At 68.4% G+C, this 55,861-nt stretch carries 52 protein-coding genes (2 of these 52 only partly in view); 21 read left to right on the forward strand and 31 right to left on the reverse strand.

Features of this window, described 5'->3' with window-relative positions:
- Window positions 1-327, forward strand: the end of a protein-coding gene (locus tag AC3DEZ_RS02785; RefSeq protein WP_488386840.1) for a sulfite exporter TauE/SafE family protein. The gene continues 477 nt to the left of window position 1, outside the view; only the last 327 of its 804 coding nucleotides appear in the window; the start codon falls outside the window, past its left edge; its stop codon occupies window positions 325-327.
- Window positions 328-348: 21 nt separating this feature from the next.
- Here AC3DEZ_RS02785 and AC3DEZ_RS02790 read toward each other — a convergent pair whose 3' ends face one another.
- The 4 genes from AC3DEZ_RS02790 to AC3DEZ_RS02805 form a co-directional block, all read right to left on the reverse strand.
- On the reverse strand, window positions 349-1,119 hold the full coding sequence (locus AC3DEZ_RS02790) for an endonuclease/exonuclease/phosphatase family protein (protein WP_488386841.1): 771 nt from the start codon (window positions 1,117-1,119) through the stop codon (window positions 349-351).
- Between the two features lie 26 nt (window positions 1,120-1,145).
- Window positions 1,146-1,973 (reverse strand): thiol:disulfide interchange protein DsbA/DsbL, encoded by an 828-nt coding sequence (locus AC3DEZ_RS02795; RefSeq protein ID WP_488386842.1) that lies wholly within the window; start codon window positions 1,971-1,973, stop codon window positions 1,146-1,148.
- A 103-nt stretch (window positions 1,974-2,076) separates the two neighbouring features.
- On the reverse strand, window positions 2,077-2,730 hold the full coding sequence (locus AC3DEZ_RS02800) for a thiol:disulfide interchange protein DsbA/DsbL (RefSeq protein WP_488386843.1): 654 nt from the start codon (window positions 2,728-2,730) through the stop codon (window positions 2,077-2,079).
- 100 nt (window positions 2,731-2,830) lie between these two features.
- A complete protein-coding gene (locus AC3DEZ_RS02805) occupies window positions 2,831-3,622 on the reverse strand; it encodes a c-type cytochrome (RefSeq protein ID WP_447104288.1) in 792 nt (263 codons plus the stop codon).
- A gap of 151 nt (window positions 3,623-3,773) precedes the next feature.
- On the opposite strand from AC3DEZ_RS02805, the gene yihA reads away from it, so the two are divergent.
- Entirely contained in the window at window positions 3,774-4,376 is a 603-nt protein-coding gene (gene yihA, locus AC3DEZ_RS02810) for a ribosome biogenesis GTP-binding protein YihA/YsxC (RefSeq protein ID WP_447104289.1), read from the forward strand.
- Window positions 4,377-4,424: 48 nt separating this feature from the next.
- Here the strand turns inward: yihA and AC3DEZ_RS02815 are convergent, their stop codons facing one another.
- The 3 genes from AC3DEZ_RS02815 to AC3DEZ_RS02825 form a co-directional block, all read right to left on the reverse strand.
- Window positions 4,425-5,408 carry an MBL fold metallo-hydrolase gene (locus AC3DEZ_RS02815; RefSeq protein ID WP_488386844.1) on the reverse strand — a complete coding sequence of 328 codons (984 nt, stop codon included), beginning with the start codon at window positions 5,406-5,408 and terminating at the stop codon, window positions 4,425-4,427.
- Window positions 5,409-5,515: 107 nt separating this feature from the next.
- Window positions 5,516-6,349, reverse strand: coding sequence for a helix-turn-helix transcriptional regulator (locus AC3DEZ_RS02820; protein WP_488386845.1), 834 nt, complete (start codon window positions 6,347-6,349; stop codon window positions 5,516-5,518).
- Between the two features lie 15 nt (window positions 6,350-6,364).
- Window positions 6,365-7,081 carry a VIT1/CCC1 transporter family protein gene (locus tag AC3DEZ_RS02825; RefSeq protein ID WP_488386846.1) on the reverse strand — a complete coding sequence of 239 codons (717 nt, stop codon included), beginning with the start codon at window positions 7,079-7,081 and terminating at the stop codon, window positions 6,365-6,367.
- Window positions 7,082-7,260: 179 nt separating this feature from the next.
- On the opposite strand from AC3DEZ_RS02825, the gene AC3DEZ_RS02830 reads away from it, so the two are divergent.
- Complete coding sequence (locus AC3DEZ_RS02830) at window positions 7,261-8,625, forward strand: glutamate--cysteine ligase (RefSeq protein ID WP_488386847.1); 1,365 nt, start codon at window positions 7,261-7,263, stop codon at window positions 8,623-8,625.
- Window positions 8,626-8,670: 45 nt separating this feature from the next.
- On the opposite strand, the gene AC3DEZ_RS02835 is transcribed toward AC3DEZ_RS02830, so the two are convergent.
- From AC3DEZ_RS02835 to AC3DEZ_RS02850, 4 genes are all read right to left on the reverse strand, one after another.
- Complete coding sequence (locus AC3DEZ_RS02835; RefSeq protein ID WP_488386848.1) at window positions 8,671-10,356, reverse strand: serine hydrolase domain-containing protein; 1,686 nt, start codon at window positions 10,354-10,356, stop codon at window positions 8,671-8,673.
- 91 nt (window positions 10,357-10,447) lie between these two features.
- The gene (locus tag AC3DEZ_RS02840) at window positions 10,448-11,698 is read right to left on the reverse strand and encodes a helix-turn-helix domain-containing protein (protein ID WP_488386849.1); all 1,251 of its coding nucleotides are present in this window, start codon (window positions 11,696-11,698) and stop codon (window positions 10,448-10,450) included.
- A 39-nt stretch (window positions 11,699-11,737) separates the two neighbouring features.
- Entirely contained in the window at window positions 11,738-13,042 is a 1,305-nt protein-coding gene (locus tag AC3DEZ_RS02845; protein WP_488386850.1) for an alpha/beta hydrolase family protein, read from the reverse strand.
- Window positions 13,043-13,046: 4 nt separating this feature from the next.
- Window positions 13,047-13,451, reverse strand: coding sequence for a hypothetical protein (locus AC3DEZ_RS02850; protein ID WP_488387050.1), 405 nt, complete (start codon window positions 13,449-13,451; stop codon window positions 13,047-13,049).
- Here AC3DEZ_RS02850 and AC3DEZ_RS02855 point away from each other — a divergent pair.
- The 6 genes from AC3DEZ_RS02855 (at window position 13,335) to AC3DEZ_RS02880 (ending at window position 20,372) form a co-directional block, all read left to right on the forward strand.
- Complete coding sequence (locus tag AC3DEZ_RS02855) at window positions 13,335-13,682, forward strand: CopL family metal-binding regulatory protein (protein ID WP_488387044.1); 348 nt, start codon at window positions 13,335-13,337, stop codon at window positions 13,680-13,682. The genes AC3DEZ_RS02850 and AC3DEZ_RS02855 overlap by 117 nt on opposite strands.
- A 248-nt stretch (window positions 13,683-13,930) precedes the next feature.
- Window positions 13,931-14,719 carry a c-type cytochrome gene (locus AC3DEZ_RS02860; protein ID WP_488386851.1) on the forward strand — a complete coding sequence of 263 codons (789 nt, stop codon included), beginning with the start codon at window positions 13,931-13,933 and terminating at the stop codon, window positions 14,717-14,719.
- A gap of 161 nt (window positions 14,720-14,880) precedes the next feature.
- Window positions 14,881-15,444: an RNA polymerase sigma factor gene (locus AC3DEZ_RS02865; protein ID WP_488386852.1), complete on the forward strand. Its 564-nt coding sequence runs from the start codon at window positions 14,881-14,883 to the stop codon at window positions 15,442-15,444.
- Window positions 15,441-16,382, forward strand: coding sequence for a FecR family protein (locus tag AC3DEZ_RS02870; RefSeq protein WP_488386853.1), 942 nt, complete (start codon window positions 15,441-15,443; stop codon window positions 16,380-16,382). Before AC3DEZ_RS02865 ends, AC3DEZ_RS02870 begins: the two co-directional genes overlap by 4 nt.
- Before the next feature lie 101 nt (window positions 16,383-16,483).
- Window positions 16,484-19,525 (forward strand): TonB-dependent receptor, encoded by a 3,042-nt coding sequence (locus AC3DEZ_RS02875; RefSeq protein ID WP_488386854.1) that lies wholly within the window; start codon window positions 16,484-16,486, stop codon window positions 19,523-19,525.
- Window positions 19,526-19,550: 25 nt separating this feature from the next.
- Window positions 19,551-20,372, forward strand: coding sequence for a DUF4198 domain-containing protein (locus tag AC3DEZ_RS02880; protein ID WP_488386855.1), 822 nt, complete (start codon window positions 19,551-19,553; stop codon window positions 20,370-20,372).
- Between the two features lie 109 nt (window positions 20,373-20,481).
- Here the strand turns inward: AC3DEZ_RS02880 and AC3DEZ_RS02885 are convergent, their stop codons facing one another.
- From AC3DEZ_RS02885 to AC3DEZ_RS02900, 4 genes are all read right to left on the reverse strand, one after another.
- Window positions 20,482-23,616, reverse strand: a complete 3,135-nt coding sequence (locus AC3DEZ_RS02885) for an efflux RND transporter permease subunit (RefSeq protein WP_488386856.1) — start codon at window positions 23,614-23,616, stop codon at window positions 20,482-20,484.
- On the reverse strand, window positions 23,613-25,157 hold the full coding sequence (locus AC3DEZ_RS02890; protein ID WP_488386857.1) for an efflux RND transporter periplasmic adaptor subunit: 1,545 nt from the start codon (window positions 25,155-25,157) through the stop codon (window positions 23,613-23,615). The genes AC3DEZ_RS02885 and AC3DEZ_RS02890 overlap by 4 nt, the downstream gene beginning before the upstream one ends.
- Window positions 25,154-26,359 (reverse strand): TolC family protein, encoded by a 1,206-nt coding sequence (locus AC3DEZ_RS02895; RefSeq protein ID WP_488386858.1) that lies wholly within the window; start codon window positions 26,357-26,359, stop codon window positions 25,154-25,156. Before AC3DEZ_RS02895 ends, AC3DEZ_RS02890 begins: the two co-directional genes overlap by 4 nt.
- Before the next feature lie 199 nt (window positions 26,360-26,558).
- Window positions 26,559-26,969, reverse strand: coding sequence for a hypothetical protein (locus AC3DEZ_RS02900; protein ID WP_488386859.1), 411 nt, complete (start codon window positions 26,967-26,969; stop codon window positions 26,559-26,561).
- Window positions 26,970-27,141: 172 nt separating this feature from the next.
- Between AC3DEZ_RS02900 and AC3DEZ_RS02905 the strand changes: the two genes are divergently transcribed.
- The 4 genes from AC3DEZ_RS02905 to fghA all read left to right on the forward strand — a co-directional run bounded on the left by AC3DEZ_RS02905 (window position 27,142) and on the right by fghA (window position 30,020).
- On the forward strand, window positions 27,142-27,417 hold the full coding sequence (locus tag AC3DEZ_RS02905; RefSeq protein ID WP_488386860.1) for a metal/formaldehyde-sensitive transcriptional repressor: 276 nt from the start codon (window positions 27,142-27,144) through the stop codon (window positions 27,415-27,417).
- Window positions 27,418-27,495: 78 nt separating this feature from the next.
- Window positions 27,496-28,605, forward strand: coding sequence for an S-(hydroxymethyl)glutathione dehydrogenase/class III alcohol dehydrogenase (locus tag AC3DEZ_RS02910; RefSeq protein ID WP_488386861.1), 1,110 nt, complete (start codon window positions 27,496-27,498; stop codon window positions 28,603-28,605).
- A gap of 20 nt (window positions 28,606-28,625) precedes the next feature.
- A complete protein-coding gene (locus AC3DEZ_RS02915) occupies window positions 28,626-29,168 on the forward strand; it encodes a GrpB family protein (RefSeq protein ID WP_488386862.1) in 543 nt (180 codons plus the stop codon).
- Between the two features lie 21 nt (window positions 29,169-29,189).
- Window positions 29,190-30,020 (forward strand): S-formylglutathione hydrolase, encoded by an 831-nt coding sequence (gene fghA / locus AC3DEZ_RS02920; protein WP_488386863.1) that lies wholly within the window; start codon window positions 29,190-29,192, stop codon window positions 30,018-30,020.
- Window positions 30,021-30,046: 26 nt separating this feature from the next.
- On the opposite strand, the gene AC3DEZ_RS02925 is transcribed toward fghA, so the two are convergent.
- Together AC3DEZ_RS02925 and AC3DEZ_RS02930 are read right to left on the reverse strand one after the other, a co-directional pair.
- Window positions 30,047-30,391 (reverse strand): hypothetical protein, encoded by a 345-nt coding sequence (locus tag AC3DEZ_RS02925; protein WP_488386864.1) that lies wholly within the window; start codon window positions 30,389-30,391, stop codon window positions 30,047-30,049.
- Between the two features lie 75 nt (window positions 30,392-30,466).
- Window positions 30,467-31,414, reverse strand: coding sequence for a DegV family protein (locus tag AC3DEZ_RS02930; RefSeq protein WP_488386865.1), 948 nt, complete (start codon window positions 31,412-31,414; stop codon window positions 30,467-30,469).
- Window positions 31,415-31,676: 262 nt separating this feature from the next.
- Here AC3DEZ_RS02930 and AC3DEZ_RS02935 point away from each other — a divergent pair, with 262 nt between their 5' ends.
- On the forward strand, window positions 31,677-33,389 hold the full coding sequence (locus tag AC3DEZ_RS02935) for a sensor domain-containing diguanylate cyclase (RefSeq protein WP_488386866.1): 1,713 nt from the start codon (window positions 31,677-31,679) through the stop codon (window positions 33,387-33,389).
- Between the two features lie 12 nt (window positions 33,390-33,401).
- Here AC3DEZ_RS02935 and AC3DEZ_RS02940 read toward each other — a convergent pair whose 3' ends face one another.
- From AC3DEZ_RS02940 to AC3DEZ_RS02950, 3 genes are all read right to left on the reverse strand, one after another.
- Window positions 33,402-33,794 carry a DUF1761 domain-containing protein gene (locus AC3DEZ_RS02940; protein WP_488386867.1) on the reverse strand — a complete coding sequence of 131 codons (393 nt, stop codon included), beginning with the start codon at window positions 33,792-33,794 and terminating at the stop codon, window positions 33,402-33,404.
- 111 nt (window positions 33,795-33,905) lie between these two features.
- Window positions 33,906-35,174, reverse strand: a complete 1,269-nt coding sequence (locus AC3DEZ_RS02945) for an amidohydrolase family protein (protein ID WP_488386868.1) — start codon at window positions 35,172-35,174, stop codon at window positions 33,906-33,908.
- Complete coding sequence (locus tag AC3DEZ_RS02950; RefSeq protein WP_488386869.1) at window positions 35,171-36,592, reverse strand: amidohydrolase; 1,422 nt, start codon at window positions 36,590-36,592, stop codon at window positions 35,171-35,173. Before AC3DEZ_RS02950 ends, AC3DEZ_RS02945 begins: the two co-directional genes overlap by 4 nt.
- A 111-nt stretch (window positions 36,593-36,703) precedes the next feature.
- On the opposite strand from AC3DEZ_RS02950, the gene AC3DEZ_RS02955 reads away from it, so the two are divergent.
- The 3 genes from AC3DEZ_RS02955 to AC3DEZ_RS02965 all read left to right on the forward strand — a co-directional run bounded on the left by AC3DEZ_RS02955 (window position 36,704) and on the right by AC3DEZ_RS02965 (window position 38,665).
- Window positions 36,704-37,480: an AMP nucleosidase gene (locus AC3DEZ_RS02955; RefSeq protein ID WP_488386870.1), complete on the forward strand. Its 777-nt coding sequence runs from the start codon at window positions 36,704-36,706 to the stop codon at window positions 37,478-37,480.
- Window positions 37,481-37,500: 20 nt separating this feature from the next.
- Window positions 37,501-38,025 (forward strand): GNAT family N-acetyltransferase, encoded by a 525-nt coding sequence (locus tag AC3DEZ_RS02960; RefSeq protein ID WP_488386871.1) that lies wholly within the window; start codon window positions 37,501-37,503, stop codon window positions 38,023-38,025.
- A 100-nt stretch (window positions 38,026-38,125) separates the two neighbouring features.
- Window positions 38,126-38,665, forward strand: coding sequence for a DUF924 family protein (locus AC3DEZ_RS02965; protein ID WP_488386872.1), 540 nt, complete (start codon window positions 38,126-38,128; stop codon window positions 38,663-38,665).
- Between the two features lie 338 nt (window positions 38,666-39,003).
- Here the strand turns inward: AC3DEZ_RS02965 and grxD are convergent, their stop codons facing one another.
- Entirely contained in the window at window positions 39,004-39,933 is a 930-nt protein-coding gene (gene grxD, locus AC3DEZ_RS02970) for a Grx4 family monothiol glutaredoxin (RefSeq protein WP_488386873.1), read from the reverse strand.
- A gap of 54 nt (window positions 39,934-39,987) precedes the next feature.
- Between grxD and AC3DEZ_RS02975 the strand changes: the two genes are divergently transcribed.
- A complete protein-coding gene (locus AC3DEZ_RS02975; protein ID WP_488386874.1) occupies window positions 39,988-40,791 on the forward strand; it encodes a polysaccharide deacetylase family protein in 804 nt (267 codons plus the stop codon).
- A gap of 29 nt (window positions 40,792-40,820) precedes the next feature.
- On the opposite strand, the gene AC3DEZ_RS02980 is transcribed toward AC3DEZ_RS02975, so the two are convergent.
- On the reverse strand, window positions 40,821-41,474 hold the full coding sequence (locus AC3DEZ_RS02980) for an SGNH/GDSL hydrolase family protein (RefSeq protein ID WP_488386875.1): 654 nt from the start codon (window positions 41,472-41,474) through the stop codon (window positions 40,821-40,823).
- A gap of 688 nt (window positions 41,475-42,162) precedes the next feature.
- Entirely contained in the window at window positions 42,163-43,440 is a 1,278-nt protein-coding gene (locus AC3DEZ_RS02985; protein ID WP_488386876.1) for an aminotransferase class I/II-fold pyridoxal phosphate-dependent enzyme, read from the reverse strand.
- Between the two features lie 90 nt (window positions 43,441-43,530).
- On the opposite strand from AC3DEZ_RS02985, the gene rsgA reads away from it, so the two are divergent.
- On the forward strand, window positions 43,531-44,658 hold the full coding sequence (gene rsgA, locus AC3DEZ_RS02990) for a ribosome small subunit-dependent GTPase A (RefSeq protein ID WP_488386877.1): 1,128 nt from the start codon (window positions 43,531-43,533) through the stop codon (window positions 44,656-44,658).
- 147 nt (window positions 44,659-44,805) lie between these two features.
- Window positions 44,806-46,053 carry a flavohemoglobin expression-modulating QEGLA motif protein gene (locus tag AC3DEZ_RS02995; protein WP_488386878.1) on the forward strand — a complete coding sequence of 416 codons (1,248 nt, stop codon included), beginning with the start codon at window positions 44,806-44,808 and terminating at the stop codon, window positions 46,051-46,053.
- 19 nt (window positions 46,054-46,072) lie between these two features.
- Here the strand turns inward: AC3DEZ_RS02995 and AC3DEZ_RS03000 are convergent, their stop codons facing one another.
- The 6 genes from AC3DEZ_RS03000 to AC3DEZ_RS03025 all read right to left on the reverse strand — a co-directional run bounded on the left by AC3DEZ_RS03000 (window position 46,073) and on the right by AC3DEZ_RS03025 (window position 52,746).
- Entirely contained in the window at window positions 46,073-46,468 is a 396-nt protein-coding gene (locus tag AC3DEZ_RS03000) for a RidA family protein (RefSeq protein WP_488386879.1), read from the reverse strand.
- A gap of 31 nt (window positions 46,469-46,499) precedes the next feature.
- Window positions 46,500-47,933 carry an N-acyl-D-amino-acid deacylase family protein gene (locus AC3DEZ_RS03005; protein WP_488386880.1) on the reverse strand — a complete coding sequence of 478 codons (1,434 nt, stop codon included), beginning with the start codon at window positions 47,931-47,933 and terminating at the stop codon, window positions 46,500-46,502.
- Entirely contained in the window at window positions 47,933-48,796 is an 864-nt protein-coding gene (locus AC3DEZ_RS03010) for a MurR/RpiR family transcriptional regulator (RefSeq protein WP_447104326.1), read from the reverse strand. Before AC3DEZ_RS03010 ends, AC3DEZ_RS03005 begins: the two co-directional genes overlap by 1 nt.
- Window positions 48,797-48,812: 16 nt before the next feature.
- Window positions 48,813-50,168 (reverse strand): GntT/GntP/DsdX family permease, encoded by a 1,356-nt coding sequence (locus AC3DEZ_RS03015; protein WP_488386881.1) that lies wholly within the window; start codon window positions 50,166-50,168, stop codon window positions 48,813-48,815.
- 19 nt (window positions 50,169-50,187) lie between these two features.
- Window positions 50,188-51,453, reverse strand: coding sequence for an amino acid deaminase (locus AC3DEZ_RS03020; RefSeq protein ID WP_488386882.1), 1,266 nt, complete (start codon window positions 51,451-51,453; stop codon window positions 50,188-50,190).
- A gap of 129 nt (window positions 51,454-51,582) precedes the next feature.
- Window positions 51,583-52,746 carry an OprO/OprP family phosphate-selective porin gene (locus AC3DEZ_RS03025; protein WP_488386883.1) on the reverse strand — a complete coding sequence of 388 codons (1,164 nt, stop codon included), beginning with the start codon at window positions 52,744-52,746 and terminating at the stop codon, window positions 51,583-51,585.
- Window positions 52,747-52,965: 219 nt separating this feature from the next.
- On the opposite strand from AC3DEZ_RS03025, the gene AC3DEZ_RS03030 reads away from it, so the two are divergent.
- Window positions 52,966-55,263 (forward strand): NADP-dependent malic enzyme, encoded by a 2,298-nt coding sequence (locus AC3DEZ_RS03030; protein WP_488386884.1) that lies wholly within the window; start codon window positions 52,966-52,968, stop codon window positions 55,261-55,263.
- Window positions 55,264-55,342: 79 nt separating this feature from the next.
- On the opposite strand, the gene AC3DEZ_RS03035 is transcribed toward AC3DEZ_RS03030, so the two are convergent.
- Together AC3DEZ_RS03035 and AC3DEZ_RS03040 are read right to left on the reverse strand one after the other, a co-directional pair.
- Window positions 55,343-55,717 (reverse strand): STAS domain-containing protein, encoded by a 375-nt coding sequence (locus AC3DEZ_RS03035; RefSeq protein ID WP_440470683.1) that lies wholly within the window; start codon window positions 55,715-55,717, stop codon window positions 55,343-55,345.
- A gap of 51 nt (window positions 55,718-55,768) precedes the next feature.
- Window positions 55,769-55,861: the 3' end of an STAS domain-containing protein gene (locus AC3DEZ_RS03040; RefSeq protein WP_295382875.1), read on the reverse strand. Its footprint extends 291 nt past the window's final position; the window shows 93 of its 384 coding nt (coding positions 292-384); its start codon lies beyond the right edge, outside the window; the stop codon is at window positions 55,769-55,771.

Here is a 55,861-nt window from a genome sequence, read left to right on the forward strand (position 1 = left end):
GGCATCGGCGGCGGCAGCATGACCGTGCCATTGCTGGTCTGGCGTGGCATCGCGCCAGTGCGCGCGGTCGGCACTTCGAGCGCCTGCGGCGTGGCCATCGCCATCGGCAGCGCGCTGGGCTATGCCCTGCATGCGCCGGCCGGCGCCCTGCCCGAACACGCCGTGGGCTATGTCTACCTGCCGGCGGCGATTGGCGTGGCGATCGCGTCGGTGCTGGCCGCGCCGTGGGGCACGCGATTGGCGCACGCCATCGGCGGCACCGCGCTCAAGCGGGTGTTCGCGATCTTCATGGTGGTGATGGGCATCAGCATCCTGGTCGCGGGCTGATCGCGGACGGGAGTTCGACGTTCAGCGCAGGGCTTCGGCGGGAACGTCGATGCTCATCGCCAGGGCCAGGTGATCCGAGTTGGCGGCCGGAACCGCGCGCGCGCCTTCGGCCACCAGCGCCTCGCTGATCAGGATGTGATCGATGGCGCGCTGCGGGCGCCAGCTGGGAAAGGTCGGGATCCGGTGCTGCGGCGGGCGCAGGCGGGTGTGCCGGTACAGCACGTCCATTTCCGGCGTGTCGGGCATGCAGTTGAAGTCGCCCATCAACACCGCGTGCGGATGATCCGACAGCAGCTCGGCGATGAAGGACAGCTGCGCGCGGCGCGAATTGGCGCCCAGGGACAGATGCGCCACCGCCACGGTCAGGCCTTCGTCGCCATCGCCGAACCGCGCCACCAGCACGCCGCGTCCGCTGATGCGGCCGGGCAGCGCGTGGTCGCTCACTTCCACCGGCTCCAGCCGGCTCAGCAGGCCGTTGGCGCTGGACGCCACCCGCCCGACGTTGCGGTTGGGCTGGTGGGTCCAGTAATCGAAACCGGCGCGCTCGGCCAGATAGTGGGTCTGGTTGGTGAAGCCCGAACGCAGGCTCCCGGGATCCGCCTCCTGCAGGCCGACGATGTCGTGCTCGCCAGCGAGCTGTGCGATCGCGTCGAGACTGCCGCGTTTGTTGCCGGCCGGCAGCGCATGCGACCAGCTGCGGGTCACATAGTCGCTGTAGCGTCGGGTGCTGGAGCCGGCCTGGATGTTGGCGCTGAGCACCCGCAACCGGCGCGTGCCGGGCATCGTCGTCATGGGGGCGGGGGAACCTGGGGTACCGCTTACTTGGCGGCGCGCTCCTGCGCGATCAAGTGATCGGTGATGCGCAGCATGTCCTCGAAGCTGCGGCCCTTCACCTTGTATTTGCCGTTGACGACCAGGCTGGGCGTGCTGTTGACGCCGGACTGGATCGCGAACTGCTTGGCGCGGTTGACCTTGGCGTTGATGCCGAAGCTGTTCATCAGGCCCAGGAATTCCTTGGCATCCACGCCGTAGCCGGCGTAGAACGCGGCGACCTTGGCCGGATCCGGCTTCTTGCCTTCGCCCGGCAGGCTGCGCTCGGCGTGGATCCGGGTGAACACCGTGTCATGCGTGCGTTCGACCAGGCCCTTGCTCTCGGCGGCGTAGTAGGCCTGCGCATACGGCAGCCATTCCGGACCGAACGCGACCGGGACGTAGGTCAGGCGGACGTCGGCCGGCAGGGTCTTGCGCCACGGCATCACCTGGGTCTGGAAGCTCGCGCAGGCCGGGCAGACGTAGCCGAACACTTCCACCACTTCGATCTTGCCGTTGAGCGGGGCGTACGGCTGGCCGTTCGGAATCAGGTCGTAGTCGACGCCGGCGACCGGCGCGGGACCGGCGGGTGCGGTCGGCGCGGGTGCGTTCGACGGCGCCGGGGCGTCGGTGGAAGCCGGCGCGCTGCCTTCGGCCGGCGCGGCCGGGGTTTCCGCCGGCGCGGCGGTGTCGGTGGCCGGAGCCGCCGGCGTTTCCGCGGCGGGCGCGGGGGCGGCGTCGGTGACCGGCGCGGTCGCGCCGGGGGCATTGGTCTGGCCGCAAGCCGCCAGCAGCGGCAGCAGGGCGAGCGTCATCAGGAGCGGACGAAGTTTCATTGCACTGAACTCCAGCATGGAAAAGATTCGTGGGCGGACGACGAGGTCCGCGAAGGGACCGCACATTCTGTGCCGCGGGCGACCGGGTGTCACCCGCACTACGTTACTTGCGGGCGCCGCGCTCGCGGGCGACCAGCCAATCGGTGATGCGCAGCACGTCGTCGTAGCTGGTGCCGCCGGTGACGCGGTACTTGCCGTTGACGATCAACGTCGGCGTGCCGCGCACACCGCTGGCGATGGCGAACTCGCGCGCCTTCTCCAGGCGGGCATCCACTTCGGGACCACGCAACAGGGTGTTGAAGCGCGCGCGGTCCACGCCATGACCGGCATAGAACGTGACCAGTTCATCCACGGACGGATTGTGCAGCGGCAGCGCGCCATCCTTGTGCAGGGCATCGAACACGGCCGCGTGGGTCTTGCCCAGCACGCCGCTCAGTTCGGCCGCGTAGTACGCGCGGGCGTAGGGAATCCAGGAGGAGGACAGCGCCGCCGGCACCTGCACCAGCTGCACGGCCGGGCCCTGCCTGCGCTTCCAGGCCTGCAGGCTGGGTTCGAAGTGGGCGCAGTGGACGCAGGCATAGGAAAACACTTCCGCCACTTCGACCTTGCCCTTGACCGGCGCGAAGGGCTTGCCGTCCGGGATGACCTCGTAGTCCACGCCTTCCTTCGGCGCGGGCGCGTCGGCGGCCAGCGCGAGCATCGGCAGCAGCGAGAACAGCACCGTCAACATCAGGCGCAGGGTCAGGCGGGTCTTCATGTGTTTCCTCCGCAGGCGCTGGAAAAAGAAACGCCGGCCATGGTGGGGCCGGCGCAATGAACAGGAGCTGTGAGTCAGGACCGCGACGAGGCGGCGAAGTTCACGACTTCTTGGCAGTCGCTGTCTTCGCGGCGGCTTCGTCGTCGGCACGGTCGTGCAGACCCTGCAGATAGCTGCCCAGCGCCTGGATTTCCTGCTCGGTCAGCGGGTGGACGACCTGCGCCATGATGTTGAAGTGGCTCGGATCCTTCTCGGTGGTCGTGCCGGCCTGGTATTCCTGCAGGCGGCGCACCACGTAGGCCTGTTGCTGGCCGCCGATGTGCGGATAGGCCGGGCCCGGGTTGCCGGCGCCGGAGGGGCCGTGGCAGGCCATGCACGCCGGGACGCCGCGGCTGGCGTCGCCGGTGCGGTACAGCTTCTGGCCGATCTCGTAGAACTTCATGTCCTTGTACGCGCCGTCGGCGACGACGGTGTCGTCGGCCAGGCCGGCACCGGCCTTCTGGGTCGCGAAGTAGGCGCCGACATCGCGCATGTCCTGCGCGCTCAGCATCTGGGCGAACGGCACCATCACCGCGGACATGCCGCTGGTGCGCTGGCCATTGGCGAACAGCGAGAGCTGGCGCGAGACATAGCGCTCGCTCTGGCCGGCGATGCGGGGGTACTGCGGGTCGGCCGGATTGCCGTCGGCGCCATGGCAGGCGGCGCAGGCCGCGGCCTTGGTCTGGCCAGCCTTGGCATCGCCCCAGGTGGTCTTGGTCAGGTCGATATCCAGCGAAGCGGTCTGCACCGGCGCATTGTCCGGCACCGGAACGACGGTGGTCTGTGCATAGGCAACCGCTCCGACGGCCGCAATGGCCAGTCCTGCAAGTCCCCAAACGCGAGCGTGGCGCATGCTAAAGCTCCGAAAAACCTCAAGAAGCGGTGCCCCATGGCAGCCGCGAAACCCCGGAATTATCCCTGCGGGGGGGCTCCGCGGTCAATTCGGCCCCGCCAGCGGCGCGAACCCTGCCGCCTTCGGCGCCCGCCCATGCCATCCTAGTGGCATGTCGAACCTGCTCAATTCCGCCCGATACCTGCTCTCGGCGCACAATTTCCGCCAGCTGCCGGAGGACGCCGGTCGCGAAGTGGCCTTCGCCGGCCGCTCCAATGCCGGCAAGTCCAGCGCGCTGAACGCGCTGACCCGCCACAACGCGCTGGCCCGGGTTTCCAAGACCCCGGGCCGGACCCAGCAACTGGTCTTTTTCGAAGTCCAGCCGGGCCGCCATCTGGTGGATCTGCCGGGCTACGGTTACGCCAAGGTTCCGCAGGAACTGCAGGCCCACTGGCAGGCCTTCATCCAGGATTACTTCCACCGCCGCGAGGCGCTCAAGGGACTGGTGGTGGTGATGGACATCCGCCATCCGCTCAAGGACTACGACCGGCAGATGCTGGGCTACGCGGTCCAGCGCGGGCTGCCGGCGCACGCGCTGCTGACCAAGGCCGACAAACTCGGCCGCGGCCAGCAGTCGCAGACCCTGCAGGCGGTGAAGAAGGAGCTGTTCTCCGCCTTCGGCGACAGCGTCGGCGTGCAGGTGTTCTCGTCCGAGTCCAAGCAGGGCGTCGACGAGGCGCGCCAGGTGGTCATGGACTGGCTGGAACTGGGCTAGCGACAGCCCCCGGCGGAAGCGACCCCACCGGGGTCGGGCCGCCTCCGCTCACTGTTCGCCGGGCAGCGGCGAGAACTCCGCCGGCACCCACGCGAACGCGTCATCGTCGCGGCGGACATGGCCCAGGCCCGGGAACGGCAGATGGGCGCCCGCCAGCCACCAGCCGCCATCGGCGGTGCGGGCCATGAGCGCGCGGCGGCTGGCGATCGCCTGGCCGCGATCCAGATCCGCCTCGAAGGACGCATCCGGGCGGGCGAACTGCACCGCGTGGTAGTGGACGATGTCGCCCCACACCAGCAGGTGCTGGCCGGCACCCGCGTCGAACAGGAACGAGGTATGGCCCGGTGTGTGGCCGGGCGAATCCAGGCCGCTCACGCCCTCGGGCAGGCGCTCGCCGCGGGCGAACATTCGCAGGCGTCCAGCCGCCCGGTACGGGGCCACCGCGTCGCGCGCCATCTTGAACAGCGGGCGGAACATCGCCCGGGTGTCGGCGCGGGTTTCGGTCTCCGGATCCAGCCAGTAGTCGGCATCGGCGCGCGCCAGCCAGATGGTCGCCTTCGGAAATGCTTCGTGACCCCGCGCATCGAGCAGGCCGCACAGATGATCCGGATGCGCGTGGGTGATCAGCACCTGATCGACCTGTTCCGGCGCATACCCGGCGCTGAGCAGGTTTTCCAGCACATGGCCCAGGCCCGGACCGAAACAGCGCGCGGTGCCGGCGTCCACGAGGGTCAGCACGTCGCCGCGCTGGACCAGATAGGCGTTGACCGCGGTCTGCAGCCCCTGCGGGGTTTCGGGCACGTGGCGCGATGTCAGCAGCGCCTGCTTGCCGGCGTCGTCGATGCCGGACAACTCGGCGCGCGCCAGCGGCACGACGCCATCGAACAGTGCGGTGACGCGCAGTTCGCCGATCGCCTGGCGGTAGACGCCCGGCACCTGGCGGGTGGGCGCGGTCTGCGCGGCGGCGGGCAGGGCGACGACCGCCAGCAGCAGTGAGGCCGGGACGCGAATACGGAGAGGAGGGGAGGGCATGGAAGTGGTGGGAACAGGCGGCGTCGCCGCGGAGTCGTCATCGTAGGCAGGCATCGCCGGGCGCAACGCTCAATCCGCGGCGTCAAACGCTCACGTCGTCCCGCGTTTCAGGCGTTGCCGATATAGGCCGGATCCAGGCCATAACGTTCGTTGAAGCGGCGCGTGAAGCTGGCGACGGAGCGGTAGCCGACCCGCGCGGCCACCGTCTTCACCGGCCAGTGGGTGGTGTAGAGCAGATCCATCGCGCAGGCCAGGCGTGCGGCCGCGATCACATCGCGCAACCCGGTGCCTTCGGTGGCCAGCCGGCGGCGCAGGGTGGCGCCGCTCACGCCCAGCGCGGCCTCGACGTGCTGCGACTGCCACTCGCGCGCGGGTTCGGCGCGGACCAGATCGCGGATTTGCATCGCCAGGCTGGGCGGCGGTGGCACCAGCATCGCGGTATGGCCACGGCGGCACAGCGCCACCGTCAGCGCGGCCAGCGCCAGCCGCGCCTCGGTGTAGTGGCCGGCCTGCAGCGAAGCCAGCCAGCGCTGGAGATCGAAGGCGAATTCGGCGCTGTCCAGGCGGGCGAGGTCCTGGCCGTGCCCGGTGATCGGGTCCGACCAGAGCAATCGCGCGGCGGCGAGGACTTCCTCGCACAGCGGAATGGTCACGGTCAGATAGAGGCCGCTGCCGGGATCGGGGATGTTGACCACATCCATGCGGCAGCGGCGCGCGATCAGGAACAGATCGCCCGGCGCGAACTCCAGCGTCTGCGCATGCGTGCGCACCTGCTTGCGCCCGCGCAGCACGATCGCGATGCAGGGATGATCGATGTCCACCGCGTGCGCGCCGTGTTCGTGGCGCGCGGTGATGCAGGCATAGCCTTCGGCGCGCGTGCAATCGACCAGCGAACCCAGGCGGGCGATCAGCAGCGAACGGGGATCCTGCGGTGCGTTCATCGGATTGCGGATGATTCAGATCGCGACGTTGAACAGTCTGCCCACGAGCGCCGCGGCCGCCATCGCCGCCGCGCCCCAGAAGCCGACGCGCCATGCGCCGCGCAGCACGGGAGCGCCGCCGATCCATGCGGCGAGACCACCGGAAACCAGCAGGCCGACCAGGGTGATCGCGGTGGTCACGACGGCGATCCGGCCGGTCGGCGCCAGCACCGACGCCGCGATGGGCAGCGCCGCGCCGACGGTGAAGGCGGCGGCCGACGCCAACGCCGCCTGCAAGGGGCGTGCGCGCAGTTCCTCGGTGATGCCGAGCTCATCGCGCGCATGCGCGGCGAGCGCGTCATGGGCGGTGAGCTGTTCGGCGACCTGGCGGGCGAGGGCGGGTTCGAGTCCGCGCTGCACGTAGATCTGGGCGAGCTCGGCGAGTTCGAGACCAGGCTCGGCATGCAGCTCGCGTTTCTCGATCGCCAGATCGGCGGTTTCGGTGTCCGCCTGTGATTGGACTGACACATACTCGCCCGCGGCCATCGACATCGCACCGGCGACCACGCCGGCGACACCGGTCATCAGGATGGTTTCGGAACTCGCGCCGCTGGCGGCCACGCCGACCACGATGCCGGCCACCGAGACGATGCCGTCGTTGGCGCCCAGCACCGCCGCGCGCAGCCAGCCGACCCGGTTGGTGCGGTGGAGTTCGGGATGGCGGCTGACGGGAAGCGGACGATGGCGCGGCATGGCGGCAGGGTAGCGTCCGCGCCACGCAGGGTCGAGTCCGGGGCGGCCAGCACAGGCGCGGAACACTGCGATGTGGGCGGTGGCGATGATGCCTGGACGGGCGGCACGCTATATTGCCGCCCTTGTGGCGCCTGCGCCGCAGCCCCACATCGTCGTTCCCTGCCGTGCGAGCCCCGCCCTTGTCCAGCCCCAGCCACGTCGCCGATACGCTCGTCACCGATCGCACGCAGCTCGTGCAGTACGTCGCCAGTGGCGAGAAGCCGCGCGCGGACTGGCGCATCGGCACCGAACACGAGAAGTTCGGCTTCCGCCTGGACGATCTGCGTCCGCCGGAGTTCGACGGCGAGCGCGGCATCGAGGCGCTGCTGAAAGGACTTGTCCGCTTCGGCTGGGACGCGGTCGAAGAGAAGGGCCGGGTGATCGCGCTGACCCGAGACGGTGCCTCGGTCACCCTGGAGCCGGCCGGCCAGCTGGAACTCTCCGGCGCCGCGCTGGAAACCATCCACCAGACCTGCGTCGAGGTCGGCACCCACCTGAAGGAAGTCAAGGAGGTCGCCGACGAACTGCGGCTCGGTTTCCTCGGCATGGGCTTCCAGCCGAAATGGCGGCGCGACGAAATGCCGTGGATGCCCAAGGGCCGCTACAAGATCATGAAATCGTACATGCCCAAGGTCGGTTCGCTCGGCCTGGACATGATGACCCGCACCTGCACCGTCCAGGTCAATCTGGATTACGCCAGCGAAGCGGACATGGTGAAGAAGTTCCGCGTGTCGCTGGCGCTGCAGCCGATCGCGACCGCGCTGTTCGCCGATTCGCCGTTCACCGAGGGCAAGCCGAACGGTTACCAGAGCTACCGCTCGCACATCTGGACCGATACCGATCCGGATCGCACCGGCATGCTCGATTTCGTGTTCGAGGACGGCTTCGGTTACGAGCGCTACGTCGACTACCTGCTCGACGTGCCGATGTACTTCAGCTACCGCGATGGCATCTACCATGATGCCAGCGGACAGAGTTTCCGCGACTTCCTCAAAGGCGCGCTGCCGGTGTTGCCGGGCGAGCTGCCGACCCTGCGCGACTGGTCGGATCACATGACCACCGCTTTCCCCGAAGTGCGGCTGAAGAAATTCCTGGAAATGCGCGGCGCCGATGGCGGCCCGTGGAACCGGCTGTGTGCGCTGCCGGCGTTCTGGGTGGGCCTGCTGTACGACGACGCGGCGCTGGACGCGGCCTGGGATCTGGTCAAGGACTTCAGCCTGGAAGAGCGCCACGCCCTGCGCGACGGCGTGCCGCGCGATGCGTTGAAGCTGCCGTTCCGCGGTGGCACGGTGCGCGACGTCGCCGCCGAGGCGCTGAAGATCGCGGTCGCCGGCCTGCGTCGCCGCGCATGCCTGAACAGCAAGGGCGTGGACGAGAGCGGCTTCCTCGATGCGCTGATCGAAATCGTCGAATCCAACGAGACGCCGGCCGAGCGCAAGCTCAAGCTGTTCGCGACCGAATGGAACGGCAGCGTCGATCCGGTGTTCCGCGAGTTCGCCTACTGAGCGTTGCCGCCAGCGCACCGAATCCACCGACGGCGTGGGCGTGGCTCAGCGACCGGCGACCCGCTCGAAGACGATGTTCTCGGCGATCGGGCCGGACAGCAGAAAGCCGGTCACGCGTCCGGAGCCGTCGCGCTCGAACGCGATCCTCTGCAGGAACCACGCCGAGCTGCGGAACAGATCCCGCTGGTAGGGTTGCAGCGTGGCCGTCGGCCAGCGCGGGTGGCTGATGCGCAGCCGGCCGTCCTCGACGGTCAGCAAGTAGTCCGTGTCCAGTTCGTCGCTGTGGTAGCGGCCGATGAATTCGTCGGCATGCACGCCGGCGGGATCGAAAGCGGCCAGCTTCACCCGTGGCGCATCGATCCGGCCGTATTGGCCGATGACGAAATGCAACCGAGCCGGCGGACCCTTTCCGTGCCCCGGAAACTCCAGCACCTGGTTGAACTTCCCGCTCAACAGGAAACGATTCGACGCAAGCGCGGGCAGTTCCTCCGGCTTGGCGTCGTCGAGCGTGGAGACGAGCAGGCGGCGGCCATCAGTGCCGATGCGGAAGAAGTAGCCCGGGAACAGTTCGTAATCGCCGGCGTAGGCGGCCAACTGGCGGCGGTTCGGCCGGCCGTTGTCCGGAACCGGCGCGCGATAGCCGGGACGATGCGACAGGTAGCGTTCGGCGATGCCGTAGGCGATTTCCGAGGCGTCGACATCGTTGGCGTTGGCCACCACCGCCACGCTGAAACGTTCGCCGGGCACGCGCAGCAGGAAAGCGCGGTAGCCCGCGTCGCGGCCGCCGTGGCTCCAGGTATCCAGCCCACGCCAGGCGTGGCGCTCCTGGCCGAGCGCATAGAAATTGATCGTGCCGTCGGTCAGCCGGCCCTGCTCCTGCATGCGCGCGAACAGGGCGGCGTTGCCGACGACGTGGGTCTCGAAGTTAAGCGCCCAGCGGCTGAGGTCGGCGGCGGTGGTGAGCAGGCCGGTCGAACCGGTGGTGGCGCTGCTCAGCACGGCGCGCACGTAGCCATTGCCGGAGGATTGCCAGGATGGCACCCGATGGGGCACGAAACTTTCGACCTCATCCGCGAAGCGGGTGTCGCGCATGCCGAGCGGCCGGAAGATGCGCTCGTCGCAGAATTCGCGCAGCGATTGCCCTGACACCCGTCGCACGACTTCGCCGAGCAGCGCGTAGTCGGTGTTGTTGTATTGGTAAGCGGCGCCCGGCGCGAAGTTGCCGCCGCGCTGGCGCAGCACCATCCGCAGGACCTGCCCGTCGGTGATCAGATCCTCGCCGCGCCAGCCGGCGGCGGGCATCAGGGTGCCGAAGTCGCGCACGCCGGCGGTGTGGTTCAGCAGTTGCCGCAGCGTCATCGGCGCCCAGCGGGCGGCTTCGGGCAGGTAGCGGGAAAGCGGGTCGTCGATGGACAGTTTGCCGTCCTGTTCCAGCAGCAGGATCGCGAAGGCGGCGAACTGCTTGGACACCGAGGCGATGTGGAACACCGACGCCGGGGTGATCCGCGTGTTCTGCTCCAGGTCGGCGGCGCCGGCTTCCTCATGCTGCACGACCTTCCCGTCCAGGGTGATCGAGACCGCCGCGCCCGGCATGCCGGGACGATCCCAGGGGGCCAGCAGTGCCCGCACGGCGGCGGCGGTTTCTGCCGCCGGAGGCGCGGACTGCGTCCGCGCGCCGGGCCAGGCCAGGGTCAGCGAGGCCAGCACCGGGAGGAGGAAAAGACGTCGCATCGCGTGCTCCTTGGATGAGGGGGAGCCGCAGGATGCGGGCGCTCGGGCCCGCCATCGACCGACTTCGCGAAGTCGGTCGGGTATTCGTCCGCTAGGAAAGCGCCGAGTTCGTGGCGCCGTGCGCGTCGTCGTCCCGACGGCGGTAGGCGCTCGGCGTGGTGCCCTGGTGGCGGTGGAAGGCGGTATTGAACGAGGATTTGGTGTTGAACCCGGAGCGGTGGGCGATCTCCAGCACGGTCAGATCGCCCAGCGCCGGATCCCGCAGCAGCGCGGCGGCCTTGCGCACCCGGTAGCGGTTCACGAAGTCGAAGAAATGCATGCCCAGCGCCTGATTGAGGAGCTGGGACAGTTCGCGCTGGCCCCATCCCAGGCGCCGGGAGAGGCTGCGGATGGTCAGGGACGGATCCAGGAACGGTTCCTGCTCGGCCATGAAGGCGTTGAGCCGGGCCAGCGCCGCCGGGTCGCGGACGAGCGCCACGTCATCGGCCGGGTCGGGTTCTGTCGCTTCGGTGGCCGCCGCCGGGGTGGCGTCCGGGGGAGCGACGAGGTTCGACGGCGGGATGTCGGACTCGGTGACCACGCCGAGGAACAGATGCTGGCGGGTCAGCGCGGCCAGGGTGAGCGCCGCGGTGATGAGCGCGGCGATCGCGGCCACCAGTGGGTCCAGGCTGCGGTAGAGATCCGGGTGGCCGCTCCACCACGCCAGCGATTTCAGCAGCACGAAGGTGCTCGCGAACAGCGAGACCGACAGCAGCGTGACCAGCCAGCCGAAGGTCGCGCCATCGGGGTTGGAACAGTGATCGCGATAGGCCCGCCGGTATTCCAGCAACACCCGCGCCATCAGCGCCATGTAGCCGTAGTACTGGAGATGGAGCAGCCCGCTTTCGATGCGCCGGAATGCCACGAAGGTCGCGTCACCGGCCGCGAGTTGCGCGGCCAGCGCCGCCAGGGTGGTGATCACGCCCGCCAGCAGGTGTCCGCGGGTGCGACGCACGGGAAAGCACAGGGCGACGACGTAGGCATGCAGCAGCGGCATCTGCAGGAATGCCAGCGATGTCCGCCAGGGGAGGCCCGACCGCAGTGGGGCGGACAGCAGCGGAGACGCCCAGCCGATCACGTCCACCGCCGTCAGCAGCAGGAACCCGGCCAGATACCGGTTGGCCCGGGCCAGCGGGCCGGGTGTGAACCAGAGGAACATCGCCAGCAGGGCGCACAGGCTGGTGGTCAGCAGGCCAAGCGCGGGGAGGAAAGCTGGCGACACCATCGTCTGAAGGGCGAACGATCCGGAAACAGGCGGATAGACAAACACGGGAACACCGCCGATGGAAGCGGCGATGGTCACGCAGGGCCGTCGATGCGACACACGGACGCATTGATGTCGTCACTCCCGCCAGCGCAGCGCTTCGGCGTCGGCTTCGGCGGAGCGGTAGGCCGCCGAGTCCGCGCCCCCTGCGAGGAAGGCGCGCAGCAGGCGGGTGGCATGCCCCTGCCGGTTCATCGCCTCGAAGACATGGTTGTCGTCGGCGATGAACAGCCGACCATGGGGATAGCACGCGGACAAGGCGATCAACGCGCGGTAGTCCGCCGTATGGTCGTGCCGGCCGGCGAGCACCATCACTTCGGCATCGACCCGGTGAAGCCGTTCCAGATCGAACGTGGGCGGAGTGATGAGGCCCTGTTCCCGCAGGGCGAGCAGCGGACGCACCTGATCGCGGAAGGTTTCCTCACCTGGATGGATGCCGTCATCGTGCGGCCGCGCGACGACGGCATCCCCGAACTCGTACAGCCGGACGGTGATGGCCACGCCCTGCGGCGATGCCAGCATCCGGTCGACCGCATCCACCTGATAGGCCTTGCCCGCGGCCTCGAGGGTGGCCGCATCACCGGCGGCCATCGCGCGGATCAGCCGGGCGCGTTCCTCGTCACGTCGCGACAGCGGCACGAAGAAATTCTGGCGCTGCAGGATCCGCATCCACCGCGCCCGCTCGCCGGGTGCCCGTGCCAGCGCCTGCCGGAGCAACGCCTGCAGATCCGGATCGTCGTCGCCGATCTCTTCCCAGAAATGATCCGTCCGCAGTCCCAACCCGGCGACGATGACGGGATTGAGGGGCGCCTGGGTCCACGCGCGGCGCACCTTGTCGCCGTGGACCGCCAGATACTGATGCACCAGGAAGGCGCCACCGGAGCGCCCGTACAGCGACACCCGTCCCCGTTCGCCCAACAGGTGGCGACGCACCGCTTCGACGTCCTCCACCCACTGTGCGCTGTTGAGGACGCGCCAGGCCGCGCGCCAGTCGGTTCGTCCATCGATTCCCTGCGTGGCGCGGATGACGACGGGATCCGAACCGCGTCCGGGGATGCCGACCACATTGAATCCGTCGCCGAACAGCGATGCCTGCAATTCCGGCGTCGCTCCGGCATGGACGTAGAACTGCTGCGCATCGGCGATCACGAACACGGTGGGCTTGGCGGCGTCGAACGGAGCACCCAGCTCGTAGCGGATGGCCGCCACACGGCCATCCGGCGCCTGATGATCCAGCGGCACCACCACGCTGCCGCCGAGCTGCGTGGGTGGATCACCGGCACGTGAAACGCCGGATGCGCCCGCGCACAACCCGGCGAGGATGAGCAGCATGCGGGGAAGCGCGCGCCGTACGACCGGCAGGCAGGAGTTGCGGGGATGCATGGGATCAGCCGTTCGCCCGTCGCGGAAAGTCCAGCGCCGCATTCGCCGCCGCGAGTGGCGGGTTGCCGCGCCTTCTGATCATCAGGATGCGATCGCGGCGAAGATCGTCGCGCGCCGGATCGGCGCGATCCGTGAACATGCGCAAGGACCCGGGTCCCGGCTCAAGACCCGGGTTTGTTCGTGGATGCATTGGCGGCGCCATTGATGCGCCAAACACCACGATGCGTGCGGTAGGCTTGCCGGCATGTCGCTCCTGGGTCTGCTGATGCGGTGTCTGCTGTGCGTTGCGCTGGTGCTGAATGGCGCCGGCGCGGCGGCGGCGTCCGTGCGGATGCTGGACATGGGATCCGCGCCGGGCGCCGCGGCGGATGCCGGGCGCGATACGCACGGGATCGATTGCGCCGGCCATGCGGTCGCAACGGAGCAGGCGACTTCAGCTTCCGGGCACGACACCGCGCCGGATCCCGATTGCTGCAAGTCCGCCAGTTGCACCTGCGCCTGCGTCCACGGCTGTGCGACGGCCGTTTCCATGCCGGCGCACACGCCGGTGATCATCGTCCACACGCACGTCCCGCCGGCGCCGCCCGCGGGTCATCCCGCACCGGCTCTGCCGCACCTGATCCGTCCTCCCATCGGTTGATCCCTCGGACGCATGCGACCGCCGGGCGCGCCCGGCGGCGCGCGCGGTTTCCCGCCGTCGATGGCGGAGGGAAAACCCGTGGATACGGAGTGATGCCGCGCGCTGGACGCGCCCACCCCCGTCTCTGTCGCCATGCGTTCGGCCTGGCCGTCCGGACCGCCGGACGTGCGCGCATTCCAACCCTTCCCGTTTCCGGCGGGCGCTACCGCAGCGCCGCCGGTACGCATCCCGAATAGAGGAAAACAGCCATGAAAAGGCACAACAGGATCCTGCTCTTTCTCGCCGCCATGCTCGGTGTCGTCGCCCTGGCCGGCGCCACCGCGGTGTACTCCGGCGCCTACAACGTCGCCGCGGACGTCCCGCATACCCGCCCGGTCTACGCGATGCTGGAAACCGTCCGCAAGCGTTCTGTCGCCAGCCGTGCCGACGATCTCCAACCGCCCGCGGAACTGTCCGATCCGGAACGGATCCGCCAGGGTGCGGGCAACTACGATGCGATGTGCACCGGCTGCCATCTCTCGCCCGGTACCGGACCGACCGAACTGAGTCGCGGGCTGTATCCCGCGCCGCCGGATCTGACCCGCGCCGCGCCGCCGCCCGCCGAGGCGTTCTGGGTGATCAAGCACGGCATCAAGGCCAGCGGCATGCCGGCCTGGGGCGCCAGCATGGATGACGAGTACATCTGGAACATGGCGGCGTTCCTGCAGGAATTGCCGAAACTGGACAAGGCGCAGTACCGGGCGCTGGTGGCCAGCAGCGGCGGCCATTCGCATGGCGGCGGGGAAACCGGCGGCCACGGCCACGCGGGTGACGAAGGCCATCACGACGATGCCGCGGGCGGGCACGGGGAGTCGGATGGACATGGCGACGGACAGCAGGCACCCCGCCCGGACGCGGATGGCGGCGGAACGTCCCACGTACACGCCGATGGCAAGACACATGTGCACGAAGCGCCCAAAGCGGAGGCATCTCCGCAGACCGGGGGCGGGAAGACCGACGCGGGCACGGCGGGCGACGGTCACGACCACCAGCACTGAGCGCGATGCCACGCGACCACGAGGGGGAAGACGAGGGCGGCGCGCGGCAGGAGGCCGCGCCCGACCACGCATCCGTGAATTCCGGAACATGTACCGGATCGCCCGCTCCCGACCGTCACAGCGACAGGCATCCCGCATCGACAGCCGGAGAAAACCCGACGGTGGCCCAATTCCTCGACGACTGGTTCATAGAACAGGTCCTGCCGCTGGAAGGTTTGATCCAGGCGTTCCTGCGGCGGCACTGGCCTGACCAGGGCGAGGTCCAGGACCTGCGGCAGGAGGCCTACGCACGCATCTACGAAGCGGCGCGGCGTGGGCTGCCCGCGCAGGTGAAGCCTTTTGTCATGACCACGGTGCGCAACCTGATGATCGACCGGATCCGCCGATCGCGCATCGTATCGATCGAGGCGATGGCGGACGTCGAGTCGGCGACCGCGCGGACCGACGACATCACGCCGGAGCGCCACCTCAGCGCGCGCGATGAACTTCGCCGTCTGCAACAAGGGCTGGCGAGACTACCGGCACGCTGCCGGCAGGTGGTGGAGCTGCGCAAGATCCACGGTCTTTCGCAGCGTGAGGTCGCCGCGCGCATGGGCATCGGCGAGGACGCGGTCGAACGGCAGACATTGTTGGGAATGCGGGCGCTCGCCGACTTCATGCTCGGTGGCACGGGCCGGGTACGGCGGCCGGGAAAAAGAATGGACAGGGAAGCGGGCAAGCCATGAAGCCACATGAAATCGTCGAGCAGGAAGCGGCGCGCTGGATATCGCGCGCGGATGCACCGGAATGGAGCGCGGGTGACGAGCGCGCGCTGCAGGCATGGCTGGCGCATGACGCGCTGCACCGGGTGACCTGGCTGCGGCTGAAATCCGTCTGGCGCAGGGCGGATCGACTGGCGGCCCTGCAACCGCGCGTTTCCCCGCGCGCCATGCCGCGACCCCTGAGCCGGACCTGGGCGATGGCCGCGGGAGTCGCGGCCATCGCCCTGCTGGCGGGTCTGTCCTGGCTGGATTCCGATACGGGCTACAGCACCGGGGTGGGGGGCCGCGAATCGGTGGCGCTGGCCGATGGTTCGCGCCTGGAACTCAACACCATGACGCGGGTGCGGACGCAGATCGAGTCCGATCGGCGGGAAGTATGGCTGCTGCGTGGCGAAGCCTACTTCGACGTCAAACCGGATCCGGATCACCCGTTCGTGATCCACGCGGGTGACCATCGCGTGGTGGTACTCGGCACCCGGTTCTCCGTGCGGCGGGAACAGGGACGCTTCGAGGTCGCGGTGCAGGAAGGACGGGTACGGGTCGAGCCGATCGATGCCTCACCGGGAAAACCACCGGTGATCGTGCATGGCGGCGACATCCTGTATGGCAAGCCGGTCGGCACGGTGGTGGCCAACAACGCCGCCGATCGCGTGCGACGCGCACTGAGCTGGCGCCACGGAACGCTTGAATTCGATCAGTCAACCTTGCAGGACGCGGCGGAACAGTTCAATCGCTACAACCGCAAGCAACTGGTGCTGATGGACGCGGACACCGCGCGGATGCGCATCGGAGGAAGCTTCGACGCCAACGGCGTGGAAGCGTTCTCGCGCCTGCTCGAACAGGGGTTCAATCTGAAAGTGGAAGCGCGCGGCGACGAAATCCGGGTATCGCAACCGCGCTAGCGAGTCCGATTCCCATGCGGACGACATCCGCATACCGGAACCGCTCCGCCGGGTCGTCCCAGTACGCACAGCCACTTTGTGCTGCAACCGGGGAAATGGGGATGGTGCGTACCAAACGGGTGAGGACGGTGCTTTCGGTGGTCTGCGGATTGGCGCTGGCGGCTTCCGCCGCGGCCCAGACGCGAACCTTCGACATCGCGGAAGGCGAACTGAAGACCGCGCTGGAAACCTACGCCGCGCAATCAGGTGTGCGATTGGTCTATCTGAGCGAGGATGTGCGCGGGCTGAGAACGGCCGGCGCGCGTGGAGAAATGTCGCAGGACTCGGCGCTGTCGCGCCTGCTGGCCGGCACCGGGCTGGTGGTCCGGCGTGATCGCACCGGCGCGCTGGCGATCGTGCGCGACCGGACACCGGAGGACGCGCCGCCGCCGCCCGTCGCCATGCCGGTCAATCACGGGGCTTCGGCGTCGCCGCCTCCTGCGGCGCAGTCCGGTCAGGATGGCGCGGGTGTCGCCGCGACGCCGGAAACCGCGGCCACCACCTTCGACACGGTGCAGGTGACCGGCAGCCACATCAAGCGCGCGCAGATGTCGGGACTGGGACCGACCACCGTCATCGACGCCGAAACGATCCAGAGTTCGGGTGCCGTCTCGGTGGAGACCCTGCTCCAGCGCCTGCCCGCATCGGCCGGCGCGGCCGGCTCCCAGTCCAACAATTTCTGGACCGGAAACGGCAATGGCGCCACCCAGATCAACCTGCGCGGACTGGGCGTCAACCGCACCCTGGTGCTGTTGAACGGACGCCGGATGGTCAACGGCGGCACCGGCGCCAACAACTCGGTGGATCTGAACGTCGTCCCGCTGGCGCTGATCGAACGCATCGAGATTCTCAAGGACGGTGCGTCGGCCATCTACGGCGCCGACGCGGTCGCGGGCGTGGTCAACATCATCACCCGCAAGGATGTGGAGGGCGTGGAGTTCTCCAGCCGCTACGGACAGACCTTCCGCGGCGACGGAGACATCACTTCGGTCAACCTGGCCTGGGGCACGCAGGGCGAACGCGGCGCGATGGCGGGTGCCATCACCTACGCCGAGAGCGGCACCATCCCGATGGTGTCGCGGGCGCCGTGCCCGCTGGGCGTGGTCGGCGGACGCCTGGAATGCGTCGGCAACTCTTCCACCATCGGTGGCCGCGCGCGCCTGGCGGATGGACGCATCGTCAACTTCAACCAGGATCCCGACGGCGATCCACGTTCCTACGAAACCTACTCGCCGGCAAAGCACAACTACAACTACAACCACACCCTCAACGCGGTCAGCCCGATCAAGCGGATCGGCCTGAGCGCCTTCGGCCATTACGATCTGACCGACGACACGCGCCTTTTCACCGAGCTGATGTCGACCAACCGGCGCTCGCACCAGCGTGCCTCGCCCAACACGCTGGGGGTGTATCGGACCATCCGCATCGGCGCGGGACATCCCACCAATCCGACCGGTCAGAACCTGACCCTGGAACGGCGGCGGCTGGAAGAGGCCGGTGCCCGCATCACCGCGCAGGAGATCGATACGTTCCGCGCGGTGATCGGCCTGGACGGTCGCTGGGGCGACAACTGGGACTGGTCGGTGGCGGTGAACTGGGGGCGCAACACCGGCACCGACACCTCCACCAACATCGCCAATCTGGATCGGGTCGAGAACACGCTCAACACCAACCTGTGCAGCAACGCGCCTGGCGCCGCCATCCCGTGCGGCAACTACCTGGGCTACGGCAATCTGTCACCGGCGGTCCTGGACTACATCCTGTTCACCCAGCGCGGTTCCGGCGGCAACAGCCAGCAGAGCGTCAGCGGCACGGTGTCCGGAACACTGTTCGAGCTCCCGGCCGGCAGCGTGGCGTTCGCCTCGGGCGTGGAGTGGCGTCGGGAAAAGGGCTGGCTGTATCCGGACCCGCTGGTGGTCAACGGCAGCGCCAACATCGTCCGCCAGGACCCCATCGAGGGCGACTACACCGCCAAGGAAGCGTTCGTCGAACTGGCGGTTCCGCTCCTGCAGGATGTTCCGCTGGTCGACTACCTGACCTTCAATCTCGCCGGCCGCTACTCCCGCTACGACCTGTTCGGCAGCGACACCAACTACAAGCTCGGGTTGGATTGGCAGCTCGCCGAATCGCTGAAAATCCGCCTGAACTACGCCACCGCCTTTCGCATCCCGAGCATTCCGGAATTGTTCGGCGGCATCGGCCAAGGCAGCCTGACCACGCTGGATCCGTGCAGCAACTGGAGTGCGTTGCCCGCCGATTCGGTGGTCCGCGCCAATTGCCAGCGTGCCGGCGTGCCGGCGAACTTCCAGCAATTGGGCAACACCGTCCTCACCACCACCGGCGGCAATCCCGCGCTGGAACCCGAGGATGCGCGCACCTTCACCGCCGGATTCGTGTGGACGCCCGGCTTCGTGCCCGGACTGACCCTGACCGCGGACTACTTCCGCATCCGCATCGAGAACGCGATCCGCAGCATCGAAGGCTCGGTGAAGCTGCGCGCCTGCTACAACACGCCGAATCTGTCGCATCCGTTCTGTTCGGCCACCCACTTCACCCGCAACGCGGCCACCGGCGAGATCGACTACCTGTCCTCGCAGCAGGTCAACGCGGCCAGCGAGCAGGCCGAAGGCATCGACCTTGGCGCGCTGTACCAGTTCGACTGGGCGGGTTGGGCCAGTACGGTCAGCCTGGATGCGTCATACCTGGAACGCTACGACGTCGCTCCGTTTCCCGGCGCGGCGACCATCGAGTACGCCGGGAGGATCACCAGTGGCCTGGGCAGCTACACCCAGTGGCGCGGGCTGGCGTCCTGGCGGATGGCGCGAGAGCGATGGTCGGGTGTGTACAGCGTGCAGTACATCGGGGCGGCCGACGACATCGTGGCCAGGCCCGGCACGCCGGGATCACGGGCACCAGCGGTGCTGTATCACAACCTGCAGCTGGGCTACGGCGTGAAGGAGCGTTGGGACATCTCCGCCGGGGTGGAGAACCTGTTCGATCGCAAGGCGCCCTTCATCCAGAACAACCCCAACGCGAACACCGACACGATGACCTACGACCTGCTCGGCCGGCGCTGGAACGTGCGCGTGAGCTATCGCTGGTAATCCCCTTCTTTCAGGACTGAACACCATGATCAAGCACGTAGTCCGGGCATGCCTGGGACTGGCCATCCTCGGCGCGGCCCCCGTCCATTCCCACGACCTGTTCGTCGCCTTTCCCCATTCTCCGGTGAAGCCCGGTGACGCGGTCGCCGCGCACGTCAACAATGGAACCTTCGAGGAAAGCGCCGGCCCGGTGACGCCCTCGCGGTTGCGTGACGTCACTTTCCTGCAGGCGGGCCAACGCATCCATCCGGATGCGGCGCAGTGGAGGACCGAAGGCAAGCAGAGCCGGTTGAGCCTGAAATCCGCGGCGGCGGGTACCGCCATGCTCGGTGTCTCGACCCAGCCGACGGTGAGCGAACGCAGCGCCAGTGAGTTCGCCACCTATCTGAAACTGGAGGATCTGCCCGATACGCTGGCGGGCTACGACCCGGCCCGCTATCCGAAGGGGGTGCGCTACGCCTACGCCAAGCACGCCCGCGCAATCCTGCAGAGCGGCGAAGCGCAGACCGGCCACTACGCGGACAGCCTGGACTACCCGCTTGAAATCCGGCTGTCGCGGCATCCGGCCACGGTCGCGCCAGGTGAACGCCTCGGTTTTGAGGTCCTGTACCGGGGCAAGCCGGTTTCCGGACTGCGGGTCCATGTCGGGCGTGGCGCCGCCGTCGCGGGGGGACCGACGCCACCGGCGCAGTTGCTGCGCACGGATGCGCGGGGCCGCGGCGAATTCGAGGTGACGGATCCGGCGGTCTGGTACATCCATGCCAACCGCATGGAACCCACCGACGAGGAAGGACTGGATTTCATTTCCGATCGCGCTTCGCTGACCTTCCACATCGGCGCCCGCTGACGAGAACGCGGTTTCCGTCGTCAGTCAGACGGTCTGTTTTTCCCCTTTTTTTCATCTCTCTGTTGGAATGCCGCGGAAGTCGACTTCCGCGGCATTTTTTGGAAACCGCTTACGTTTCGCGGATGGGAAGCGCGCGTCCGCGCAGCAGCCGGTACGCCGCCGGGATGATCAGCATCGACAGCAACGGTGCGGTGATCATGCCGCCCAGCATCGGCGCGGCGATCCGCTGCATGACTTCGGATCCGGCGCCGCCACCGACGAACAGCGGGAACAACCCAGCCAGGATCACCGCCACCGTCATCGCCTTGGGACGCACGCGCTGCACCGCGCCTTCGCGAATGGCCGCTTCGAGGGTGGCGAGATTGGGCGGTTCACCCGCGGCCAGCCGCTGCTCCCAGGCCTGGCGCAGGTACAGCAGCATGATCACGCCGAACTCGGCGGCCACGCCGCCCAGCGCGATGAAGCCGATCATGGTGGCGACCGAGACCGCGTGGCCCAGCGCCCAGATCAGCCACAGGCCGCCGACCAGGGCCAGTGGCAGGCTGAGCAGGATGATCGCGACCTCGCCCAGGCGACGGAACACCAGCCAGAGCAGCAGGCAGATGATCGCCAGTGCCGCCGGCACCACCCATTGCAGCCGGGTCACCGCGCGTTGCAGGTATTCGTACTGCCCGGACCAGGTGATGCCGTAGCCCGGCGGCAGCGTGACCTGTTCCTTCACCGCCGTCTGCAGATCGGTGACCACCGAACCCAGATCGCGTCCGGCCACGTCGACGTACACGTAGCCGGCCAGGCGGCCGTTGTCGCTGCGGAGCATGGGCGGACCGGGATTGATCGAGATCTCGGCAACCTGCCCGAGGCTGAGCTGGATGCCGCCGGCGGCGAGCAGCGGCAGCCGCCGCAAGGCTTCCAGCGAGTCGCGCTGCTCATGTGGATAGCGCACCACGATCGGGTAGCGTTCGCGTCCCTCGATGGTTTCGCCGATGGGCTCGCCGCCGACCACGGTGGCGATCACCTGCTGGACCTGGGCCTGGGTGAGTCCGTAGCGCGCGGCGGCCTGCGGCCGGATCCGCACGTCGACGTAGCGGCCACCGGTCACCCGCTCGGCCAGCGCGGATCCCACACCCGGTACCTGGCGCGCGATCTGTTCGATGCGTGCGCCGAGGCGTTCGATCTCCCCCAGATCCGGGCCGGTCACCTTGATGCCGATCGGGCTCTTGATGCCGGTGGCGAGCATGTCGATGCGGTTGCGGATGGGCGGCACCCACAGATTGGTCAGCCCGGGCACGCGCACGGCGGCGTCCAGCTCCTGACGCAGGCGTTCCGGTGTCATCCCCGGTCGCCACTGATCGCGCGGCTTGAACGTCACCGTGGTCTCGAACATCTCGATCGGCGCCGGATCGGTGGCGGTCTCGGCGCGCCCCGCCTTGCCGAACACATGCGCGACCTCCGGCACCGTCTTGATCATGCGATCGGAAATCTGCAGCAGCTGGCGCGCCTTGTCGGCGGACAGTCCGGGCAGCGCGGTCGGCATGTACAGCAGGCTGCCTTCGTCCAGCGGCGGCATGAACTCGCTGCCGATGCGCGCGTATGGCACCACGGTCAACGCCAGCAGGGCGCCGCCCAGGACCAGGGTCAGGCGCGGATGGCGCAGCACCCGGTCCAGCAACGGGCGATAGCCGGCGATCAACAGGCGATTGAGCGGATTGTCGTGCTCCGGCCGGATCCGGCCGCGGATGAGGTAGCCCATCAGCACCGGAATCAGGGTCACCGACAGTCCGGCGGCGGCGGCCATCGCATAGGTCTTGGTGTAGGCCAGCGGCGCGAACAGGCGCCCCTCCTGCGCCTGCAGCGCGAACACCGGCACGAACGAGAGGGTGATGACCAGCAGGCTGGCGAACAGCGCAGGCCCGACTTCGGAAGTGGATTCGGCCATCAGCCGCCAGCGCTCCTCGCCCGCCGGTTCGCGTCCGTGCGCCTCCCGCCAGCGTTCCAGATGCTTGTGCGCGTTTTCGATCATCACCACGGCGGCATCGACCATGGCGCCAATCGCGATCGCGATGCCGCCCAGCGACAGCAGGTTGGCGGTGATGCCCTGCCAGTGCATCACGATGAAGGCGGCCAGCACGCCCAGTGGCAGCGTGATCACCGCGACCAGCGCGGAGCGCAGATGCCACAGGAACAGCACGCAGACCAGTGCCACCACCAGGAATTCCTCGCCCAGCTTGCGGGTGAGGTTGTCGACCGCGTGATGGATCAGTTCGGAGCGATCGTAGACGGGGACGACCTCCACGCCCTTCGGCAGGCTGGCCTGCAGCTGGGCCAGGCGCGCCTTCACGTTCTCGATCGCCCCCAGGGCATCCTTGCCGCTGCGCAGGATGATGACGCCGCCGGCCACCTCGCCCTCGCCATCCAGCTCGGCGATGCCACGACGGAAGGTGGGGCCACGGGTGATCGTGGCGATGTCACCCAGCGTCACCGGGATGCCATCGGTGCTGGCGACAGGCACCTGCTCGAAGGCGTCGCGGCTGCGCAGATAGCCTTCGCTGCGCACCATCAGGTCGGCCTCGCCCTGTTCGATGACCGAACCGCCGGTGGCGCCGTTGGCCGCATCCACCGCATCAATCAGCTGGGCGACGGTGATGCCGCGCGCGGCCAGCGCCTGCGGATCCGAAATGATCTGCCAAGCCCGCACCGCGCCGCCGATGCTGGCGACTTCCGCCACGTCGGGCACGGTCTTGAGCTCATAGCGCAGGAACCAGTCCTGCAACGCGCGCAGCTGGCCGATGTCATGGCGGCCGCTGCGATCGACCAGCGCGTACTGGTAGATCCAGCCCAGGCCGGTCGCGTCCGGCCCGAGCGCCGGACTGACGTCGGCCGGCAGGCGATCCCGGATCTGGCTCAGGTACTCCAGCACCCGCGAGCGCGCCCAGTACGGATCGGTGTTGTCGTCGAACAGCAGGTAGACGAAGGAATCGCCGAAGAACGAGAACCCACGCACCGCCTTCACGCCCGGCACCGACAGCATGGTGGTGGCGAGCGGATAAGTGACCTGATCCTCGACGATCCGCGGTGTCTGGCCCGGCCACTGGGTACGAATGATCACCTGGGTATCGGATAGGTCGGGCAATGCATCCAGCGGCGTGTGGCGTACCGACCACACGCCGGCCACCGCCAGCAGCGTGGCGGCCAGCAGGACCAGTCCGCGGTTGGCGATGCAGGCGCGGATGAGACGCGCGATCATGGCTGTTCCTCCGTCGCGGGCATGACGTCGCGGGCGGTGCAGCCGAGGGCGGCGCCGGCGGCGAATCTAGGCACCAACTGCATGTCCATGAAAGGCGACTTGCCGGGTTGGTCGAAGTGCTTCTCCGGCACCATCGGGTCGTACCAGTACTGCACTGGGCAGGCGCGCGCGGCGGGCGTGGTCTTCGTCGGTGCTGATGCCTGCGGCGGGTTCGCACGCCGTGCGGGTCGCGGCTGCGCGGGAGCCTCATGGACCGCATGCGTGGCGTGTCCGGCGTGCGCATCCGCAGCGCCGGCGTCCCCGTCCGTCGCGGGCGGGGACGACGAGGCCGGGGCGCCATCCGCGCCCAGCCGCTGCAGCGCGCCGGACAGGCTGGCTTCCGAATCGATCAGGAACTGACCGGACACCACGATCCGTTCCCCGCCGCGCAGGCCTTCGAGAATCTGCACCCGGCCCTGACCGCTGCGGCCGGTCCGCACCGCGACCGGTTCGAAGCGGCCTTCGGCGGTCTGCACGATCACCCGGCTGTCGCGACCGGTCGCGATCAGCGCCTCGACCGGCACCAGCGGCCACGCGGTTCCGGATGCGGGTTGCAGCAGCACTTCGGCGAACATGCCCGGGACCAGTTGTCCTTCCGGGTTGTGCAACACGATGCGGGCGCGCCGGGTCCGGGTGGTCGCATCCACCTGCGGCAGCAGGGCTTCCACTTCGCCGGTGAAGCGCTGTTCCGGCAATGCGTCGACGCGTGCCTCGACGGGCGTGCCCGGACGCAGCGAGCCGACGCTGGCCTGCGGAATGGAGGCTTCGAGCCAGAGCGTGTCGAGTCCGTTGATGCGGAACAGCGGCGTGCCCGGCAGCACGGTCTGGCCTTCCCGCACCAGCACTTCGCTGACCACGCCGTCATGCGGCGCGGCCAGCGTCGCGCCAGCCGTCCCGGCGCCCGCGGGAACACCGAGATTGCGCAGGCGCTGGCGTGCGGCGGACTGGAGTTCGCGCGCGGCCGGCGAGTCGGCTTCGGCCAGTGCGCGGGCTTCAGCCAGTGCGCTGTTCCAGCCGGGTGCGATCAAGATGGCCAGTGCCTGGCCGCGATGCACGGGCGTGAACGGCGCTTTGGCCAGCACCCGCGTCACCTGGCCTTCGGTGCGTGCGCTGACCACCGATTCGAGCCGGAGGTCCCAGCCCAGCGTGCCCGGCACGCGCAGTCCGGCGTCCAGTTGGCCGACGCGGACTTCCTCGGTGCGGATGCCGACGCTCTGCTGCTGAGCCGCGTCGATGCGCACGCCGCTGGCGGCTTCGTCGGCGTAGCGCGGCACCAGCGGCATGTCCATGAAAGGCGACTGGCCGGGTTTGTCGAAGCGTTGTTCCGGCACCATCGGGTCGTACCAGTACAGGACATCGCGTTCGCTGGCGGATTGCGCGGTGGGCGCGGTGGGCGCCGGGTCCGGCGCGCGGCGCGCCCACAGGTAGCCGCCGAGCAGGCCGGTGCCGAGCAGCGCGGCGGAAGTGGCGATCCCGAGCAGGCGGGAGGTGGAAGCGGTCATGGGGTGTTCTCCGGATCCGGGAGCAGATGGGCCAGCGCGGCCCAGGCGCGGCCCAGTTCGCCTTGCAGGCGGGCCAGTTCGATGTGTTGTTCGATCTCGTCGCGCCGGGCTTCCAGCCACGGCTGCAGATCGCCGCCGCCGGCATACCCGGCCAGCGCGGCGCGCGCGCGATCGGCGGCCAGCGGCAGGACGTCCTGCCGCTGGCGCAGAAGCTGGCGACGCAAGCCTTGCCAGCTCGCCAGCGCGCGACGCACGCTTTCCTGTTGCGCACGCCTCGCGTCTTCGTGTTCGGCGGCCACCGCATCGAGTTCCGCGCGACGCGCGGCGATATCGCGGTCCTGCCGGTTGCGGGTGAACACCGGCAGGACCACCGAGACTTCCAGCATCAGCATGTCGCTGCGCGGCATGCCGTCGGGCGCGCGATCACGGTGGCCATAGGTCACGCCCAGGCTCCAGTCCGGGCGTTTCCCGGCAAGCGCGGTCTGCAACTGCGCCTCGGCGACGGCCTGCTGCGACGTCCACGGCAGCAGCGCGGCATGGCGCTCGATCGCGGCCATGGGATCGGCCATTCCCGGGGAGAGTTCCGTCAGTTCCGGCGCCTGGCCCTGTGCGACGGGAAGCGCGTCCTGCGGCGGCAGCCAGCGCGACAGGCCGGCCTGCGCCGCCTGCACGGCGGTCTCGGCGGCATCGATGCGGTTTTCCAGCAGCAGCGCCGCGGACTTCGCCGCCAATGCATCGGCCGCGGTTCCCGAGCCACCGGCCAGGCGCGCGCGGGCGGTGCGCACCGCCGCGTCCGTCGGATCGCGCAACGCGATCAGCGCGTCGCGCGTCCGCTGCGCGGACCACAGCTCGATCCAGGCCGTGGCCGCGGCCTGACGCACGGCATTGCGTTCGACGAGCGACATGGCCCGGGCCTGTTCCAGGCTGGCGTCGGCCAGCGCCTGGCGCGCGCGGCGCTTGGCCCGCGCCGGAAACTCCTGCATCAGGCCGATCTCCCGCGTGGTCATTTCATCGGCGCGCAGATCGAAGGCATCCGGCCCGTTGATGGGCCAGTTGGACAATCCAAGGGTCAACCGGGGATCCGGCAGCGCGGCGGCGCGGCCGGCGTCTTCGCGTGCGGCTTCCAGGCGGGCCCGGCGCGCCTCCAGCAGCGGCGCATTCTGTTCCGCCAGGCGAAGTGCCTGCGGAAAGGTCAACGACACGGGAGTGGATGCGGCCGGGAAAACCGTGGGCAACAGCAGGCAACCCAGGAGCGTGGGAAGCAGGGGGAGCGGGCGCGGCGAGCGACCGCCTCCGCGCCGGGAGCGCGGTGACGAAAGGGAAAACATGGAACCTCCGGACAAACGGCGACGAGCACGCGGCATCGCATGCCGCGCGGACGGGGAAGGTCGTGTCGGAGATCTAGATCTGCAGGCTGCAGAAGCGCTGCGCGGGCGGCGGATCGGATTGGCAGACGGGTACGTCGCGATAGTGCTGCGCGGGGGCAGGGGGCAACCGCGCTTCGCCCAGATCGAACAGCGGTGGCGGCAACGCCAGAGGCGCCACCTGGGGCGACTTGATGTCGGGCGCGGCCACGTGATCGCGCTGGCAGTGCTGGTGGCACAGCGTCGGCGCATCGGGGTCGAGCGTGGTCATGCCTTCGCAGCCGGTCATCACCCGCGCGGATTCGGCGGGTGCCTCCAGCGGGCAGGCGTAGGCCACCAGGGCCAGTTGCTGCAGCAGCAGCGCGCAGATTCCCAGCCATGCGGCGCGCGCCCGCATGCGCGGTCGGCGCAGGCGGCGGATGAGCGGCAGGGACAGGGACCAGACCATGCCAGCGAGTCTAGTCGCCTGGAACACGCGGTCGATGATCAAAATCAAGTTTCCCGGTGTGGGTGATGCGCTGGCCCTTGGTGGAGCCAACTCCAGGGTTGATCGGGTTTCACCGCTTCAATCATCGGAGCGATTCGGATACCATACCCCAGTATTGGATAGGGAGATGCCCATGCCCCATACCGAGATCGAGAAGAAGCGGGTACTGACCCGGGTGCGGCGCATCCGCGGCCAGACCGAGGGGCTGGAGCGCGCGCTGGAAGCCGGCGTCGACTGCGGCGCGGTGCTGCAGCAGATCGCCGCCATCCGTGGCGCGGTCAACGGGCTGATGTCGGAAGTGATGGAAGCCCACATCCGCGAGGAATTCGGCCAGCCGGCCCAGTCCGATGCGCAGCGCCAGGCCCGGGTGCGCGAAATGGCCGGGCTGGTGCGTTCCTATCTGAAATAGCGGCCATCGCGGCGGCCCCGACGCGGCCGTTTCCGCGCCGCCCCACCGTCATCCCGGGAATCACGCAGGAGTATCCCCATGAAAAGCCGTGCCGCTGTCGCCTTCGCCCCCGGCAAGCCACTGGAAATCGTCGAAATCGATGTTGCCCCGCCGAAGAAGGGCGAAGTGCTGATCAAGATCACCCACACCGGCGTCTGCCACACCGATGCGTTCACCCTGTCCGGCGACGATCCGGAAGGCCTGTTCCCGGTGGTGCTCGGCCATGAAGGCGCCGGCATCGTGGTGGAAGTGGGTGAGGGCGTGACCAGCGTCAAGCCGGGCGACCACGTGATTCCGCTGTACACCGCCGAATGCGGCGAGTGCCTGTTCTGCAAGAGCGGCAAGACCAACCTGTGCGTATCGGTGCGCGCCACCCAGGGCAAGGGCGTGATGCCCGACGGCACCAGCCGCTTCAGCTACAACGGCGAACCGATCTACCACTACATGGGCTGCTCGACCTTCAGCGAGTACACCGTGGTGGCCGAAGTCTCGCTGGCGAAGATCAACCCCGAGGCCAACCCGGAGCACGTCTGCCTGCTCGGCTGCGGCGTGACCACCGGGATAGGCGCCGTGCACAACACGGCCAAGGTGCAGGAAGGCGACTCGGTGGCCGTGTTCGGCCTGGGCGGCATCGGCCTGGCGGTGATCCAGGGAGCGCGCCAGGCCAAGGCCGGACGAGTCATCGCGATCGACACCAACCCGTCCAAGTTCGAGCTGGCGCGCGAGTTCGGCGCGACCGACTGCGTCAACCCGAAGGATTTCGACAAGCCGATCCAGCAGGTCATCGTCGAGATGACCGGCTGGGGCGTCGATCACAGCTTCGAGTGCATCGGCAACGTCAACGTGATGCGCGCCGCGCTGGAATGCGCGCATCGCGGCTGGGGCCAGTCGGTGATCATCGGCGTGGCCGGCGCCGGCCAGGAAATCTCCACCCGCCCGTTCCAACTGGTCACCGGCCGCAAGTGGATGGGCACCGCCTTCGGTGGCGTGAAGGGTCGCAGCCAGTTGCCGGGCATGGTCGAGGACGCGATGAAGGGCGATATCGAGCTGGCGCCGTTCGTCACCCACACCATGGCGCTGGAGGGCATCAACGACGCGTTCGACCTGATGCATGAAGGAAAGTCGATCCGCTCGGTGGTCCATTTCTGACCGTGAACCAGGAGTTGTCGATGCCACCGCCCATTCCGGTCGAATTGTTGCCGCATGATCCGGTATGGGCGGGCGTGGCGGAGGCGGAGACGCTGCGCCTGGCGCAGGCGCTGGGCCCGGTGCTGCGTGGCGTCCATCACGTCGGTTCGACCGCGATTCCCGGCATTCACGCCAAGCCGATCATCGACCTCATGCCGGTGGTGGAGGATCTGGAAGCGCTGGATGGGCAGCGTCCCGTCCTGGAACGCCTCGGCTATGCCTGGTGGGGCGAACTGGGGCTGCCCGGACGCCGCTACTGCACCTGGGATGATCCGACCGGGCGCCGGCGTTTCCAATTGCATGCCTATGCGCAGGGATCGTCCGAAATCAGCCGGCACCTGGTCTTCCGCGATCACCTGCGCCGCCATCCGGAGGTGGCGGCCGACTACGACCGCGAGAAAGCGCGCTGCCAGCACCTGCATCCCGACGATTCGCATGCCTACAGCGACTGCAAGTCGGACTGGATCCGGCGGGTGGAAACGCAGGCACTGGCGGAACTCGCGGCCATGCGGGCCGTACCCTGATTTTTTTGGGAAACATCACACATGCAACGCATCGAACAACACGCCTGCTTCGGCGGTGAGCAGGAAGTCTGGACCCATCGTTCCGCGGTGCTGGACTGCGACATGCGCTTCGCGGTCTACCTGCCACCGCAGGCGAAAATGCAACGGCTGCCGGTCCTGTACTGGCTGTCCGGCCTGACCTGCACCGAGCAGAACTTCATCACCAAGGCCGGCGCGCAGCGTTACGCGGCCGAACATGGCGTGATCCTGGTGGCGCCGGATACCAGCCCGCGTGGCGACGAAGTCGCCGACACGGAAGGCTACGACCTGGGCAAGGGCGCCGGTTTCTACCTCAACGCGACGCAGTCACCGTGGTCGTCCCACTACCGCATGCATGACTACATCGTCGAGGAACTGCCCGCGCTGATCGAGGCCAACTTCCCGGCGACCGGCGCGCGCGCCATCAGCGGGCATTCGATGGGCGGGCATGGCGCCCTGATCGTGGCGCTCAGGAATCCGGGCCGTTATCGCAGCGTGTCGGCGTTCTCGCCGATCGTCGCGCCGGCGCGGGTGCCCTGGGGCGAGAAGGCCTTCACCGCCTATCTGGGCGCCGATCGCGCGGCCTGGAAGGCGTGGGACGCGAGCGAACTGGTCGCCCTCGCGGGCGAGCGCCTGCCGCTGCTGATCGATCAGGGCGAGGCGGACGAGTTCCTGGACAGCCAGCTGAAACCGCAGTGGCTGCGCGAGGCTTGCGAGCGGGCCGGCCATCCGTTGCAATTGCGACTGCGGCCGGGCTACGACCACAGCTACTACTTCATCGCCAGCTTCATCGGCGAACACATCGCCCATCACGCCACCGCGTTGCGGGCCTGACGGCCGTCACCGTGTCGCCCGCCGGCTCAGGCAGCCGACACGTCGCGCAGTTCCCAGGCGCTGCCGGACAGCAGACGCAGGCGGTGCTTCAGGACCTGGCCGGGAATCGAGGTGGTCGCCACCAGCACGATCCGCAGGTCGTCCTGCTGGCCGGAAACGCGGGCGCCGGGATCCGTCAATCCCAACCCGGGATCGACATCATCCGGATCGTCCTGCTGCATTCGCCAGCGTTGAAACAGACCGTCGCCCTGCAGCGCGGCCTGCAATTGCGCCGCGAATTCGTCGGCGCCATGGGCGGTGAAACTGAGTGCGGGATCGCCGCCGCGGGCGCGGTCGGGATCCGGCAGGCTGATGTAATAACGCACGGCCATACAAGCCTCTCGTCCTTGGGTGGCTAAGGTTAGCGATCCCGGGCGTTAGCTGTCCGTTACGACGGCCGCGCTGGCTTAAGCCGGCTTGAACACATGCGGTTCGGACGCGAACCCCACCACCATCGCACCCTTGCCGACATTGACCATGCCGGTCAGGCTCATCACGCTCTCGAACACCTCGACGTTGTGGTTGGCGCAGATGTCGCGCAGGCGCTGGTAGCCGGGCAGCGCGCGCATTTCCGCCAGTTCGCCGCCGTAGCCCAGGCAGACGGTGGGCGTCATCAGGCCGTCCATCACCCGATGGCCGGTAAACCGGAACAACTGTTCCACCGCGTTCTCGAATCCCTTGATCTTGGCGACCGGCTCGGTGTTGCCGGCATGACCGTGCAGCACCGGCTTGATGTCCAGCGCGCTGCCCAGCGCGGCGCTCAGCAGGCCGACGCTGCGATCGCCCTTGGTCCGCGCGCGGGCGCGCAGATAATAGAGGTCGCGCGGAATCATGTAGCCGTGGGTATGGTTGGCGAGTTCCTCCAGACGTACCCGGATCTGCTGCACGCTGGCGCCGGCCGCGCGCATGCGCACCGCCTCCACCGCGGTGACGCCCTGGGCGGCGAACAGATTCTGGGTATCGATTACCCGCAGCGCGAACGGCGAATTGAATCCCGCCGCCTGCCGCACCGGTTTGTAATCGTTGAGGATAGCGAAGCTGGCCTGCATCGCGTTGTCGTGGATCGGACTGCGCGTGCGGGTGATGGTCAGGCAGAACACGTGGTCGTAGTCCATCACCAGCTTGCCCAGGAACAGGTCCCGGATCTGGGCGACGGAAAACGGCGTGGTCTCGGCTTCATGCCCACGCGCGGCCACGTGCGCGTGGAGGAAGCTGAGTGTCGCTTCCTCGTCGCGGTGATCGGTCAGCACCGCATCGCCGATGCGCACGGTGATGGGCAGCAGGATGATGTTGTTGTCCCGCAGGAAGTCCTGTGGCAGATCACAGGCGGAGTCGACGACGATTCCAATGCGCATCTTTGCCCCTCCCGGCAGCGGTCGCATTTGTCATGTACCGCACGCTAGCGCATGCCGTCGGCGGCGTCGCCTGTCGGAAGCTGGAATGTGCGGGGCATCACGATATAGCGGGGTTGGTCACGGTAGAAACGTGATTACGTATGGTTATCATGGGCGACCCGTTCCAAACAATTATTGTTATAATCATCACAAAATAACGGTATTTCCCCTTGTGGCGCGGGGAGCCCGGCCCCCACACTTCCGCCCGCAGGAAGGGAGCGGCATGAAACTGGGGTGGTGGTGGATTCTGCTGGGGACGGTGCTGACGCAGCCGGTGGTGGCGCAGGAAAGCGGCATCGCGCGCGTCGATCGAATCCTGCCCGTCGTGGCCGCGCAGCAGGCCGACCAGTCCGCCGGCCTGTTTTCGGAACGTCGGTTCGAAGCCCGCGCGAACGATGATGCCGGGGGGGCCCTGGAGGCTCCGCACGTGCTGGGCAACGGCGAATGGCGCCTGCAGCCGCGCGGCGGGATCGAATCCCCCTTGCTGGTCGTCTATCACCCCTACAGCGCGCGCGTCACGGTGCTGACCGGACCTGGCGCCGCGCCGGTGAGCCATCGCCTGTTCGATCCGGATCTGGATCCGCGCTATTCGCGGCATGCGCTGGTGTTTCCCCTGCGCGGCGATGACCCGATCTACGTGAAGGTGGAGGACGCGCGCTATCCGCTCCACGTGAAAGTCGAATCGCGTGCCGAACATGCCGCGTCCGATCTTCACCACACCCGCCTGTTGATGATGGCGATGGGCGTGGCGCTGGGGGTCTCGCTGACCGTGCTGCTGTTCTGGCTGGTGCTGCGCGAGCGTGTCTATCTGCTCTATGCCGGCAGCATGCTGGCGCAGATGCTGTACGTGCTGTGCTCCTATGGCGAAGCCTATGCCCTGCCCGGGCTGCGCGTGCTATCGCACTTCGGTGCGCCGGGCATCTGGTGCATCGCGACCCTGGCGACGATGCTGACCACCACCCTGATGATCGAGTACGCGGATCTGCGGCAGCAGACCCCGCGGCTGACACGCTGGCTGCGCTGGTCGGGCATCCGCCTGCCCGCGGTCGCCCTGCTGCTCCTGCTGCTGCCCTGGCCGGCGCGCAAGGAATGGTTCCCCGACATCGGCAATGGCCTGTTCCTGGTGACCCATATGCTGAGCGTGCTCAGCCTGGTCATGGCCTGGCGCAGGGGCAGCCGCCACGCCGCCTACTTCCTGGCCGCCTGGGTGCCGCTGATGGTGTTCGGCACCTGGCGCGCGGTGCAGATCAGTCTGGGCATGCCGGTCGAGGACTGGCTGGACTACGGGTATCCGTTCGTCCTCGGCTACGCCTCGGTGGTGATGGCGCTGGGCCTGGCCGATCGCATGCTGACCTTCCGCCGCGAGCGCGATACCGCCAAGGAACACGCCGAGCGCGACGCGCTGACCGGCGTGCTCAACCGCGGCGGCATCGAGTACCGGCTGGACTGGGCGATCCTGGAACGCCGGCGCGAGCACATTCCTCTGTCCTTGCTGTTCATCGATCTGGATGTGTTCAAGCAGATCAATGATCGCCACGGGCATGCCTTCGGCGATCACTGCCTGCGCGCGGTGACCCGGGTGATCAGCGAGGAGTTCCAGTACGGCGATCAGCTGGGCCGGCTGGGCGGCGAGGAATTCGTGCTGGTGCTGACCGGCGTGGATGGCCAGGCGGCCGCGGCCCTGGCCGAGCGGGTGCGGGTGAAGATCGAACGCCGTTGTGCGCGGGTGGACGAGGTCGAGGTCGGGCTGACCGTCAGCATCGGCGTGGCCGAATGCACCGCGGAGGACACGGTCGCCAGCCTGATCAAGCGCGCCGACGAGGCGATGTACCGCGCCAAGCGTGCCGGCGGCAACCAGATGGTGGTCGCCGACGGCACCAGTTCCCGCGACGCGGTGCCGGTGGCAGCGCGCTGGGCCGCGGATACCGAGACCTGAGCCGCAGCGTGCTCAGTGCCAGAGGCCCAGGATCACGCCATACAGGGTGAACTGCAGGGTGTGATAGCCGCCGTCGATCAGCCAGAGCTTCAACGAGCGGCCGGCGAACAGATAGTTGATGCCGAAGCTGGCGGCGACCCAGCCCAGGCCGGTGACCGCGCCGGTGCAGATGGCGACGCCCGGCGCGGGGCGCGGACCGAGGAACCAGGCGAACACGGCCGCCGCGATCAGGCTCAGCGCGAAGGCGCCGCCGAAAATCCGCGCGGGGTGGCCGTTGGAGGCGTTCGGATCCACGCCCGCTTCGCGGCACCACGCCTGCTTGAACAACGGGCCGTACCACAGGCCTCCCAGCAGGAAGGCCGACGCCGCGGCGGCCAGCACCGCCAGAAAGTTGATGTGCTCCATATGCCGCTCCCCGAGGCCGGATGACGCGCCAGTGTAGGCGCGTCACGGGCGTCTGGACAGGACGCCGGCGGGAAGGACGAAATGCCGGATCCGGTCCGGCCGGCATCTTCCTCAGCGGCTGTAGGCGCGTGGCAACGCGCCACTGTCGCGCAGATAGCGATCCCGCAGTTCGGTCTGGCGGGAACGCATCGGCATGGCCTTGCCGCCGAGCCAGATCTGTTCGGCGGTGTTGACCACGTCCAGCGGGTCGCCGCTCCACAGCACCAGATCGGCCAGCTTGCCCGGCGCGATGCTGCCCAGCCGGTCGTCCACGCCCAGTGCCTGCGCAGGCACCCGGGTCAGCCCCGCCAGGCCCTGTTCCCACGGCAGGCCATTGGCGACCGCGTTGCCGGCGTGCTGGCGGATCTTGCGCGCGTTGTGGGACGCGTCGCCGGATTGGGTGAAGCCGACACTGACGCCGGCCGCGTCCAGCCGCTTCGCGTTCTCCAGGGTCGCACCGATCTGATCGAAGTCCGAAGGCAGTGCGGCCAGTCCGTCGATGAACACCGGCACCCGCGCCCGCGCCAGCTCCGGCGCCACCTTCCAGGCCTCGGCGCCGCCGCTGATGGCGATGCGCACCTTTTCCTTGTCCGCCCAGCGCAGCAGCTGGCGGATGTCGGCGGCGCGGTTGACGCCCACCACCAGGCGGCCGTTGCCGGCCAGGTACTTCGCCAGCGTGGCGCGACCGGCCGGCGTCAGCAGGGCATGCGGTGAATCGGCCGGAATGCGGCCGCGGGCTTCGGCGACCAGCTGGTCCAGCAGCATCCACTGCGCCGCGCGCGAGTTGCCGCTCAGACCGGACGCGCCGCCGCCGAGGCGGATGAACAACGCGCGCGGACCGATTGGATCGGCGCTGCCGTCCAGCCTGATCACGCCGCCCTGGCCGGCGATGAAGGACGCACCGGTGCCGGCGCCCAGCAGGGTGAAGCCCAGGCCTTCCACGCGCGCGACCGGCACCAGCACCGAGGCCGGGTTGTAGGCGAGGGTGACATCGAACTCGGGGCGCATGGGTTGCAGATTGCCCAGCGATACCGAACTGTCATCGGTGGCCTGCTCGCCCGAAACTTCCTCCACGCCGATTTCGGTGATGCCGGCGAAGAACGCGGGCGTCAGCGGCTTGCCCGCCGCATCGACCACGTCCACGCCGGCGGGGGCGGCCAGGCCGGTGCCGACCGCCTGGATCACGCCATCGCGGATCAGCACGTCGGCGTTCTTCAGCGTGCCCTGCGCGGCGGCGGTGTGCACGGTGGCGTTGCGGATCAGTACGTTCTGCGCCATCGCCGGCGAAGCGGCGATCGCCGCGGCGAGCAGGCACAGGCGACCCAGGAGGCGGCAGCTCATCGCGACACCTCCTGGCCGAGCAGGAAGTCCGAGACCGGTTGGCGGCTCCGGTCATGGCGGTCGTACACGCGGGCGCCGTCGATGTAGACCTGTTCGGCCTGCGCGTAGACGCTGAAGGGATTCCGGTTCCAGATCACCACGTCGCCCATCTTGCCCGCCTCCAGGGTGCCGGTCTGCGCGGCCACGCCCAGCGCCTTGGCCGGATTGGCGGTGAGCCAGCGGATCGCGTGTTCGGGGGGGATGTCGCCCATGCCGGCGCGGCGCGCGCTGGCGATCACCTTCGCCGCTTCCTGATTGAGGCGCTGGATGCCCTCGTCCGAATCCGAATGCACGATCGCGCAGCTGTTGGCGGGACGGTCGACCAGCGCGATGTTTTCCTGGATGCCGTCGAAGGCTTCCATCTTGAAGCCCCACCAGTCGGCCCACAGCGCGCCGCAGACGCCTTCGGCGGCCAGCCGATCGGCCAGCTTGTAGGCCTCCACGCCGTGATGGAACGCGGCGACCTTGAAGCCGAACTCCTTGGCGAGATCGAGCATCGTGGCCATCTCGTCGGCGCGGTAGCAGTGGATGTGCACCAGGATGTCGCCATGGATGGCGCCGGCCAGGGTGTCCAGCTTGAGATCACGCTTCCCGCCGCTGTCTCCGCTGCTGTCCTGGCCTTCACCGGAATCGCGCTGCCACCAGCGCTTCTTCTTCGGTTCGGAATCCTTCGGCGCGTTTTTCTTCAGGTATTCGGCGGCGTCGATGAAGGCGGCCCGGTAGCCGGCGACGTTGCCCATCCGGGTCATCGGCGGCACGCCCTTGCCGCCGTACACGCGTTTGGGATTCTCGCCGCAGGCCATCTTCAGCCCCCACGGCGCGCCGGGGAATTTCATGCCCTGGTAGGTGGTGGCGGAGACGTTCTTCAGGGTGACGCCGCGGCCGCCGACCAGATTGGCCGAACCGGGCAGCACCTGCAGGGTGGTGATGCCGCCGGCCAGCGCGGTGTGGAAACCGGGATCCTGCGGCCACACCGAATGCTCGGCCCAGACGTTGGCGGTGACCGAACCGGTCATCTCGTTGCCATCCTGATGCGCGCGCGCGCCGGGGCTGGGGTAGACGCCCAGATGCGAATGCACGTCGATGATGCCCGGGGTGACCCACTTGCCGCGCGCGTCCACGCGGGTGGCGCTTTCCGGCGCCTGCAGGCCGCGCCCGACCGCCGCGATGCGGCCGTCCTGCACCAGCACGTCGGCATCGTCCAGGCGCTCGCCGGTGCCGGTCAGCACGGTGGCGTGTTCGATCAGCACCGGGCCGGACGCGAGCGGACGATAGGTGCTGGGATAGGGGTCCTGGATGAAGCGCGAGGCCGGCGTCGCCGCCTGGACCGTGGTGCAGAGCAAAGCCAGGCCAAACCCGGCCATCAAGGTCAGTCGCATGGTGTTTTCCCCGGAAGGTGGCTGGACCCTAACCCGGCCCGCGCCGGCTTGCCAAGTGCGGGAGGCCCTGCGTGCGAGAATGTCTTGATAACAACGAGAACGAGGACGCCCATGAAGGACAAGAACGAGATCGTCGAAAACTGGTTGCCACGCTATACCGGCGTGCCGCTGGATCAGTTCGGCGAACATATCCTGCTGACCAATTTCGGCGGCTACCTCAACATGTTCTCGCAGTTGACCGGTGCGCCCATTGTTGGCCTGGATCGGCCGATGGCCTGCGCCACCGTCGATGGCATCACCATGATCAACTTCGGCATGGGCAGTCCCAACGCGGCGACGATGATGGATCTGCTGTCGGCCATCATGCCCAAGGCGGTGCTGTTCCTCGGCAAATGCGGTGGCCTGAAGAAAAAGAACCAGCTGGGTGACCTGGTCCTGCCGATCGCGGCCATCCGCGGCGAAGGCACCAGCAACGACTACCTGCCGCCGGAAGTTCCGGCGCTGCCCGCGTTCGCCCTGCAACGCGCGGTGTCGACGATGATCCGCGATCTGGGCCACGACTACTGGACCGGCACCGTCTACACCACCAACCGCCGCGTGTGGGAACACGACGATGCGTTCAAGGAACGCCTGCGGGTGATGCGTTGCATGGCCATCGACATGGAAACCGCGACGGTGTTCGCCGCCGGCTTCGCCAACCGCATTCCGTGCGGCGCGCTGCTGCTGGTCTCGGATCAGCCGATGATTCCGGAGGGAGTGAAGACCGAAGCCTCCGACGCCAAGGTCAGTTCCGCATTCGTGGAGAACCACATCAACGTCGGCATCGAGGCGCTCAAGCTGATCCGCCGCAACGGCAAATCCGTCCGGCACCTCCGGTTCGACGAATGAGCGCGGCGGCGGAAAGGCCGGTGATCCGCATCCGGCGCGCCGGAACGGGCGACGAACACGCCCTGGCCGCGGTGGGCGCGGCCAGTTTCCTGGAAACCTTCGCGGGCGTGCTGGAAGGCGCGGACATCCTGCGCCACTGCCAGGACCAGCATGCGGCCACGCGCTACGCGGGCTGGCTGGCGGATCCGGAACTCCGGATCTGGCTGGTCGAAGTCGAGCCGGGCGCAGCGCCGGTGGGCTATCTGGTGCTGTCCCGCGCGAACCTGCCGGTGTCGGATCCGCGGCCGGGCGATCGCGAGGTCAAGCGGATCTACCTGCTGCACCGCTTCCAGGGCCACGACATCGGCGCGGCGCTGATGCGCGCGGCCATCGACGAAGCCACCGCGCTGGGTGCGTCCCGCCTGCTGCTGGGCGTCTACGCGCACAACCAGGCAGCCATCGCGTTCTATCGCAAGGCAGGCTACGCGCCGGTCGGCGAGCGCCGTTTCCAGGTCGGGGGGCGCGAGTACGACGATCTGGTGCTGGCCTTGCCGCTGCCGGCCTGAGCCCGATGCCGTCGGCGGAACGCTGCGTGCGGCCGCCGCCGCGCCATCGCCACCGCGACCGGGTTAGCCTTGCCGGCGGATACGAACGGAGATTGACGACATGAGCGATGCCTTCCGCGTGGTCGAGTTCTGGCGCGATGCCGGCTATGAAAAATGGTTCGCGCGCGACGAAGCTTTCGATACGCGCTTCCACGACGGGTTCCGCGAACTGCATTTCCTCGCCGCACGCCGCGAGCTGGAGGACTGGCTGGCCGACGCGCAGGGCGCGCTGGCGCTGGTCCTGCTGCTGGACCAGTTTCCGCGCAATTGTTTCCGCGGCAGCGCGCATTCCTACGCGACCGACGGACTGGCGCGTCACCATGCGGCGCATGCCGTCGACGCGGGCTTCGACCGGCAGGTCGACTCGACGCTGCGGATCTTCTTCTACATGCCGTTCGAGCATTCGGAGGCGCTGGCCGATCAGCAGCGCTCGCTGGATCTCTTCAATGCCACCGGCGACGCCAATTACATCCGCTACGCGCAGTTGCACTACGACATCATCGCCCGCTTCGGCCGCTTCCCGCATCGCAATCCCGCGCTGGGACGCGACTCCACAGGCGAGGAACTTGCCTATCTGGCAGAGGGTGGCTTCAGCGGATAGAGGCTTTGGGTTCCTGGATGAGGGGGGGCCTTGCTTCCGGCCTGCCCCCATCCACCCTTCGGGCACGTTCCCCCGCACGCGGGGGAAGGATGTCGCCCACTTTTCCGGTTACCGAGGATAGCCAAAACATTCCCCTCCCCCGCTTGCGGGGGAGGATGGGTGGGGGCGCATCCGGAGCACGTCGTTCCGCCGCGCATGGGCAACGGCGAATGCCGCCACCTTCCCCGCATGTGGGGGAAGGAGAATCCGCGGGAAGTCCGGGCCGGCCCGGATCCCCTCGCGCGCGGCAAAAAACGGCGCCTTGCGGCGCCGTTTTTTTTTTGGCTAGTGGAGATTGCTCAGTACTTGCTGATCGTGCCGTCGACTTCGTCGGCCCAGGCATTGATGCCACCGGTGACGTTGTGGACACGGGTGAAGCCGCGTGCGAGGAACTCCTCCGCGGCCTGCTGGCTGCGGCCGCCGCTGCGGCACAGGAAGGCCAGCGCGGTGTCCTTCGGCAGGGCTTCCAGATCGGCGCGACCGTTGCCGTCGAAAGTCTTGAACGGCACCGAGACCGCGGCGATGGCGCGCTCGTCGGCCGGACGCACATCCACCAGCAGCACTTCGCCGGCACGGACCTTGGCATCGGCGTCCATCGGCGAGAGCGCCTGCACCGGCCTGGGCGCGTTCGGGTTGTCGATCGCCAGGCCCTTGCCGCGGATGTCATCCACCCAGTCGATGGTGATGCCATCGGCGCGGCGCGCGCTGCCGAGGTCGAACTGCACGCGCACGCCGTTGGATTCGGCGGCGATGGCGTTGGCGTCGAACTGCGCCAGCTGGAAATTGGGCTGGAACTGGGCATTGATCGACAGCGCCAGCACGGCGCCCGGTCCGGCGTCGGCAACCGCGTTCTTCAGCATCTCGGCGGCGGCGGGAGTGATCGTGATCGCGGGCGGCGTGCGATCCGGCGCGTCCAGGCCGAGCAGGCCGGCGAGTTCGCCGGAATTGGTCATCTGCTCGATGATGTCGCTGCCGCCGACCAGCTCGCCGTCGATGTACAGCTGCGGGATGGTCGGCCAATCGCCGTAGGCCTTGATGCCTTCGCGGATTTCCTGGTCCGCCAGCACGTTGACGTGCGCGTAGTCCACGCCAAGCGCGCCGAGCGCGCCGACCGCCTTGGCCGAGAAGCCGCATTGCGGCATGTTGGGCTGGCCCTTCATGAACAGCACCACGCGGTTGGACTGCAGGAGGGATTCGATACGGGCGCGCAGGGCGGGGTCGAGGGACATGGACGGCTACCGGAAGGCGGAGAGGGAATTTTACGCCCCATGGCATCATGGGGCATGACCCACGCAAGAACACTGCATCGCGTCCCGCGTCGGCCCGGATGGATATTGGGCCTGTTGGCGCTGTCGCAAGTGGCGGTCGTGGCGGTGTGGTGGCGCTGGGGATGGCGGGTCGGCCTGCCGGCGATGCTGCTGACCCACCTGACCGTGGTCTGGGCGACCCTGTATCCGCGGGCCACCCTGCTGTGCCCGGCGCTGTCGCGGCTGCCGACGACGCGGCGCGAAGTCTGGCTGACCATCGACGACGGGCCGTCCGCCGATACCGGACCGATGCTGGATCTGCTGGCGCGGCACGGCGCGTGCGCGACCTTCTTTCTGGTCGGCGAGCGGGCGCTGGCGCAGCCGGAGCAGGTGCGGGAAATCCTCCGCCGCGGGCACGGCATCGGCAACCACAGCGCCAGCCATCCGGACACCCGTTTCTGGCGGCTGGGACCGGCCGCGATGGAGGACGAAATCGGCCGCAACCAGTCGCTGCTGACGGTGGTCTCCGGGCAGACGCCCCGCTGGTTCCGTTCGGTGGTGGGAATGACCAATCCTTTCGTCGGCCTGTCGCTCAAGCGCCACCGGCTGGCGCGGGTGGCCTGGAGCGCGCGCGGCTTCGACGGCGTGGACTGCGAACCGGAACAGGTGCTGGCGCGGCTGAAGCGCGACATCGCGCCCGGTGCGATCGTGCTGCTGCACGAAGGCGCCGCGCATGGCCACAACGTCGTGATTCTCTCGGAGCTGCTCGCCTGGCTGGACGAACAGGGCTACGCCACCGTGCTGCCTCCCTGCCCTCCGGGTTCATCGGAACCGATGTAGCGCCGGCGTGCCGAAGTCGCGCCGGGGTGTCAGGCGTGGGCAAGCAACCGGTGCGCGATCGGCAAGGCCAGCCGGGTCCATTCGGCATACATCGCGGCGGACGGATGCAGGCCGTCGTCGGCCAGCATGGCGGTCTCGGCCCCGCGTGTCCGGCTGACCGCGGTGATGTCGACGAACGCGACGCCGCGGTGCGCGCAGGCCTGCCGCGCGGCTTCGTTGTGGGCATCCAGCTCCCGCGCGACGAGCGCGGCATCACGGCCTTCCTTCGTCGCGTACGGCGTCACCCCCCAATCGGGGATCGACAGCACCAGTACCCGCTCCGGCCGATTGCCGGCGAAACCGATCGCGCGCCACAACAACGCCGCGAACTGCACGCGGTATTCCTCCACGTCGCGGCCGCGATACTGGTTGTTGACGCCGATCAACAGGCTCACGAAGTCATGCGCGCCCAGCGGCTCCTGCGCGGTGATCGCCGCGTCCAGTTCGTCGGTGGTCCAGCCGGTGGCGGCGATGATGCGCGGATCCGCCAGCGGAACGCCTTCGTTGCGCAGCGCCGCTGCGAGCTGCACCGGCCAGCGCCCGGATTCGGGTACCGATTCGCCGATGGTGTAGGAGTCACCCAGCGCCAGATAGCGCAGTTCGGGGAGCAGGGCGGTGGCGTGGGGAGCGGCGACGGTGGTCATGTCCGCATTCTGCGCCGGTTGGCCACGGGTTCAAAGACCAGCGGTCAAACCGTTGGAAAGGCGAGAGGAAGGCGTCGCGACTCACGTCGCTCCTGCAGGAGGTTCCCGGCGTGCGGAGTTGCTGGCCTGCGAACGCCCGGGCAGAAAGTCGGGACGCCACCGATGCGCGTCCCCTTCCTTGTGGGAGCGACGCGAGTCGCGATTCGACCAAGGTGGAAGCCGACGGACTCTCCACGAAAAGCTCGCGACTGACGTCGCTCCCACAGGAGGTGCCCGGCGTGCGGAGTTGCTGGCCTGTGAACGCCCGGGCAGAAAGTCGGGACGCCACCGATGCGCGTCCCCTTCCTTGTGGGAGCGACGCGAGTCGCGATTCGACCAGGGTGGAAGCCGACGGACTCTCCACGAAAAGCTCGCGACTGACGTCGCTCCCATAGGAGGTGCCCGGCGTGCGGAGTTGCTGGCCTGTGAACGCCCGGGCAGAAAGTCGGGACGCCACCGATGCGCGTCCCCTTCCTTGTGGGAGCGACGCGAGTCGCGATTCGACCAAGGTGGAGCCGTGGGATTTTCCGCGAAAAGCTCGCGACTGACGTCGCTCCCACGGGAGGCGGCCGGTATGTGGGTCCCACGGTTGAAGCGGATTTCCGGTTTCAGCGCCGCGAGAAGGCGGTGAAACCGGGGGCGCTCCGGCTCAGGCCGCGGCGGGGCGGCGTCCCTTGATCGGCACCACCTTGGTGGCGGCCTCGGCATGGCGATCCAGGGCGCGCCCGATGCGGGTGAACACTTCGCGCATCACCGCCGCCTCGGGGAGGAAGGTGACACGGAAGTGGTTGCGGTAGGGCACGTTGAAGCTCGAACCGGGCACCACCAGCACACCTTCGGTTTCCAGCAGGTCCAGGGCGAAGGCGTGATCGTCGAAGCCCTTGGCGGCATCGCCGACCACCGCCGGGAACGCGTACAACGCCGCGTCGGGACGCACCAGGTCCAGATGCTCGCTGGCCTCGCAGGCCTCGATGATCGCGCGGCGGGTCTCGTACAGGCGTCCACCCGGGGAACAGAGTTCGGTGATGGTGTCCGGGCCGCTGACCGCGGCTTCCACCGCGTACTGGCCGGGCACGTTGGCGCACAGGCGCAGCGCGCTCAACAGATCCATCGCCTGCAGGTATTCACGTACCCGCTCGATGCTGCCCGACACCACCGCCCAGCCGACCCGCCAGCCGCAGGCGCGGTGCACCTTGCTCAGCCCGCTGAAGGTGATGCAGGGATGATCGCCGGCCAGCGGCGCGACCGGCTCGAACCGGGCGCCGTCGTAGAGCACCTGGTCGTAGATTTCGTCGACCATCAGCAGCAGCTTGTGCTTGGTCGCGATGGCGACGATTCGTTCCAGCAGCTCGCGCGGATAGATCGCGCCGGTCGGATTGTTCGGATTGATCAGCACGATCGCCCGCGTACGCGAGGAGATCAGCTGTTCGATCTCGCCGGGGTCCGGCAGGAAGTCGTTTTCCGGCGTGCAGCGGTAGTAGACCGGGCGACCATCGTTGAGGATGGTGGCGGCCGACCACAGCGGATAGTCGGGCGAGGGCACCAGCACCTCGTCGCCGGGATTGAGCAGCGCGCGCAGCGAGACGTCGATCAGCTCGCTGACGCCGTTGCCCATGAACACGCGGTCGGCGCTCGCATGCGGCGTGCCGCGCCGGGTGTATGCGGCGGCGACGGCTTCGCGCGCGGCCGGCAGGCCCTGCTGGTGGGTATAGGGATCGGTGTGGTCGATGTCGCCGACGATTGATTTCTGCAGGTGCGCCGGGGCGCGGAAACCGAAGGCGCCGGGGTTGCCGATGTTCAGCTTGATCAGCTTGCGTCCCTGGGCCTCCAGCTCGCGAGCTCGCCGAGCCAGCTCGCCACGGATTTCGTAACGGACTTCGGAGAGGCGCTCGCGCACGGGCAGCTGGAAGGGGGACGGGGCAGACATGGCAATGGTTTTGGGGAGTTGGACGGCCAGCTTAACGGAAATTTATGCAGCCGCGCGCCGTCCGGTTTAACAGGCGTCTAGAATCCCGCCATGCCCGCAAATTCCGTCCCCGCCCCCCTCGACCTCGTTTCCCTGCGCGCCATCGGCTGGCCCTGGCCCGGCGAGCCGCAAGACCCGGCGTGGGCGGCCCTGCTGGCGGCGCACCCGGCGGCGCGGCCGGCGCGGGTCACCGAGCAGCACCGCTCGGGCTACGTGGTCGCCGATGGCCCGGACGCGGCCATCAAGGCCGAGTCCCTGCCCGAGTGGCAGCGTCGTCCCGGTTATCGCAAGGACGGCTCCCCCGCCCACGAGCGCCCCGCGGTCGGCGACTGGGTACTGCTGGAAGGCAAGCGCATCGTCGCCCTGCTGCCGCGCCACACCGGCATCAAGCGCGGCGCCGCCGGTGAGCACTACCAGCAGCAGGTCATCGCCGCCAACGTGGATACCGTCTTCATCGTCTCGGGGCTGGATGCGGACTTCAATCCGCGCCGGATCGAGCGCTACCTGCTGCTGGTCGGCAGCGGCGGGGCGCAGCCGGTGGTGGTGCTGACCAAGGCCGATCGCCAGGAGCATGTCGGCGACGCCATCGAAGCGTTGGCCGACGTGACCGCCCAGGACGTGCCGGTGTTCGCGCTCAATGCGAAGGATGCCGACAGTGTGACCGTGCTGGCGCCCTGGCTGCAGCCCGGACGCACGGTGGTGCTGGTCGGTTCGTCCGGCGCGGGCAAGTCCACCCTCACCAATACCCTGCTGGGCGATGACCGGATGAAGACCGGCGAGGTGCGCGAGAGCGACTCGCGCGGCCGCCACACCACCACCCATCGCGCGCTGATACCGCTGTCCTCGGGCGCCTGCCTGATCGACACCCCCGGCATGCGCGAACTCAAGCCGACCGGCGAGGAGGATCTGGTCGAGGGCGGATTCGCCGACATCGAGGCGCTGGCCGAGCAATGCCGTTTCCGCGATTGCTCGCACCAGCGTGAACCGGGGTGCGCCGTGCGCGCGGCGATCGAACGCGGCGACCTGGACGAAGAACGCTTCCTCAACTACCTCAAGCTGCGCGACGAAGTGGCGAACGCCGCCGGCAAGCTGGCCACGCGACTGGCGCAGAAGGCCGAGGCCCGCGTGCAGGGCAAGGCGCTCAACAAGCGCCTGGACGAGAAGTACGGACGCCACTGATGCGCCAGCCCCTCCGTCATCCTCCTTGTGGGAGCGACGTGAGTCGCGAAGGCGGCCAAGATGGATGTATTCGGAGTTTCCGCGAAAAGCTCGCGACTGGCGTCGCTCCCACAAGATGGGCATGCGCGTGACATCGGCATGAACACAATGAGCCTGCCTCCCGACATCGCCCATCACGCCGCGCTGGATACGCGCCTGGTCAAGGCCGTGCGCGGCATCAAGCTGCTGAGCCTGGCGAGCTGGCCGGCCGCGTTGCAGGCACCCTTCCTGGAAGGGATGGAACGCGGCAATCCGAGCGTGCCGAAGGTGGACTATCCGAAGCTGGACTTCAGCGAGGCGCGCCGTGAGCTGGAAGCGATCGCGCGGGCGGCCGATCCCGCGCATCCACTCGGGCGCTATCTGCGCGAGTCGGTGGACAGCTGGGCGGTCGCCGCGCAGTTGCTGGAATGCCTGGGAACGCCGGCGGTGAGCGCGCATTCGATCACCCTGTTCGGCACGCCCGAAGCGCCATTGCCCGGCAACGGACCGACCACCCGCGACGCCGCCCGCCACTTCATCGCCATCGCCCAGGATCTGGATCGCGAACTGCTGGCGCCGGAGGAACAGATCCCGGTGTCGGCCACCGCGCTGCAACTCCAGTTGCAGGGTGACCTGGATGATTTCTTCGACGCCCGCGTGATCACCGTGGAGCTGGATCCGGATCTGATCGCCAAGGCGGCCGCCGGCGCGACCCGCATCCGCCTGCGCCACGGCGCCGCCTTCAGCGACTACGACCGCAGGCAACTGTTGCAGCACGAGGCGCTGGTGCATTCGCTGACCGCCCTCAACGGTCGCGAACAACCACTGTTCCCGAGCCTGGCGTTGTCCTCCCCGCGCATCACCGAGACACAGGAAGGACTGGCGACGTTCGCCGAGCAGATCACCGGCAGCATCGACATCGAACGGATGAAGCGGATCAGCCTGCGCATCGAAGCGATCGCGATGACCCTGGCGGGCGCGGACTTCATCGAGGTGTACCGCTATTTCTGCGACGCGGGCCAGAACCCGACCGAGAGCTTCGCCTCCGCGCAGCGCGTGTTCCGCGGCGTCCCCACCAGCGGAGGCGCGGCGTTCACCAAGGACACGGTCTACCTGCGCGGGCTGATCGCCGTGCACACGTTCTTCCGCCATTCCCTGCAACGGGATCGCCTGCAACTGTGCCGGCGCTTGTTCGCCGGCAAGATGACGCTGGGGGATGTGGACCTGTTCGAGCCGCTGTTCGACGGCGGCGTGCTGGCGCCGCCGCGCTGGTTGCCGACCTGGGTCAGCCGCGCCAACGGCCTGGCCGGCACGCTGGCGTTCTCGCTGTTCGCCAACCGCATCCGCATGGATCAGCTGACCGAAAACCCGGTCTGAGAAAATCCCTGCGCGGTGATCAGCGCGCGGGGCGCTTGTAAGCCACGCAGTCGACCTCGACCTTGCAGTCCACCACCATCCGGTTCTCCACGCAGGCGCGCGCGGGCGGATGCTCGCCGAAGTAGTGCCGGAACACCTGGTTGAACGCGGCGAAGTCGCGCGCGTCGTCCAGCCAGACACCGCAGCGGACCACGTGCTCGGGGCCGTAGCCGGCCTCGGCCAGGATTGCCAGCACGCTGCCGATGGCCACGTGCGATTGTTCGGTGACGGTGCCGCCGATCAGTTCGCCGTCGCGCATCGGCACCTGGCCGGAAACGTACAGCCAGCCATCGGCCTCGACCGCGCGCGAGAACGGCATGTGCTGCCGGCCCTGGCCGACGCCGCCTTCGGCGCCATAGCGCTTGATGTCGCTCATGAATGACCTCTCGTGTTCAGGGAAACAGGGGTTAGCGCGCGCCGGGCGCCAGGAAACGGCCGCTCCGCGCATCGGTGACGGCGGTGCCGTCGTAGGCGAGCATGCCGTTCACCCAGACCGCGTCGATGCCCTCGGCGGCGCGTACCGGTTCGTGGTAGTCGGCGGTGTCGCGCACCCGCGCCGGATCGAACAGCACCAGATCCGCGTGCCAGCCTTCGCGCAGCAGGCCGCGCCCGGGCAGGGCGAAGCGGCTGCCGGGAAGGCCGGTCATCTTGTGCACGGCCTCGTGCAGCGGAAACAACGCCTCGTCGCGCGCATAGTGGCCCAGCACGCGCGGGAACGTACCCCACAGGCGTGGATGCGGCCGGGGATCCCGCGGCAGGCCGTCGGAGCCGATCATGGTCAGCGGATGGCGCAGGAAGCGGCGTACGTCTTCCTCGTCCATGCAGAAGTACACCGCGCCCGCCGGCTGCAGCCGGCGCGCCGTTTCCATCAACGGCAATTGCCAGTCGGCCGCGATCGCCGCCAGCATCCGCCCGCCCTGATCCGGATGCGGCTCGGACCAGGTGACCAGGATGTCGTAGGCATCGGTGACCTGTTTCAGATCCAGGGTGGAGGCGCTGGCCGCATACGGATAGCAATCGCAGGCCACGTCGTGCCCGCTGGCGGCGCCGTCCAGCCACGCCAGCACCTCGCGGCTGCGCCCCCAGTTGTCGATGCCCGCGCATTTCAGGTGCGATACCCGCACCGGCGCGCCGCTGTGGTGTCCGACCGCGCGCGCCTCGTCCAGCGCCGGCACGATGCCGGCGAACTCGTCGCGCAGGTGGGTGGCGTAAAGGCGATCGGCCGGCAGGTCGCGGGTCAGTTCCAGCACTTCGCGTTCCGGCGCGGCGAATGCGGAGGCGTAGGCCAGGCCGGTGCTCAGGCCAAGCGCGCCGTCGGCAAGGCTCTCGCGAAGCTGCGCCCGCATCGCCAGCAGTTCGGCGTCGCTGGCGGCGCGGTCGAGCCGGTCCATGTGGTTCTGTCGCAACGAGGTATGGCCCACCAGCGCGGCCACGTTGAGCGCCGGACGCGCGGCTTCCACGGCGCGGCGGTAGTCGGCGAAGCGCGGGTAGCGGAATTCGTCGGCCTCGCCGAGCAGGTTCATCGGATCGGGCACCGCCTCGGCCGGACGCACCGGGCTGGCGCTGATGCCGCAGTTGCCGACCACCACCGTGGTGACACCCTGCGACAGTTTGCTCGGCATGGCCGGATCGCGGATGACTTCCAGATCGTCATGGGTATGCACGTCGATGAAGCCCGGACTCACCGCTCGACCGCGGGCCTCGATGACGGTCGCGGCGTCGGCCTCCAGGCGGCCCATCGCGGCGATGCGGCCGGCGCTGACCGCGATGTCGCCGCGCGTGCCGGCGGCGCCGCTGCCATCCAGCAGCAGGGCGTCGCGGATCAACAGGTCGTAACGCATCAGTCCCCCAGCGGCAGGCGGTTCTCGCCGCCGCGATAGTTGTCCAGCGCGAACTTGATCCGGCGCAGGCGCTCGCGGCTGTCGTCGGCGATGTGCAGCGCCAGAGTGGTCGCCAGCACGTCCACCGCCAGCATCATCGCGTAGCGCGACGCGGAGGGCTTGAACACGAAGTCGGTTTCGTCGATGACGATCGGCAGCAGCCAGTCGGCGCGTTCGGCCAGCGCGGTGTCGGCGCGGGTGATCGCGCCCACCTTGGCGCCATAGCCGCGCGCGATGTCCACCGCCGACAGGATTTCCGGGGTGATGCCGCTGACCGACAGGGCCACCACCACGTCTTCCGGGGTCAGGGTGGCGGCGACCACCTTGAGCGAGATCGCGTCGCTGTAGGCGGCGATGGGCCGGCCGAAGCGGACCAGGCGGTTCTGCAGTTCCAGGCCGAACACGGTCGAGCAGCCGCCCATGCCGAACACGTAGATCATCCGCGCCGAGGCCAGCGCCTCGGCCAGCGACTGGACCACCTGCTCCTGCAGACCGCCGACGTTGCGGCGCAGGCAACTCTCGATGTCGGCGCAGATCTGCGCATACAGCGCGGAGCTGGGCGGTGCGTCCTGATCATCGAGGAAGCGCTTGCCGACCGCGCTGGCCTCGGCCAGCCGCGCACGCAGTTCACGCACGTTGTCGCAGTCCAATGCCTTGGCGAAACGCGAGATCGCCGCCACGCTGACGCCGGCCTGTTCGGCCAGCTCGGCGATGCCCGACTGCGCGGCGCCGTCGATGTCGGCCAGGATGGTGTCGGCGATCCGGCGTTCGACCGGGCTCAGCTCGTGCAGGCGCTGCTTGAGGTGGTAGACGATGTCGTACATGGCGGCCTCCGGCCGGTCAGTGCAATGCGGCGATGCCCAGCACCAGCAGCAGTGCGGTCACCGAGATCAGGGTTTCCAGCACGGTCCAGGTCTTGAAGGTCTGGGCCACGCTCATGTTGAAGTATTCCTTCACCAGCCAGAAGCCGCCGTCATTGACGTGCGACAGCACCAGCGAGCCGGCGCCGGTGGCCAGCACCAGCAGTTCCGGATGCGGGTAGCCGGCGGCCAGCGCGACCGGGGCGACGATGCCCGCGGCCGTGCTCATCGCCACCGTGGCCGAACCGGTCGCCACCCGCATCAGCGCGGCCACGGTCCAGCCCATCAGCAGCGGCGACAATTGGAATTCGTGCGACAGGCGGGTGATTTCCTGGGCCACGCCGGTTTTCACCAGGATGCCGTTGAGACCGCCGCCGGCGCCCACCAGCAGGGTGATGGCGGCGGTGGGCGCCAGGCATTCCTGCGAAAACTTCAGAATCTGCTCGCGATTGAAGCCACGCATCAGGCCGAGGGTGACGAAGCTGAGCAGGGTGGCCAGCAGCAACGCCACCACCGAGTGGCCGATGAAACGCAACGCGTTGTTGGCGGTGGTACCGGGCGCGGCGAGTTCGTCCGCCCAGCCGCCCAGCAGCATCAGGCCGACCGGCAGCAGCAGGGTGGCCAGGGTGATGCCGAAACCGGGCAGCTCCGCGTCGGGGATTTCCCGCTGGCCCTGGTTGAGCAGGGCGGCTTCCATCGGGTTGTGCGCCGGCAGGGTGACCTGGCGGGAGACCAGTTTCGCGAAGACAGGACCCGCCAGCGCCGCCGTGGGCAATCCAACGACCAGCGCATAGAACAGTGTGCGCCCGACGTCGGCCTGGTACTCGTGCACCGCCAGCATCGCGGCCGGGTGCGGCGGCACCAGGCCGTGCACGACCGACAGTCCGGCGACCATCGGCAGGCCGACCAGCAGCAGCGGCACGCCGGTGCGGCGGGCGACGTTGAGCGCGATCGGGATCAGCAGGACGAAGCCGACTTCGAAGAAAATCGGCAGGCCGATGCAGAACGCGATCAGCATCATCGCCCAGTGCACGTGGCGGGTGCCGAAGCGCCGGATCAGCGTGCGCGCGATGCGTTCGGCGCCGCCGGATTCGGCCATCAGCTTGCCCAGCATCGTGCCCAGCGCGACGATCAACGCGATGTGGCCCAGGGTCTTGCCGACGCCCTGTTCGTAGGCCGGCACGATCTCCGGCGCCGGCATCCCTGCGAGCAGCGCCAGCCCGAGCGAGACCACCGTGATCGAGATGAAGGGATTGAGGCGATACCGCGCGATCAGTACCACCAGCGCGATGATCGACAGCGTGGCGTACAGCAGCAACAGGTTTCCTGGCGTCATGCGTTCTCTGCCCGGTCGATCAGAAGTGGGTTTCGACGGCGCCGACGACGCGGTGCGCGTCATCGACCACCAGCAGGTGGCGCCACTTGTCGAAGGTCAGGCAGGGATGGGAGATATCGAAGCACAGCAGATCACCGACCTTGAGGTCGTCGCCGGCTTCGATCTGGAGGAATGCGTGCTGATCCATCATCGCGCCGACACGCCAGTGCGCCGGCGCATCGGCGGGCGCGGCGTCGCCGGGGCGATGATGCAGCACCGGCTGCGGGAAGCCCGCGTCGAACGCCGCATCGCGCTTGCCCAGGCCGATGATGGCGCGGTCCGGTTCGGGGCGGGACTGCACGCAGGCCCACAGCCGCAGCGCGGGCAGCAGGCCGCCGCCCATCCCCCGCGCCACCGGGTTGGCCGCGTGGATGCGCTCGGCCGCGTCGCGATAGATGCCCACGTCATGGGTCAGGTAGCAGCCGGGCCGCAGCACCACTTCCGCCCCGGGGTCCGTCGACAACGGCGCGAATTCCTCCGCGACCACGTCGAACCAGGCGGAGCCGGCGCCGGACAGCAGGGCTGGAGATTCGGCGAAACCGCTGGCCGCGTGGATGGCTTGCCACTGCGCGAGCGTGCGTCGCAACAACACGCGCACGCCGGCTTCGTCCTTGACCACGCCTTCGTAGACTTCCACGCCCACCAGCGCGACCGCATCGGGCCAGCGTGCGATCTCGTCCAGTACCGCGCGCGCCTGCGCCTCGTCGCGAACGCCGGTGCGCCCACCGTTCGCGCCGACTTCAAGCAGCACCCGGATACGCTGGCCACGCGTGCCGAAATGGCCGCCCAGCGCGGCGACGTTGTCGGCCGAGTCGACCACGCAGGCGAACCAGAAGTCCGGATCCCGCGCCTGCAGATCGGCGATCAAATCGAAATTGCCCTGGCCGACGAGCTGGTTGGCGAGCAGCACCCGCCGCACGCCGTGCGCATGGGCCGCCACGGTCTGCGGCGCGGTCGCCAGGGTGATGCCCCACGCGCCGGCATCCAACTGCATCCGGAACAGTGCCGGACTCATGGTGGTCTTGCCGTGCGGTGCCAGCCGGCAACCGTAGGCTTCGGTGAATTCGCGCATCCAGCCCAGGTTGTGGCGCAGCGCGGATTCGCTCAGCACCGCCACCGGCAGGCTGATCTGTTCGTCCAGGATCGACAGGTCCCGCGCCGCGAGCCGGGCGGGTGTCCAGGCATCACCGGCGGGCAGGCCTTTCCCGGCCAGGGGAGCATCGGAATGAAAGTAATTTTCTCGCACTAACCGCCTCCCCTGTGCCCGGCCACGCGAAATTGCGGCCGCCTATTGTGTAGCACAGGAAGGGGTGGATGAAAATTATTTTCTCGCGACTTCGTGACCCGAAACCGGGGCGCGGGCCCGGCGGGCGCGTCAGAAGTCGAACTGGACCCGCCCCGCCAGTACGCCGGTGCGGTCCACTGTTCTTCCGCTGACTTCATCACGGCGACGGCTGCCGGTCCAGTCCAGCATCACGCGGAATTGTTTCGGCGCGTACCAGTTCACGCCCATCGTCCACGCATCGGCGGACAGATCGCGGCGGTTGAGCGGCCACTGCCGCCCCTCGATGCGGTCGTAGCGCGCCACCAGTTCCCACGCGCCGCCGCGCCGCTGCGGCTTGAGCTGGACGAACCGGCCGTTCCTGGCGTCGTAGGGCCGGGACTCGCCGGTGAGCAGCCAACTGCCCTGCAGGTAGCCGGCCTCGATCCGTCCACGCTGTCGGCCATCGTCGTAGCGGGCGCCGCCGTACTCGGCCTGCCACGACCAGGAACCGTGCACGCCCGCCGCTTCCAGTCCGTACTTGTCCACCGAGACGTCGCGGCCGCTGCGGAAATCCACCAGCGACAGCCGGCTGTTGTCGCCGAAGTAGCCCGCCACGCGCGGCTGCACGCGCAGCGCGGGCGCGCCGTCCGCACCGGGATGGTCGTAGCGCTCATGCGCCAGCGCGGCGCCGAAATGCAGCACCCGCCCGGCCTCGCGCCAGGGCGCGTAGCCAGCGCGCGCGCCGGCGGCGCGGCCCTTGGCCTGCCAGACGTCGATGCTCTCCAGGCTGTAGACGCTGCCGCCCCAGAACAGACCGTCATGATGGCCATTCACGCCCACCCCCAGCCGATACGACGGCGCCAGGGTCTGAGCCAGCCAACTGCGTTCGACTGCCTGGATGTGATTGGAACTGCCGCGGTCATCCAGTGTGTAGAACTGCTTGAACTGGCCGACGGTCAGGGTGGTGGTGCCGAAGTCGCGGGCGATGTAGGCATCGCGCGCGACGGGGCGGTGGCCGGAAAAATCCGCCTCCAGCTTGTAGTCGACCACATGGAACCGCCCGGAGATCGCCAGCCACGCCGCGCGCAGATCGTCGCCGTCACGCTCGTCCGTTCCGCGCGCGTCGTTGTCGAAGCGGGCGAAGTCGTAGTGGAGCCGGCCGCTGGGCTTGATCGTCACCATGTCTTCCGCCCGAACGCCGGACGGCGACGCGAGCAGGCCGGCGGCCAGGTGAAAGACCGCCATCAGCGGCACGCGTCGACTCGAAGATGACATCCATGCTCCCTGGCACCCTGGTGGAAGTGGCGACGATAGCAGCCCGCTGATTGTCGATGGACAGTGATTGACCGTCGCGATCCCCGAAGGCGATGCCGGCGGACTGAGATGGCTCATGATTGCCGTTTCGTGCGCTCTGCCGGCTCCGGAAAGCCGGCAGAGCCCGGCGGCAGGGGGTAGAATCGGGCCTCTTTCGTGCTATCGCGCAGACCGCCCGTAATGTCCAACGACGATTTCAAGCAGGCCGCCCTCGAATACCACCGTCTTTCGCCTCCCGGCAAAATCAAGGTCGCCCCGACCAAGCCGATGCTGACCCAGCGCGATCTGGCGCTCGCATATTCGCCGGGCGTGGCGTACGCCTGCGAAGCCATCGTCGAGGATCCCAACGCCGCCAGCGAGATGACCGCGCGCGGCAACCTGGTCGCGGTGGTCTCCAACGGCACCGCGGTGCTGGGCCTGGGCAACATCGGCGCGCTGGCCGGCAAGCCGGTGATGGAAGGCAAGGGCGTGCTGTTCCAGAAGTTCGCCGGCATCGACGTGTTCGACATCGAGATCGACGAGACCGATCCGGACAAGCTGGTCGACATCATCGCCAGCCTGGAGCCGACCTTCGGCGGCATCAACCTGGAAGACATCAAGGCGCCGGAATGCTTCATCGTCGAGCGCAAGCTGCGCGAGCGGATGAAGATTCCGGTCTTCCACGACGATCAGCACGGCACCGCGATCATCGTCGGCGCGGCGGTGGTCAACGCGCTGGAAGTGGTTGGCAAGAAGATCGAGGACGTGAAGCTGGCCACCAGCGGCGCCGGCGCGGCCGGCATCGCCTGCCTGGACATGCTGGTCGCGTTGGGCCTGAAGCCGGAGAACATCCTGGCGGTGGACCGCGACGGCGTGCTCTACACCGGCCGCCCGCACCTGGATCCGGACAAGGCGCGCTACGCCCGCGACACCGACAAGCGCACCCTCGCCGAAATCGTCGACGGCGCCGACATCTTCCTGGGCCTGTCCGCCGCCGGCGTGCTGAAGCCGGAGATGGTCGCGACCATGGCCGACAAGCCGATCATCCTGGCCCTGGCCAATCCGAATCCGGAAATCCTGCCCGAGCTGGCCCGGCAGGTCCGCCCGGACTGCATCATCGCCACCGGGCGTTCGGACTACCCGAACCAGGTCAACAACGCCGTCTGCTTCCCCTACATCTTCCGCGGCGCGCTGGACGTGGGCGCCACCGGCATCAACGAGGCGATGAAGCTGGCCTGCGTGCACGCGATCGCCGATCTGGCCCGGCGCGAAGCCTCGGATCTGGGTACCGCCTACGGTGACGATGTTCCCTGCTTCGGCCCCGAGTACCTGATTCCGCGCCCGTTCGATCCGCGCCTGCTGGTGGAACTGGCGCCGGCGGTGGCCAAGGCGGCGATGGAGTCGGGCGTGGCGCTGCGGCCGATCGACGACCTGCAGGCCTACCGCGAGAAGCTGGGCCAGTTCGTCTACCGCACCAGCCTGATGATGAAGCCGGTCTACGACCGGGCGCGCGCCGACCGCAAGCGCGTCGCCTACGCCGAGGGCGAGGAGGAGACGGTGCTGCGCGCGGTGCAGACGGTGATCGACGAGGGCCTGGCCTTCCCGATCCTGATTGGCCGCCCGGACGTCATCGAGGCCCGCATCGAGCGCCTGAGCCTGCGCATGCGCGCGGGCGTGGATTTCGAGCTGACCAACATCAACGACGATCCGCGCTTCAACGACTATTGGCAGTACTACCACGCGCTGACCGCGCGCCGAGGCGTCACCCCGGCGGCGGCCAAGAACCTGATGCGTTCGCGCCCGACCCTGATCGCCGCGGTGATGGTCGCGCGCGGCGAGGCCGACGCGATGGTCAGTGGCATCGTCGGCCGCTTCCACAAGAAGCTGGGCTACGTGCGCAGCGTGATTCCGCTGGACCCGGGCGTGCAGTCGACCTCGGCGATGACCGGCGTCATCAACAACCAGGGCGCGTATTTCTTCCTCGACACCCACGTGCAGGAAGATCCGACCGCCGAGCAGATTGCCGAGGCCACCCTGCAGGCGGCCTACCGGCTGAAGCTGTTCGGCATCGAGCCGCGCATCGCGCTGTTGTCGCATTCCAATTTCGGCAGCCACGAGACCCGCGGTTCGAGCAAGATGCGGCAGGTGCGCGAACTGCTGCTCAAGCGCAAGCCCGACCTCAACGTCGACGGCGAAATGCAGGGCGACACCGCCTGGGACGAGGCGCTGCGCCAGCGCATCATGCCGGGCAGCTCGCTGAGCGGGCGCGCCAACCTGTTCGTGCTGCCCAACCTGGACGCGGCCAACATCACCTACAACATGGTGCGCGTGGTCACCGACGGCGTCGCCATCGGTCCGATCCTGATGGGCATCTCCAAGCCGGTCCACATCCTGACCACCAGCGCCACCCCGCGCCGGGTGGTCAACATGACCGCGATCGCCGCGGTGGACGCGCAGATCCGCGCACAGCGGGAAGCGGAAAAGGCCAGCCTGGGCTGACGGGATGACGGCCATCCCGCGAGGGCGGGATGGCCGGTATGCGAAAAGCGCTTCGCCGGGCGGATTCCGCTCCCGGCGACTACGACCCGCCGAGAATATGCCGTTGCAGCGCGTCCAGATACGCGTCGGCTTCCTCTGTGCTGGCGAAGATGCTGTCCATCGGCACCGCCTGCACGATCTCGATGACCTTGCGGATCTGCTCCTGCGGATGCACCAGCAGGAGCTTGCCTTCGTGGGGCGCCAGCGCCTTGCGCGCTTTCAGGATCGAGCGTACCCCGGCGCTGCTGATGTACTCCAGGTGCGCAAGATCCAGCACCAGCGCCTGCGGCTTGCCGGCCAGCAGGGTTTCCAGCTGATCGTCCAGGGCTTCATGGGTATGCGAGTCCAGCCGGCCGGACAGCACGATGTACTGGTTGCCGTTGACGGGGGGATAGATGTCGATATCCAGACTCATGCGCGGTGTCCTTGAGCGCCCCAGATTGGCCGACAAGTGTGACAGGCGCCGTCAGTCGCTGTCATCGCCCTGCAGGACCTTGCGTTGCATGGCGTCCAGATAGGCGTCCGCCTCGGCGGTGGAGCCGAAGATATCGTTGAGCGG

The organism is Pseudoxanthomonas sp. 134C1, from assembly GCF_057773065.1.

Excerpts from the sequence above, each read along its gene's own strand:
- AC3DEZ_RS02790 (WP_488386841.1), bottom strand. The coding sequence starts at position 1,119 with ATGACGACGATGCCCGGCACGCGCCGGTTGCGGGTGCTCAGCGCCAAC.
- AC3DEZ_RS02795 (WP_488386842.1), bottom strand. The coding sequence starts at position 1,973 with ATGAAACTTCGTCCGCTCCTGATGACGCTCGCCCTGCTGCCGCTGCTG.
- AC3DEZ_RS02800 (WP_488386843.1), bottom strand. The coding sequence starts at position 2,730 with ATGAAGACCCGCCTGACCCTGCGCCTGATGTTGACGGTGCTGTTCTCG.
- AC3DEZ_RS02805 (WP_447104288.1), bottom strand. The coding sequence starts at position 3,622 with ATGCGCCACGCTCGCGTTTGGGGACTTGCAGGACTGGCCATTGCGGCC.
- yihA (WP_447104289.1), top strand. The coding sequence starts at position 3,774 with ATGTCGAACCTGCTCAATTCCGCCCGATACCTGCTCTCGGCGCACAAT.
- AC3DEZ_RS02815 (WP_488386844.1), bottom strand. The coding sequence starts at position 5,408 with ATGCCCTCCCCTCCTCTCCGTATTCGCGTCCCGGCCTCACTGCTGCTG.
- AC3DEZ_RS02820 (WP_488386845.1), bottom strand. The coding sequence starts at position 6,349 with ATGAACGCACCGCAGGATCCCCGTTCGCTGCTGATCGCCCGCCTGGGT.
- AC3DEZ_RS02825 (WP_488386846.1), bottom strand. The coding sequence starts at position 7,081 with ATGCCGCGCCATCGTCCGCTTCCCGTCAGCCGCCATCCCGAACTCCAC.
- AC3DEZ_RS02835 (WP_488386848.1), bottom strand. The coding sequence starts at position 10,356 with ATGCGACGTCTTTTCCTCCTCCCGGTGCTGGCCTCGCTGACCCTGGCC.
- AC3DEZ_RS02845 (WP_488386850.1), bottom strand. The coding sequence starts at position 13,042 with ATGCATCCCCGCAACTCCTGCCTGCCGGTCGTACGGCGCGCGCTTCCC.
- AC3DEZ_RS02850 (WP_488387050.1), bottom strand. The coding sequence starts at position 13,451 with ATGGCCGGCGCAATCGATCCCGTGCGTATCGCGCCCGGCATCCGCCGC.
- AC3DEZ_RS02860 (WP_488386851.1), top strand. The coding sequence starts at position 13,931 with ATGAAAAGGCACAACAGGATCCTGCTCTTTCTCGCCGCCATGCTCGGT.
- AC3DEZ_RS02870 (WP_488386853.1), top strand. The coding sequence starts at position 15,441 with ATGAAGCCACATGAAATCGTCGAGCAGGAAGCGGCGCGCTGGATATCG.
- AC3DEZ_RS02875 (WP_488386854.1), top strand. The coding sequence starts at position 16,484 with ATGGTGCGTACCAAACGGGTGAGGACGGTGCTTTCGGTGGTCTGCGGA.
- AC3DEZ_RS02880 (WP_488386855.1), top strand. The coding sequence starts at position 19,551 with ATGATCAAGCACGTAGTCCGGGCATGCCTGGGACTGGCCATCCTCGGC.
- AC3DEZ_RS02885 (WP_488386856.1), bottom strand. The coding sequence starts at position 23,616 with ATGATCGCGCGTCTCATCCGCGCCTGCATCGCCAACCGCGGACTGGTC.
- AC3DEZ_RS02890 (WP_488386857.1), bottom strand. The coding sequence starts at position 25,157 with ATGACCGCTTCCACCTCCCGCCTGCTCGGGATCGCCACTTCCGCCGCG.
- AC3DEZ_RS02900 (WP_488386859.1), bottom strand. The coding sequence starts at position 26,969 with ATGGTCTGGTCCCTGTCCCTGCCGCTCATCCGCCGCCTGCGCCGACCG.
- AC3DEZ_RS02905 (WP_488386860.1), top strand. The coding sequence starts at position 27,142 with ATGCCCCATACCGAGATCGAGAAGAAGCGGGTACTGACCCGGGTGCGG.
- AC3DEZ_RS02910 (WP_488386861.1), top strand. The coding sequence starts at position 27,496 with ATGAAAAGCCGTGCCGCTGTCGCCTTCGCCCCCGGCAAGCCACTGGAA.
- AC3DEZ_RS02915 (WP_488386862.1), top strand. The coding sequence starts at position 28,626 with ATGCCACCGCCCATTCCGGTCGAATTGTTGCCGCATGATCCGGTATGG.
- fghA (WP_488386863.1), top strand. The coding sequence starts at position 29,190 with ATGCAACGCATCGAACAACACGCCTGCTTCGGCGGTGAGCAGGAAGTC.
- AC3DEZ_RS02925 (WP_488386864.1), bottom strand. The coding sequence starts at position 30,391 with ATGGCCGTGCGTTATTACATCAGCCTGCCGGATCCCGACCGCGCCCGC.
- AC3DEZ_RS02930 (WP_488386865.1), bottom strand. The coding sequence starts at position 31,414 with ATGCGCATTGGAATCGTCGTCGACTCCGCCTGTGATCTGCCACAGGAC.
- AC3DEZ_RS02935 (WP_488386866.1), top strand. The coding sequence starts at position 31,677 with ATGAAACTGGGGTGGTGGTGGATTCTGCTGGGGACGGTGCTGACGCAG.
- AC3DEZ_RS02940 (WP_488386867.1), bottom strand. The coding sequence starts at position 33,794 with ATGGAGCACATCAACTTTCTGGCGGTGCTGGCCGCCGCGGCGTCGGCC.
- AC3DEZ_RS02945 (WP_488386868.1), bottom strand. The coding sequence starts at position 35,174 with ATGAGCTGCCGCCTCCTGGGTCGCCTGTGCCTGCTCGCCGCGGCGATC.
- AC3DEZ_RS02950 (WP_488386869.1), bottom strand. The coding sequence starts at position 36,592 with ATGCGACTGACCTTGATGGCCGGGTTTGGCCTGGCTTTGCTCTGCACC.
- AC3DEZ_RS02955 (WP_488386870.1), top strand. The coding sequence starts at position 36,704 with ATGAAGGACAAGAACGAGATCGTCGAAAACTGGTTGCCACGCTATACC.
- AC3DEZ_RS02965 (WP_488386872.1), top strand. The coding sequence starts at position 38,126 with ATGAGCGATGCCTTCCGCGTGGTCGAGTTCTGGCGCGATGCCGGCTAT.
- grxD (WP_488386873.1), bottom strand. The coding sequence starts at position 39,933 with ATGTCCCTCGACCCCGCCCTGCGCGCCCGTATCGAATCCCTCCTGCAG.
- AC3DEZ_RS02975 (WP_488386874.1), top strand. The coding sequence starts at position 39,988 with ATGACCCACGCAAGAACACTGCATCGCGTCCCGCGTCGGCCCGGATGG.
- AC3DEZ_RS02980 (WP_488386875.1), bottom strand. The coding sequence starts at position 41,474 with ATGACCACCGTCGCCGCTCCCCACGCCACCGCCCTGCTCCCCGAACTG.
- AC3DEZ_RS02985 (WP_488386876.1), bottom strand. The coding sequence starts at position 43,440 with ATGTCTGCCCCGTCCCCCTTCCAGCTGCCCGTGCGCGAGCGCCTCTCC.
- rsgA (WP_488386877.1), top strand. The coding sequence starts at position 43,531 with ATGCCCGCAAATTCCGTCCCCGCCCCCCTCGACCTCGTTTCCCTGCGC.
- AC3DEZ_RS02995 (WP_488386878.1), top strand. The coding sequence starts at position 44,806 with ATGAGCCTGCCTCCCGACATCGCCCATCACGCCGCGCTGGATACGCGC.
- AC3DEZ_RS03000 (WP_488386879.1), bottom strand. The coding sequence starts at position 46,468 with ATGAGCGACATCAAGCGCTATGGCGCCGAAGGCGGCGTCGGCCAGGGC.
- AC3DEZ_RS03005 (WP_488386880.1), bottom strand. The coding sequence starts at position 47,933 with ATGCGTTACGACCTGTTGATCCGCGACGCCCTGCTGCTGGATGGCAGC.
- AC3DEZ_RS03010 (WP_447104326.1), bottom strand. The coding sequence starts at position 48,796 with ATGTACGACATCGTCTACCACCTCAAGCAGCGCCTGCACGAGCTGAGC.
- AC3DEZ_RS03015 (WP_488386881.1), bottom strand. The coding sequence starts at position 50,168 with ATGACGCCAGGAAACCTGTTGCTGCTGTACGCCACGCTGTCGATCATC.
- AC3DEZ_RS03025 (WP_488386883.1), bottom strand. The coding sequence starts at position 52,746 with ATGTCATCTTCGAGTCGACGCGTGCCGCTGATGGCGGTCTTTCACCTG.
- AC3DEZ_RS03030 (WP_488386884.1), top strand. The coding sequence starts at position 52,966 with ATGTCCAACGACGATTTCAAGCAGGCCGCCCTCGAATACCACCGTCTT.
- AC3DEZ_RS03035 (WP_440470683.1), bottom strand. The coding sequence starts at position 55,717 with ATGAGTCTGGATATCGACATCTATCCCCCCGTCAACGGCAACCAGTAC.